This window comes from Streptomyces sp. NPDC030809 (assembly GCF_055572195.1).
In genome coordinates this window covers 92730-149230 of sequence record NZ_JBVIDV010000011.1, presented here as the reverse complement: position 1 = coordinate 149230, position 56501 = coordinate 92730, and the positions used below count along the sequence as shown (strand labels likewise).

Below are 56501 nucleotides of genomic sequence, written 5' to 3'. Positions count from 1 at the left end.
GCCGGTCCGCCGGGTAGAGGGCGGACGCCTGCTCGACGAGGGAGTCGTACTGCTTGTCGCTGTAGCCGGCGAAGTTCATGTACGCGCCGGTCTTGAAGTTGGCGAGCAGGTCGAGCGGGTCGGTGATGGAGTCGTAGTAGGTGAGCGGGAACATGTCGATGCCCTCGCGGGCGCGGGGATCGGTGAACAGCGCGGTGAAGGCGTTGGGCGCGATGGTCTTGAGCCGGATGTCCAGGCCGATCTGCGTGCCCGCGGCCTGTACGGCGGTGGCGAGCAGGGAGACGTCCTGGCCGATGGAGCTGGTGGCCACGGTCAGGGTCTTGCCGGTGGCCCCGGCCTCCTCGATCAGCTGCCTGGCCTTGGCGAGGTCGCGGCCGGTGGGCGGCAGTCCCGCGAAGGCGGCCTTGCGGACGCTGTCGGGGGCGGCGGCCCAGGCGGCGCGGGTGGTGGGCGAGTTGGTGACGCGGCCGGCCCCCGCGAGTCCGGCCCTCACGAACCCGGAGCGGTCCAGGGCCAGGGACAGGGCGCGGCGCACGCGGACGTCGCCGAGGGGGCCGCGCATGTCGGTGATGTTGACGTTGACGGTGCTGAGGCCCTCGCCGAAGTAGAGGGTGCCGACCCCGCCGGCGCGCAGCCGGGCGTAGCTCTCGGTGGGGATGAGGTAGCCGCCGTCCACCTCTCCGCTGAGCATGGCGTTGGTGCGGGCCGAGGGGTCGGTCATGAAGCGGAACACGGCCTTCTTGGCCTTGGCCCGGCCGGCGCCGGGGTCCGGGCCGGGGCCGCGGTAGTCCTCGAAGCGCTCCAGTTCGACGGATTGGCCCTTGTGCCAGGCGCCGAGCTTGAACGGGCCGGTGCAGGCGAGGTCGCCGGTGGTGCCGTAGCGGCTGCCGGCGGCGACGATGCCGGCCTTGGAGGCGACGACCCCCGCGGCGGTGGCCATGTACTGGGGGAACTGGGAGTCGGGCTTCCTGAGCTTGACGGTGACCTGGAGGGGACCGGTCCGGGTGAGGGAGGCGACGTTCTGGAAGACCTGGGCCCAGGCGGCCGCGTTGTCGGGGTCCATCTGGCGGCGGAGGCTGTACACCACGTCCTCGGCGGTCAGCTCCGCGCCGTTGTGGAAGCGGACCCCTGGGCGCAGGTCGTACACCCAGGTGGTGGGGTCGGGGTTGGATGCCTTGCGGGCCAGGCCCGGTTCGAGGGTGAGCTCCGGCGTCCAGCGCATGAGGCTTTCGCAGACGTTGGACAGGATGGTGTTCTGCGGGTAGTCGAAGGCCATCGTGTAGTCGAGGGTGGGCGGTTCGGCGTACAGGGCCCAGGTGAAGGAGTCGATCTCCCCGCGGGCCGGGGGCGTGGAGGCGGAGAGGCGGAAGCCCGTTCCGGCGCCCGCGGCCCCGCCCCCGGGCGGGCCCGAGCAGGCCGTGAGGAGGAGGCAGGCGGCCGTCAGGACCGCCGTGGTTGCGCCCGAGGCGGGGATCCAGCCGGGACGGCGGCGGGGCGGTCTGCCGCCCGGGGGCCGGGTTGTGCTCATGGTGGGGCTCACTTTCCGTGCGGAAGGCGGGTGGGGGCCGGCGGCGGGGCCGGCGGGCCGTGGGGGCCGGCCCCCGCGAGCAGGCGGGAGGCGTACGGGAGGCGGCTCGTGCGAACCGGCGACCCTCACCGGTCGCAGCACCGGGCCGCGGAGGGGGGTTACGCGGTGGGGCGCGCAGCCGGCCGGGCCGCCGGGACCTGCTGGGTGATGCAGTGGACCCCGCCGCCGCCGAACGCGATCCCGACCGCCCGGACGCCGACGACCTTGCGGCCGGGGTGGGCCGTGGCGATCACCGCGAGGGCGGCCTCGTCCTGCGGGACCCCGGCGACCGGGACGACCACCCCGCCGTTGGCGACGTAGTAGTTGAGGTAGGACACCTCGATCTCGCCGTCGGCCGTGTCGACGAACGCGGTCTGGGGGACGTCGACGATGTCCAGCCGGCGGCCGCGGGCGTCCCGGGTGGCCTCCAGCACCGCGCGGTTGGCGCGCATCCGGGCGTAGTCGGGGTGGGCCGGGTCCTCCGGGAGGGAGACGACGACCGTGCCGGGGGCGGCGAAGGCGCAGACCCCGTCCACGTGCCCGTCGGTCTCCGTGTCGAGCAGGCCGCCGTACGGGAGCCAGATGACCTTCTCGATGCCGAGGCGGGACTTCAGCTCGGCCTCGATCTCCTCGCGGGAGAGGCCGGGGTTGCGGTTGGGGTGGAGCAGGCACTGCTCGGTGGTGATCAGGGTGCCCTCGCCGTCGACCGTGATCGCGCCCCCTTCCAGGATCATGTCCGAGGGGATGCGCTCGGTGCCGAGGTGCTCCAGCAGGAGGGCGCTGATCCGGTCGTCCGCGTCGTACGGGTGGTGCTTGCCGCCCCAGGCGTTGAAGCGGAAGTCCACTCCGGCGCGGTTGCCGTCGCCGTCGAGCACGAAGAGCGGGGCGGAGTCGCGGAACCAGGAGTCGTCGAGCGGCAGCTCGACCACGGTGATCCCCTGGCCGCCGCACCGGGTGCGGGCGTCCTCGCCGTGGCCGGGGGGCGCGACCACGGTCACGGGCTCGAACTCGGAGATGGCGCGGGCGACGTTCGCGTACTCCTCCTTGACCTCGTCGAGCACGCTCCCCCACAAGTCCTCGCGGGTGGGCCAGGCCATCAGGCACCCCTCGTGCTCGGACCATTCGGCGGGCATGCGGAAGGCAGTCATCACGGTCTCTCTTCTTCTGGTCTGACTGAATTTTCAGTCAGATGGCAGTGCAGGGGCATGCAGTGCAGCGGCAGGGCTGGTGGATGAGGACGAGCGAGTGTCGGGGCCGGGGGTTACAGGAAGTACAGGCGGCTCAGGGACACCGACTGCGCCGGCTCGGAGCGCATCGGCTCCCCGTCGAGGGTGACCAGGCCGCTGCGCGGATCGACGTCGACCTTGCCGAGGCGGGCGTTGCGCACCATGTCCGCCGGGCCGATCCCGCGGGTGTTGCGTACGGCCACGCGCCGGCGCCGGGTGGCCGGCAGGCCGTGCGGGCCGCCGAAGGGAGCGCCGGCCTCGGCGGCGGCTCCGCTGACGAAGGCCACCGACAGTTCGGCGGGGGCGGCGCCGTGGGCGCCGAACAGGGGGCCGAGGACGAGGGGTTCGCAGGTGTCGGTGGCGGCGTTGGGGTCGCCGGTGACTCCGTAGGCGGGGAAGCCGGACTTCAGGACGAGCTGGGGCTTGGCGCCGAAGAACTGCGGGCGCCACAGCACGATGTCGGCGAGCTTGCCGACCTCCAGGGAGCCGATCTCGTGGGCCAGGCCGTGGGCGATGGCCGGGTTGATCGTCAGCTTGGCCATGTAGCGCAGCACCCGGGCGTTGTCGTCGCCCTCGCCGTCGCCCTCCAGCGGGCCCAGCTCGGCCTTCATCTTGGCCGCCATCGCGAACGTACGGCGTACGGTCTCGCCCGCCCGGCCCATGCCCTGCGCATCGGAGGAGGTGATGCCGATCGCCCCCAGGTCGTGCAGCACGTCCTCGGCGCCCATGGTCCCCGCCCGGATCCGGTCGCGGGCCATCGCGGCATCGCCGGGGAGGTCCGGCTTGAGGTCGTGGACCGAGACGATCATGCCGTAGTGCTCGGCGACCGCGTCACGGCCGAACGGCAGGGTGGGATTGGTCGAGGAGCCGATGACGTTGGGGACACCGGCCATCTTCAGCACGTTCGGCACGTGCCCGCCGCCGCAGCCCTCGATGTGGAACGCGTGGATGGTCCGCCCTTCCAGCACCCGCAGGGTGTCCTCCACCGACAGGCACTCGTTCAACCCGTCACTGTGCAGCGCCACCTGCACGTCGTACTCCTCCGCCACCCGCAGCGCCGTGTCCAGCGCACGGGTGTGCGCACCCATGTCCTCATGGACCTTGAAACCGCACGCCCCGCCTTCGGCGAGGGCCTCCACCAGGGGAGCCGTATCGGAGGAGGAACCCCGGGCCAGGAAACCGACGTTGACCGGCCAGGCGTCGAAGGCACCGAAGCCGTGCCGCAGCGCCCACGGGGAGTTGACCCCGACGCCCCAGCTCGGCCCGATCTCCTGGCCGATGATCGTGGTGACGCCGGCGGCGAGCGAGGCCTCCATGATGCGGGGCGAGAGGAGGTGCACGTGCGTGTCGATCGCACCGGCCGTGGCGATCAGGCCTTCACCGGAAATGATGGTGCTCCCCGTGCCGACGACCACGTCCACGCCGTCGAGGGTGTCGGGGTTGCCGGCCCGGCCGATCGCGTGGATCCGGCCTTCCCGGATGCCGATCGACACCTTCCGGATGCCGAGCACCGCATCGATGACCAGCACGTTGCTGATCACCACGTCGCAGGTCTCGCGGACCGCCGCCGCCTTCAGGTGCAGACCGTCCCGGGCCGTCTTGCCGAACCCGGCCAGGAACTCCTCCCCCGGCTTCTGCGCATCCGACTCCACCCGCACCGTCAGCCCGGAGTCCCCGAGCCGCACCCGGTCCCCCGCCCGCGGCCCGAACACCGCCGCGTACTCCCGCGGGTCGATGTGCCGGCTGCCCGGCGCGCAGTGATCGCTGTGCCTGGTGGGCTTGCTCATCGCTGTCCTTCCTCCACACCGAGGTACCCGCAGGCCGCCGCGCGGCGCAGGGCCTCTTCCTTCGCACCCGGAGCATCCAGCGGGCCGTCCACCAACCCCGCGAAACCGATCGCGACCCGGTCGCCACCGATCCGCACCAGCCCCACCTCGGCCTCGCCCAGCGGGTCGAAGCGCACCGAGGAACCGGCCGGAACGCACAGCCGCATGCCATAGGCGGCAGCCCGGTCGAAATCGAGCCGGGGATTCGCCTCGAAGAAGTGGAAGTGCGAGGTCACGCTCACCGGCACGGTCGCCGTGTTCCGCACCGCCAACCACAGCTCCGGCTCGACCACCGGGCCCTCCGGCCCCGGCAGGACCGCCCCTGGGGCCTCGTCGTTCGCCACCGCCTCCCCGAACGGGGCGCTGATCACGGCGAGCCGCGTGCCGTCCTCGAAGACCGCCTCGACCTGGATCTCGGTGACCACCTCGGCGACGCCGGGCAGCACGTCCTCGGGACCGAGGACGCGCCGGCCGCGTTCCAGGGCGTCGGCCAGGTGCAGCCCGTCCCGCGCGGCCTCGCACACCGTGTCGGCTATCAGCGCGGTGGCCTCCGGCACGTTGAGCCGGAGGCCGCGGGCGCGGCGGGACCGGGCCAGCTGGGCGGCCGTGTAGAGCAGCAGCCTATCGCGTTCGGTGGGGGTCAGGGGCATGCTTCGGCCTTTCGTGCGGACCGGTCGAAGGGCGACCGGTGCCCCGACTGTGACACTGACTGAATTTTCAGTCAACCCTCCTGACAAGGGTGCTTTCCGTGATGGGGGCTCCGCCTCGGCGAGGCTGCAAGGTTCCGCGCCGGGGCAGCGGCGGAGCGGGGTTCGGGGCGGAGCCCCGGGACAACCCGGCTCCGCCGGGCACCGGGCTCTGCCCGGACCCGCTCCTCAAACGCCGGAGGGGCTGGAAGTTTCCCGCCGTGCCCGGTCCGAGCCCGCTGTTCAGCCGTCGGCCACGGCGGGCAGAAACCGGCCCCGCCGGCGAATCAGGCGCGGGTCCGGGCGGAGCCGGGGGTGGGAGACGGCGGGGTCAGGGGGTGAGGCGGGTGAGTTCGGCCTCGATCGCCTCGCGCATCAGGGTCCGCGCATGCCCGATCTGCAACGTCCCGCTGAGCCACCGCATGCTCAGCCCTTCGAGCAGCGCAGTGAGCCGCTCCGCCGCAGACGCCAGCGCCGCCGCCGGCGCCATCGGCCGGATCTGCCCGAGCAGGGCCGCGACCTCCTGCACCCACACCAGAGTGGCCCTCGCCAGGTCCTCCCGCAGCAGCTCGTCGAAGACCGCGCTGGCCCGCAGTTCGCCCCAGGCCGTGCTGTTCTCCCGCACCTCGACCGTGTCCTGGAGTTCGAGCAGCAGCGTCTCCTCCAGCTCCTCACGGGGGCTCAGCGGCTCGGCGTCCGGGTCCCGCTCGGTGGTGTAGCGCTCGGCACGGTCGTTGATGAACTCCAGCGTCTGGCGCAGGATCCCGTTGCGGTCCTTGAAGTGGTAGTAGATCAACGCCGTGGACACGCCCGCCTCCGCGGCCAGTTCCTCCACGCGCAGCCCGCGGACCCCGCGCCGGGCGATCACCCGGGCGGCCGCTTCGAGGATCTGAGTGCTGCGAGACGCCATGCCCCGAACCTTACCGGGGCCCCGCGGCCCGCCCCCGCCCCCGGCCCCGGTCACCGGCTCAGGCCCGCCGGTGGTACTGGTCCACCGCCACGGTGACGGCCCCGCCTTCGGGCTCCGCCGCGAGCAGGCGTACGACCGCGATGTCCTTCCCGTCCGGGCTCCGTACGCAGAACGGCTGCTCGCCGCTCAGGTCCTCGAAGGCCAGCGTGGTGACGGGCCGGGTCTCGATCCCGCGCACGCATTCCGCGGGCCCGAGCTCGTCCCCGGCTGCCGCGAAGGCGTCGCCGTCCTCGGGGACGAGGAAGGCGCCCTTCTCCCACGCCAGGTACCAGGCGGCGGTGTCCGCGGGCACCACCTTCGCGGCCCTGAGGTCGAACTCGTAGCTCGCGTCGGGAGCGGTCAGCTCCACCCCGGTCGCGCCCGGGACGTAGACCACGGGCGAGGGTGCGCCCGTACCCGCCGCATCGGGACCCGTCGTGTCCGCGGCGTCGGCCGCCGGCCCGGGGGTGCGGTCCGCCGCGGCCGCCGGCTCCCCCGCCCGGTCCGGCAGGTACAGGTACGCGGCCCCCGCTCCGGCCAGACCCAGCCCTGCGGCCACCGCCACGGCCAGGACCGGCACGGTCCGCCGGCCGCGCGCACCCCGCCGCGCCCGCCGCGCCGGGGACTGCGTCCCGGCACCGGACCCCGCACCGGCACCGTGCCGGGCCGCCGGGCCGCGGGTGACGGCGCCCGGTCCGGTGCCGCCGTACGGACCCTCCGCGGGATCGGGATCGGGAGCGGGAGCGGGGACGGGGCCGGGGCCGGGGTCCGGGACGGGAGCGGCGAGCGTGGCCTGGGCATGGGCCGCGCCCGGCACCAGCGTCGGCGCAGGAACCGGCACGGGCACCGGTTCCGGGACCGCGCCCGGGGCCGGCACCCGCCGGCCCCCCGCCCCGTCCGCCGCACGCCCCTCGGCCGCCCCCGGCCCCGCCGCCCCCGGCCCGCCCCCGACCTCCCGTCCCCCCACCTCCCGCCCGACCGCCTGCGGCAGCCACCCCTGCGAGGAGTCCCAGCGCGGCCCCAGCAGGGGATGCGCGTGGACGGCCGCGATCAGCTCGGAGGTCGCCGGTCGGGCCTCCGGCCGCTTGGCCAGGCACCAGGCGATCAGGTCCCGCAGCCCGGCGGGGACCCGGCCGAGGTCGGGCTGCTCGTGCACCACCCGGTACAGTGCGGCCGATTCCGGCCCGGCCCCGAAGGGGGGCGCGCCGCCCGACACGTACACCGCGAGGGCCCCGAGCGCGAAGACGTCCGTTGCCGGGGTGACCGGCAGGCCGAGAGCCTGTTCGGGGGCCATGTACGCGGCAGTGCCGATCCGCAGCCCGGTCCCGGTCAGGGCGCTCGCGTCCGCGGCCCGGGCGATCCCGAAGTCGATCACGCGGGGGCCGTCCGCGGCCACGAGCACGTTCGCGGGTTTGAGGTCCCGGTGGACCACCCCGGCCTGGTGGATGGCCTGGAGCGCCTCCGCGACCCCGGCCACGAGCAGCAGCACCGTACGGTCCGGGAGCGGGCCGTGCCGTTGGACCACCTGCTGGAGGGAGGGCCCGGGCACGTAGGCGGTGGCGAGCCACGGGGTCCGGGCGTCCACGCCCGAGTCGACGACCTGGGCGGTGTACAGGCCGTGGATGCGCCGGGCGCTGGCCACTTCCCGGGCGAACCGGCGGCGGAACTCCGGGTCGGCGGCGAACTCCTCCCGGATCGCCTTCAGGGCGATCGGCCGGCCGCCGGGGGTGTGGGCCAGGTAGACCACGCCCATGCCGCCCGATCCCAGCCGGGCGTGCAGACGGTAGCCCCCGATCTCGCGGGGGTCGTCGGCGGACAAGGCCTCGTGGGCCGGGGCCGGCACGGCGCCGGGACCGGTGAGTCGAGCGGACATGCGGTGGCTCTTTCGGCGGTACGGAAAAGGGGTGCGGGGAGGTCTGGGAGGACGGGCGGGTCGGAGGCATGCTGCCCCTAACTGAAGTTTCAGTCAATATGCGACACTGCTGGTACAGACCACCAGGAGGGGACCAGTGTCGACGGACCGCCGTACGGCGATCTTGGAAGGAGCCGCGCGGGTCATGGCCCGGCGCGGGGTGCGGGGGCTGCGCATGGAGGAGCTCGCGGCCGAGGCCGGGGTGTCCACGGCGCTCGTCTACTACCACTTCAAGGACCGGGCCGGAGTCCTGCGCCACACGCTGGAGTTCATCAACGACCGGGCGGACCGCTACACCGCCGGCGAGGACCGCGCGCCGGAGCCCTCCGACCCCCGGCGCGAGCTGGTGCAGACCCTGCTGCTGGAGTTCCAGGACGCGCCCGAGGTGCGGGAGAACAGCACGGCCTGGGGCGAGTTCCGGGCCAGCGCGGTCTTCGACCCGGAACTCCGCGCCGATCTGGCCCGGGCCGGGCTGACCTGGGTGCACGAGGTGGCCGAACTCCTCGCGCAGTCCGCTCCGACGGCCCCCGCCCCCTCCCTCACGGCCTCCGCGGAGCGCCTCACGGCCCTGCTGGAGGGGCTGAGCACCCGCTGGCTGAGCGGCATCCTGCGGCTGACCCATGCCCGCGAGCTGATGCGCGAAGCGGTGGCCGTGGAAATCGAGCACCTCAACCGTCCCACGGTTTGACTGAATTTTCAGTCAGTGCCAGAGTGGCGACACGAAGGACGGATCCGCCCTCGCGGTCCCCGCAGTCGACGACACGGGAACGCACCCTGGTCACGCCGGGTGCGACCGGCTCCCCGCCGGCCGCATCCGCCTCACCGCCCCCGCGTCACGGCACCCGTGCACCCGCACCCGCTCCCGCGGGGGCACCCGCGTTCCCGACCGCACCGCGCCTCACCGCCGGATCCCCCGTCCCGTACGCCGACGAACGGAGCCCCCATGTACGACCTCCGCCCCTCCCGCCGCACAGCCCTGCGCACCCTCGCCGGGGCGGGCGTCCTCGCCTTCGGCGCCTCGGCGTGCGGGCCCGGCGACGCGGGCGGCCGCTCCTCCGGCACGTCCGCCTCCTCCGCCGTACGGGCCGCCCGCTCCGAGGGGGAGCTGCGGCTGCCCGCCGAGTGGGAGAGCCACGCCCGCACCTTCATGTCCTGGCCCGCACTGGAGTCCGTATGGGAGGAGGACCTGCCGTACGTCCGGAAGGACATCGCGCGGGTCGCCCGGGCGATCGCCGAGTACGAGTACGTGGTGATGATGGCCCGCCCCGACCAGGCCGCGGCGGCCCAGCGGGCATGCGGCTCCCAGGTGGAGGTCGTCCCGCTGGCCGTGGACGACCTGTGGGCCCGGGACACGGTGCCGGTCTTCGTCGAGGACCACGGCAAGGTCACCGGCGTGGACTTCAACTTCAACGGCTGGGGCAACAAGCAGGAGCACGGCAACGACGGCAAGGTCGGCCGGACCCTGCTCGCGAAGTACGGCATCCCCCGGATCCAGGCCCCGCTGACCGCGGAGGGCGGCTCCTTCGAGACCGACGGCCAGGGCACCCTGCTGATCACCGAGAGCTCGATCGTCAACGACAACCGCAACCGCGGCAAGAGCCGCGACCGCATCGAGGACGAGCTCATGGACCTGCTCGGCGTGGAGAAGGTGATCTGGCTGGCCGGGGTGCGCGGCGAGGACATCACCGACGCGCACGTCGACAGCCTCGTACGGTTCACGGAGCCAGGGGTCATCCTGCTGGACCGGGCCTTCCCGGGCACTCCGGCCGACTCCTGGTCGCGCTCCTCGGACCAGGCGAAGTCCGTGCTCGGCCGGTCCACGGACGCCCGCGGCCGCCGCTTCGAGGTGATCGACCTGCCGCAGCCCGACCCGGACCGGATCACGGGCCGCGGGGACGACTTCCTGTCCACCTACGCCAACTTCTACGTGGCCAACGACTCGGTGTTCATGCCCAAGTTCGGCGACCGGAAGGCAGACGACCGCGCCCGCGGCATCCTCCAGGAGCACTTCCCCAAGCGGGACATCGTGCCCGTCTCGATCGACACGATCGCCACCGGGGGCGGCGGCATCCACTGCTCCACCCACGACCAGCCCGGCAAGCCGGTCGACTAGTTCGACCGGTGGGAGCGGGCCCCCGCCTCGGGATCTGGCCGGGGCGCGGCTCGCACGCACACGCCCCGTACCGGGACTCTTCCCGGTACGGGGCGCAGCCATGCACGCGGCGACCGGCCGGGCATGGGAGCCCCCATCGGGGGCAGCCGCTCTTCCCCGCGGTCGGCGGCGCACCCGGCCTCGCCGGCCGCGGCGGGCAGTCGAGGCGGCGGAGGAGTGGATCACGATGGCGGCCACCGCGAACAGTCACCGGGCCGGGGCGGCCCGTGGTGCGGACGAGGCCACGGCGGGCCCCTGGCAGGACTTCGGCACGGTCCTGGAGCAGATGCTCGACCTGCTCGACGCCTGCCCCTCCCCCGGGCCCGGAGCCGAGCCCGACCAGGACGAGTCCCGGCCCGCAGGCATGTGAACCCCGCCGGCACCCGGGCACCCGCGCACCCGGTGAGCAGGCGAGGTGCATCGGCGTGCGGATTGCGGGCAGCCGCGCGGCGAGCGCGGGCCACCGCCCGCAGCGGATGGGCCCGGAAGACCCGGAGGGAAGGCGACAGGCCATGAGCGGGACCGAGAACCAGGGGGACGAGGTCTACCAGCCCCAGGAAGAGGCGGAGCCGGGCGAATCGCAGCCGGACATGCAGAACGCCCTCGGGGAGCCGGGGGCGGACGAGACGCTGGACACCGGCTACTCCCCGCCCGACCGCCCCGTGGCGGTGACCCGGCACGGCACGACGGCCGGGGAGCAGCGCGCGGGCGAGACCCTGGACCAGCGCCTCGCCCAGGAGGAGCAGGAGGAGCAGGAGGAGGCGGAAACCGGCGGAGCGGCCGGGCCCGGCGCCTCGCCGGGGACCGCGGCGGAGGCGGGCCTCGGGTCGGAGGCCGTCCCCGGTGAGGACCTCGACGTCGAACCCGGCGGGGGCGGGGCGGGCTACGCGTCCCCCGCCGCGGACGGGCTGGGGACCGGGCCCGGGGGCGGCGGCGAGCCGGGCGAGGACCTCACCGCCGATCCCGGCGGGGACGGGACCACGGCCGGCCGGGAGCGGGCCGGTCGGATGGCGGCCGTCGAGGAGTCCCCGCCGGACCGGCACATCTCCGTGCTCGCCCACGACACGGGGATCGACGGCGGGGCCGCCTCTGCGGAGGAGGCGGCGGTGCACGTGCTCGACCCGGACGGCCCCGGATCCGAGGACCCCGGGCAGCCCGCACCCCCGCCCGCGCCGCCCCGCAGCCCCGGACCCGGCCGCGGCCGCGGCGGCGCCGGGTAGGCGCGGGGGCCGCGAGCAGGGTCCGCGGGGGGCATGAGCAGGCACCGCACGCACTCGTCCGCGCGGCCACCGCCTCCGGCGGCGCAGGCATACGGCCGGACCGTTCGGGCACGCGCCCACCCGTACGAGTGACCCGAGGGCCCGAGGAGGAGTTCCCATGCGCGCACTGACCTGGCAAGGCCGCGAGGACGTACGGGTGGAGACGGTGGCCGATCCGCGGATCGAGGAGCCCACCGACATCGTCGTCAAGGTGACCTCGACCGGCATCTGCGGCTCCGATCTGCACCTCTACTCGCTGCTCGGGGCCTATCTCGATCCCGGGGACATCCTGGGGCACGAGGCGATGGGGACCGTGGCGGAGGCCGGGCCGGAGGTCCGCACCCTGGCCCGCGGCGACCGCGTGGTGGTGCCGTTCAACGTGTCCTGCGGGACCTGCCACATGTGCGCCCGGGGCCTGCACTCCCAGTGCGAGACCACCCAGGTCCGCGCCCACGGCAAGGGCGCGGCCCTCTTCGGCTACACGAAGCTGTACGGACAGGTCCCCGGCGGGCAGGCGGAGTACCTGCGCGTCCCGTTCGGGGACACCCTGCCCGTGAAGGTGCCGGAGGGGCCGCCCGACGAGCGGTACGTCTACCTCTCGGACGTGCTCCCCACCGCCTGGCAGGCCGTGGAGTACGCGGAGGTGCCCCCGGGCGGCTCCCTCACCGTGCTCGGCCTCGGGCCGATCGGGCAGATGGCGGCCCGGATCGCCCTGCACCGGGGCGCAGGGCTGGTCGTCGGCGTCGACCGGGTGGACGCGCGGCTGGAACGGGCCCGCAGCCGCGGGGTGCACACCCTGGACCTGCGCGAGCACGGTTCCGGTCTCGTCGAGGCGGTCCGGGAGCTCACCGACGGGCGGGGCACGGACTCGGTGGTCGATGCCGTCGGCATGGAGGCCGACGGGAACACGGGGGCCTCGCTCGCCCAGAAGATGACGGCCCGGCTGCCGGACGCGCTCGCCCGACCGCTGATGGAGCACGCCGGCATCGACTGCCTCGACGCACTGCACACCGGCATCGAGATCGTCCGCCGCGGCGGCACGATCTCCGTCTCCGGGGTGTACGGCGGCGCCGTGGACCCGATGCCGCTGCTGACGATGTTCGACAAGCAGATCCGGCTGCACATGGGCCAGGCCAACGTGCGCGCCTGGACCGACGCGATCCTCCCGCTGCTGACGGACGAGGACTCGCTGGGGGTGGAGGGCTTCGCGACCCACCGGCTGCCCCTGGAGGAGGCTCCGGAGGCGTACGCGCGGTTCCAGGCGAAGGAAGACGGCATGATCAAGACGCTGCTGGTGCCGTGAGGCGCACCGGCAGGGCCCGTCAGTCGCCCCTCAGCCGAGCGGGCGGGCGCAGGCGCGCATCCCTGCGCGTCAGCCGAGCGGGCGCGCGCGCAGCACCCGGGCGGCCCGCTGCCCGCCGCCGGTGGCCAGGACCCTGACCTCGCCGCGGTCGCTGATCTCCGCCCGTACGATGCCGGTGCTGTCCGCGTAGACGGGGTGCCCGCCCGGTCCGGCGTCTCCGGTGCGCGTCAGCCGGAGCACGTCCTCCGCCGTCCCGTCCGCGGCTTCGAAGACCACCTCGTAGCCCGGCACGTCTGCTGCTTCGTGAGCTGTACCCATGGCAGACCTCCTGATGGGACCAGTGTCCCGCGTGCCCGCCCGGTGCCGCCCGCCGCGTTTCGGAGCCCCGGCCCCGGACAGACGCGGAAGACGAAGCGCGTGCACGCGGCGCACGGTCACGACGACAGGACGCAGGCGGTCATGAACGAGAACGATGTGAAGCTCAAAGCCATCGCCGCCCTCACCGCCACGAGGTCGGGCGCGGAGGACGCATTCGTCTCCGACCTGCTCTGCGATGCCATCCCCGAGCAGTTCCTCGTCCCCGTGGGGGCCACGGCCGCCGAGGCGGGCTGTGCGGTGCTGGAGCAGCTCTCGCAGCCGCTCAGCGCGCTGGTGAACGGCTTCCTGCTCGCCTTCGACACCCTGGCCGACGCGCATGACGGCACCGACCCGCAGCACACCACCGAGGAGATCCTCCAGCACCTGGCCCTCGCCCTGGCCCAGGAGGAGCCCGACGATCCCGAGGAGGCGGACGGCCCCGGTGGCGCGGACGCCGACGAGTGGGAGATCGAGCTCGTCACCACGGACGAGGACCTCGTGAGCACGGACGAGGACGGCGACGGGCCCGACCCGGACGGCCCGGAGCGCGCCGGCTACCCGCAGTGCCCGGACTATCCGGAGGACATGGACCCGGGCTGAGTGGCTCCGTCATGGACGACGCGGATTTCGGCACCCTCCTCGCCGGCCTGCTGGCCGACAGCCACCGCCTCGGGCCGGGCGACCTGCCGGGCATGGCGCGTACGGCCGCCCGGGCCGTCGGGATGAACGATGCGGTGATCTTCCTCTCCGACCTCCAGCAGCTGCGCCTCGTGCCCGTGCCGGACCGCGGCGCACGGCACGTCCCGGTGGCGGCGCAGTCGGGGCGGGAGGGGCAGCCGGGACCGGCTCCCGCGGAGCAGGAAGAGGCGGCTGTCGCGGTGGACGGCTCGCTGGCCGGGTGGGCGTACCGCACGGGCACCGTGCAGCTGGCTTCCGGCAGCGACCTGGTGCTGTGGCTGCCGCTCGTCGACGGGGTGGAGCGGCTGGGCGTGCTGCGGCTGACGGCGTCGGCCCTGGAGTCCACCGCGCTGGAGCAGTGCAAGACGCTGGCCTCGCTCCTGGGGCAGCTGATCGCCGCCAAGAGCCACTCCAGCGATCTCGTCTCGCGCCTGACCCGGTCCCGGCCGATGCTGCTCCAGGCCGAACTGGCCTGGGCCTTCATGCCGCCGCGGACCATCGGCTGTCCGGAGGCGACCTCCAGCGCGATCCTCGAGCCCGCCTACCAGATCGGCGGGGACGCCTTCGACCAGTCCCTCACGTCCACCGTGCTCCATCTGAGCGTCGTGGACGCGATGGGCCACGACCTGGCCTCGGGCCTGTGCGCGGCCGTCGCGATGGCCGGCTGCCGTTCGACCAGGCGGGCCGGCGGGGACCTCCCCGAGATCGCGACGACGATCGACGCGGCGCTCGGCCAGTGGCTTCCCGACCGCCTGCTGACCGGGGTGTTCGCCGACCTGGCCCTGGCCACCGGGGCGCTGGCGTGGGTGAACTGCGGCCATCCCCCGCCGATGATCATCCGGCGCCAGCACGTGCTGCACGGTGCGCTCGAACGTCCTGCCCAGCTGCCCCTGGGCCTGCCCTCGGAGCGCACCGGCCCCGAGGACTTCCACGTCCACCACGCTCAGCTGGAGCCGGGTGACCGCCTTCTGATCCACACGGACGGGGTCACCGATGCCCGCTCGGCCTCGGGCGAGCGCTTCGGGGAGAGCCGGCTGGTCGATTCGGTCATCCGTGCCACCGCGGCCGGTGAGCCGGCGCCGGAGGCCCTGCGGCGCCTGGTCCGCGCGATCCTCGCCCACCACAACGGGCACCTGGCGGACGACGCCACCATCCTCCTCGCCGAGTGGCATCCCGCCCCCGCCGCCTGAACGGGAGGGGCGGGGGCGGGGTTCAGACCAGCTCGGGCTGGGTTTCGCGGCGGGGGTGCGGCAGCTGCGCCGGTGCACCCTCGCGCTCCCAGATCCGCACGATCCGTACGTAGCCGTAGACGACCGAGGCCATGGAGAGCACGAGCAGCGGCCCGAACAGCCAGGGGGTGCCCGCCATCTGCACCGGCAGGTAGCGGTACGAGGCCAGGAGCGCGGCGAAGACCACGGCTCCGTAGCCGGCCAGCCGCAGGCCGCGCCTGTCCCAGCCGCGGTCGAGGGCGCGCAGCCCGATTTCGATCGTGAGGGTGAACACCACGCCGGCGATGATGTCCGCCCCGTAGTGGTAGCCGAAGCCCAGGGTGGCGCCGAGCGTGGCGATCAGCCAGAACGTGCCCGCGTAGCGCAGGGCCCGCGGCCCCTTCCGGGAGTGGATGAAGATCGCGGTGGCCCAGGCCGTGTGCAGGCTGGGCATGCAGTTGCGCGGGGTGACCTCGTCGAAGGGCATCGGGAGGGGGGTGTTCACCGGGGACGGGGTGTGCGGCCAGAGGTTCGCCACCGCCCAGTGGCCGCCGTCGGCCCCGTAGGCGAAGATCGGCCCGACCACCGGGTAGATCATGTAGATGCCCGGCCCCAGCAGGCCGATCACCAGGAACGTGCGCACCAGGTGGTGGCCGGGGAAGCGGCGCTCCTTCGCGACGTTGCGCAGCTGGTAGAGCGCGACGGCGACCGCGGCCACGGCGAGCTGGATGTAGACGAACTCCAGGATCCAGGCGCCGGTGGCCCCGGTGGCCTCGACGATCCGGCCCGCCACCCACGAGGGGTTGCCGAGCGCGTGGTCGGCGGTGGCCACGTACTGGTCCAGGACCGTCGGGCGGGTCTTCGAGGTGATCAGCAGCCAGGTGTAGCCGGTCTTGCGGCCGGTCACCAGCAGCAGGGCCAGGCCGACGCCCTTGAGCAGGAGGGCCCGTTCCGCGCCGGTGCGGCGGGTGAGGGCGAGGACTCCGCAGCCCAGGGTCACCCACAGGGCCCCGGTGCCGTGCATCATCTCGGCGCCCAGGGCCCACCGCACGAGCCAGAAGACGAGGTCGATGCCGATCGCGGCGCCCAGCGCGATGAACCGCTGGCGCCAGGTGAGCACCACCGTCATCAGGGCCATGGCGGCGTAGAGGACCGTCCCCGACTTGGGGGCGAACACGACCTCGCGCGCCTGGTCCACGATCGGGCCGCGCATGCCGTACCCGCGTGCGGCGATCTCCAGTGCGACGAGGAATCCGACGGCCACCACGCCGACCGCGGCCCACAGCAGCACCCGCGGCTGCCGCCACGCGGCGCGGCCGTCCGTTCCGTTTGTCCGCGAAAACACCCGCGATACTTTAGATATCAATTTCTCAGCCGATGTGTGAATCATGGGGAACCTCGTGAGCCCGAACATGCTAGCGGCGCGGGCACTCCGGGAGGCCCGGCCGGGCGCGGCAGCCGGGGAGCGCCCCAACTGGTCCGGAAAACGGCCAAGGGTCCGTTTCAGATGACTCTGAAACGGACCCTGACCTGCGACTTCGAAAAGTCGGGACGACAGGATTTGAACCTGCGACCCCTTGACCCCCAGTCAAGTGCGCTACCAAGCTGCGCCACGTCCCGATACTCGCTGACCTGGGGTTTCCCCCGCGTCGGCGTGCAGGAAGAACATTACCCCACGCCGGGGGGTGCCCGGGCACCGGTGATCGTCCCGGGCGGGTTCGGTGCGGGTCGGTGCGGGTCGGGGCGGAGCGCGAGGCGGGGAGCGACGCGGCGGACAGGGGAGGATGGGGGGATGAGCGGGACGGACGGGCGGGACCGGGACGGTGCGGGCAGGGCGCGCAACGCGCGGCCCCGGGACGGGCTGGGGCGGCCCCTGGCGTACGGGGAGCCCGGCGTGGCGCGGCAGCCGGAGGGCGTGGTGCGCGCGCCGGCCGAGACGGTGCGCGAGGCGCAGCGGCTGCTGGACGCGGGCCTGCCCTTCCACGCGCACGAGGTGTTCGAGGACGCCTGGAAGTCGCGGCCGGAGGCGGAGGCCGCGCTGTGGCGGGGACTGGCGCAGCTGGCGGTGGGACTGACGCACGCGGCGCGCGGCAACGCGGTCGGCGGGGCGCGGCTGTTGCTGCGCGGGGCGCAGGGACTGGAGGGGCGGGAGCCCGCGTTCGGGATCGACGTACCCGGGATCGTGGGCTGGGCCCGGGAGCTGGCCGGGCGGGTGGCGGCCGCCGCGGCTCCCGTGGACGCGGCGGCCGAGGCGCCGCGGCTACTCGGCGGGCTGGATTAGGTCCCAGCGGTTGCCGTAGAGGTCCTCGAAGACGGCGACCGAGCCGTACGGCTCGTGGCGGGGCTCCTCCAGGAAGCGGACGCCGGCGCGGGTCATGCGGGTGTGGTCGGTGGCGAAGTCGGCGGTGTGGAGGAAGAAGCCGACGCGGCCGCCGGTCTGGTCGCCGATCCGGGCGCGCTGGGTCTCGTTCTTGGCGCGGGCGAGCAGCAGGGCCGATTCGGTGGCGCCGGGCGGCCGGACGACGACCCAGCGGGAGCCGTCGGGGCGCGGGGTGTCCTCGACGAGTTCGAAGCCCAGGGCCCGGGTGTAGAAGTCGATGGCCTCGTCGTAGTCGGCGACGACGAGCGCGGTCAGTGCGATGTGCGTGGGCATGGGCTCATTGTGACCGGACGAGGACCACATCGAGGGTGCGGGGGCCGTGGACACCCTCCACCCGGTCGAGTTCGATGTCGCTCGTCGCGGAGGGCCCGGAGATCCAGGTGAGCGGCCGGGCCGGGTCCAGGCGTTCGAGTGCCTGCGGTACGGAGTCGACGACCTGGGCGGGGACGCGGACCACGCACACGTGGTGGTCGGGTACCAGGGTGATGCGGCGGCGCCCCTGTCCGGGCCCGCCGTCGAGCACGAGGGTGCCGGTCTCGGCGACGGCCAGGGCGCAGCCGGTCAGGACGGCGTCCACCCGGTCGAGCTGCGCGGGGGTGTCCCCGGGCCGGTCTTCCAGGAGGGCGGCGCCGGCGGCCGCCGCGGCGGCGGACCAGGCCGGCGGCAGGCCGGACGGCACGAGGACGGTGCGGGCCTGCGCGAGCAGCCGCGCCAGGGTGGCGGGCAGTCCCGCCTCGTCGGTGCGGTGCACCCGGGCGCGGTAGTCGGCGAGGTTCTCCGCGAGCAGGGCGGTGCGCTGCTCGTCCGTGCGGTCGGCGTGCACGCGGAGGTAGTCGCGGGGTACGGGCGGTGCGGGCGGCGCGTCGGCGAGGGCCCGGCGGATCCGGGCGAGGATGAGGTCGCGGCTCGTCATGTGCGCGGCTCCCGTTCGCGGCGCCACCAGTCGCGGAAGGACTCGGCGGGGATGTCGGGCAGTTCCCGGGTGTCGGTCCAGGCCCGGCCGGGGCCGGGGAGCCGCCGGGGGCGCAGCCGGCGGGCGCGGGCCAGCAGCCGTTCCCCGGCCCGCAGGGCGCCGGGGCGGTCGAGGAGGAGGCGGGAGGCGCGGACGGCGGCCCGTTCGGCGGCGTGTCCGCGGGCGGGCCGGATCCGGACCCGTACCCCGGCGCGGGTCACGGGGCCGCCCTGCGCGATGCGTTCGCGCAGGTGGACGAGGACCTCGGGGATGTCGATGCCGACCGGGCAGACCTCGTAGCAGGCTCCGCACAGGGTGGAGGCGAAGGGCAGGGAGGCGTCGATCTCGCTTCCCGTGCCGCGGAGCTGGGGGCTGAGGATGGCGCCGATCGGGCCCGGGTAGACGGAGCCGTACGCGTGCCCGCCCGCCCGCTCGTAGACGGGGCAGACGTTGAGGCAGGCGGAGCAGCGGATGCAGCGCAGCGCCTGGCGGCCGACCTCGTCGGCGAGGGTGTCGGTGCGGCCGTTGTCGAGGAGGACGAGGTGGAAGGCGCGCGGCCCGTCCCCGTCGGCCCCCTGCGCTGGGCCCAGCCCGGTCCACATGGTCGTGTACGGGTTCATCCGCTCGGCGGTCGAGGAGCGCGGCAGGGTCTGGAGGAAGATCTCCAGGTCCCGGAAGGTGGGGACGAGTTTCTCGATGCCGACGACCGAGATGAGGGTCTCGGGGAGGGTCAGGCACATCCGGCCGTTGCCCTCGGATTCGAGGACCACGAGGGTGCCGGTCTCGGCGACCATGAAGTTGGCCCCGGAGATGCCGACTTTGGCGCGCAGGAACTTCTCGCGCAGGTGCAGCCGGGCGGCCTCGGCGAGCTCGCGCGGGTCGTCTCCCAGGTCTTCGGGGGCCGGCCGCCCCCAGTCCGCCATCTCGGCGCGGAAGACGTCGCGGATCTCGGCCCGGTTGCGGTGGATGGCGGGCACCAGGATGTGCGAGGGCCGGTCGTGGCCCAACTGCACGATGAGTTCGGCGAGATCGGTTTCGTACGCCCTGATCCCGGCTTCGGCCAGCGCCTCGTTGAGGCCCGTCTCCTGGGTGGCCATCGACTTGACCTTGACGGCTTCCCGCTCGCCGGTGGCGAGGACCAGTTCCGTGACGATCCGGTTGGCCTCGGCGGCGTCGGCGGCCCAGTGCACGGTGCCGCCCGCCGCGGTCACGGCCGCCTCCAACTGGAGGAGGTAGCGGTCGAGGTGACGGAGCGTGTGGTCCTTGACGGCCCGGCCGGCGGCCCGCAGCCGTGCGAAGTCCGCGAGTTCGGCCACGGCCCGGGCCCGCTTCTCGCGGATGGTGTGCGTGGCGTGCCGCAGGTTGGCGCGCAGCGCCCGGTCCTGCACCGCGGCCCGGGCGGCCTGCGGGAAGGCCGGCATGCCGAGGAAGGTGCCGCTCACCGCCGCCCCTCCTGCCCGGAGCGCGGGCCCGCCCGGTCCGGGAGCGGGCCGCCGCCGGGCCACGGTTGCGCCTCCGTGGCGGCGAGGACCTCCGCGAGGTGCACCGTGCGCAGCGGGGCCCCGCGGCGGCGCAGGAGGCCCCCGAGGTGCGCCAGGCAGGAGTTGTCCGACCCGCACAGCACCTCGGCGCCCGACGCCTGCGCCGCACGCACCTTGTCCGCGCCCATGGCGGCCGACACGTCCGGGTTCTTCAGGGCGAAGGTGCCGCCGAAGCCGCAGCACTCCTCGGCGCCCGGCAGCTCCGCCTCCTCCAGGCCGCGCACCGCCGCCAGCAGGCGGCGCGGCCGGTCCCCCAGCCCCAGTGCCCGCAGCCCGTGGCAGGAGGGGTGGTAGGCGACGCGGTGCGGGAAGTACGCGCCGACGTCGGTCACGCCCAGCACGTCGAGGAGGAACTCGGTGAGCTCGTACACCCGCGGCGCGAGCGAGTCCGCGAGCGCGGCCAGTTCGCCGCCCCGCCCCTCCGCGGCCGCCTTCCGGCCGATCCGCGGGTACTGCTCGCGGACCATCGCCGCACAGGAGCCGGACGGGGTGACCACGTACGCGTAGCCCTCGAACGCGTGCGCGGTACGCCGTACCAGGGGCTCGGTCTCGTGCCGGTAGCCGGAGTTGTAGGCGGGCTGCCCGCAGCAGCTCTGCGCGGCCGGGAAGTCCACCGCCACCCCGAGCCGCTCCAGCAGCCGCACGACGGCGATGCCGGTCCGCGGATACAGCGCGTCGTTGACGCAGGTGACGAACAGGGCGACGCGCATGCCCGGAGGATAGCGGGACCTGGCCTCCCGCCCCCCGGCGGCATGGGGCAGACTCGGCGGGGTGAGAAAGTTCTATGTCATCGGCATCGGCGCGGGCGACCCCGACCACCTGACCCTCCAGGCGGTCGCGGCGATCCGGGCCACGGACGCGTTCCTCATCCTGGAGAAGGGCGAGGAGAAGGCGGACCTCACCGGCCTGCGGCGCGCCATGCTGGCGGCGCACGCCCGGCCCGGCCACCGGCTGGTCGAGGGCCGGGACCCGGACCGCGACCGCACCCCGGCCGACTACGCCCCGACCGTCGACGGCTGGCGCAGCGCCCGCGCGGAGATCTTCGAGCGGTTCATCGCCGAGGACCTCGCCGAGGACGGCACCGGCGCCTTCCTGGTGTGGGGCGACCCCTCGCTGTACGACTCCACGCTCGCGATCCTCGAAGAGGTCACCGAGCGCGGCCGGGTGGCGTTCGAGTACGAGGTGGTCCCCGGCATCAGCAGCATCTCCGCCCTGCTGGCCCGGCACCGCACCAACCTGAACCGGGTCGGCCGCCCCGTCCAGATCACCACCGGCCGCCGGCTGGCCGAGGGCTGGCCGCAGGACGCCGACGACGTGGTGGTCATGCTCGACGCCCGGCACGCCTTCACCCGCCACCTCGACCAGGACCTCACCATCTACTGGGGCGCGTACGTCGGCACCCCCGACGAGATCCTGGTCTCGGGCAAGCTCGCCGAGGTGTCCGCACGGATCGAGGAGCTGCGCACCGAGGCGCGGGCCCGCAAGGGCTGGATCATGGACACCTACCTGCTGCGCCGCGCCTGAACGCGTCCGGGCACCCGGTCGCGGCGGCCCGAGCCGAGGGACGAGGGAACGAATGGGCTTGAGGGAAGGCCAGCGGGTACGGCTGGCACAGGACCTGGGGCTGGCCGAGGCCGTCGCCGGACCCGCGGGGGCCACCGTCGGGTTCCTGTCCCTGGGGGCGGGCACCGAGGGCACCGTCGAACGGGTGGACGGGCAGCGCCCGCCGGGCCACGGGGTCCTGGAGTACGAGCGGCTCCGGTCGCTGCTCGGCGACTACGGCCACACCATGCCCGCGGAGAGCCGCAAGCGGCTCGAAGAGGAGGTCGCCGCCCTGGAGCCCGAGTGGGCGGCCCACCAGGAGGGCGGCAGCCGCGTGACGGCCCGCGTCCGCTTCGACAACGGCTTCGTCCTCGACGGCGCGCACGAGGAGGTCCTCGCCCCCCTCTGACGGGCCCGGCCCGGGGCCGGGCCTACGCCGGCTCCCGGCTCCCGGCGGGCACGGCCGGCGCCGGACTGCGCCGCGGGACCAGATGGCGGGCGAACGCGACTCCGGCGAGCACGGCCACCAGGGCGCACACCGCCGTCCAGCCGAGGGCCGCGTACGCCCGTACGCCCAGCCAGGAGCCCACCGTGCCGCCCGTGTAGGCGCACGTCATGTACGCGGTGTTGAGCCGGGCCCGGGCATCGGGGCGCAGCGCGTACACCCGCGCCTGGTTGGCGACCGCACCGCACTGCATGGCGACGTCGAGCAGCAGCGTGCCCGCGGCCAGCGCGACCAGGCCCACCGCCCCGCCGAGCCCGCCGAACGCGAGGACCGCGGCGGATCCGAGGATCCCGCACAGGGAGACCGTGTTCACCGGCCGCGGCCCGTACCGGTCCACGAGCCGCCCCGCGTACGGGGTGCACAGCATGGTCGCCCCGCCGACCAGGGCGAGCAGCCCGACGGCGTGCGCCCCCAGCCCGTACACCGGCCCGTCGAGCAGCAGCGCCACACAGGTCCAGGCGGCGGAGAAGGCTCCGAACGCGGCGGCCTGGTACAGGCAGGACCGCCGCAGCTCCGGCTCGGCCCGCAGCAGCCGCAAGGGTTCGACCAGGAACGAAGCGTACGGCTGCCGGTCCGCCCGGACTCCGGTGTCGGGCACCACCCGCGCCATCACGGCGGCCAGGACGAGCACCACGGCCGCGGCCACCAGGTAGGGCGCCCGCCAGCCCAGCCACTCCCCCAGCACCCCGCTGAACGTACGGGCCAGCAGCATGCCCCCGGTGGAGCCGCTGAGCAGCGTGCCGAGCACGGCACCCCGCCGGTCGGGGGCCACCAGACCCGCCGCCATGGGCCCGATGATCTGCGCCGCCACCGTGGTCAGCCCGACGAGCGCACTCGCGGCCACCAGCTGCGGCAGGGCCGGCGCCAGCCCCGCGGCCAGCAGGGCCAGCCCGGTCAGCGCGAGCATGACGACCAGCAGGGTCCGGTGGCGGAGCCGGTCGCCGAGCGGCACCACGAAGACCATCCCGGCGGTGTAGCCGATCTGGGTGCCGGTCACCACGAGCGAGGCGGTGTCCGCGGACACCCCCAGCCCGTGGGCGATCAGCGGCCCCACGGCCTGCGGGAAGTACAGGTTGCCGACCGCCACGGCACAGGTGACGGACAGGATCAGCAGCAGCCGCCGGCTCACCGGGTGTCCCCGGCGCGCCCGGCGGAGCAAAGCAGGGACGGGGGCGTGGGCAGGGGCGGGGGCAGGGTCAGGGACGTGGACATGGGTGAAGTCCACGCGACCCCCCACCCGCCTGCCAACTGATGTAGCGTACGGCTTAATGATCAATGTGATCAGCTTCGAGCTGGGCGTGGAGGACCTCGCCCACACCCGCTTCGCCCTCTCGCCCATCGGCGAGACCGTGCTGAGCCTGCGGGTGCTGCGCGATCCGGGCATATCCGCCCTGCACCTCCCCTGGCGCAGGTCCGTCCTCCCCCGGCTCGGCGGCCTGGACACCGCCCTGCTGATGTCCCTGGTGGCGGACCGCCTCACCGTCCCGGACTTCCTCACCCCCCGCCCCCGTTCCTTCGAGCCCTCTTTCGAAGAAGAACTCGCGGCGGTCCGCCGGACCCCGCCCGACGTGGTCCGCCGCGACCTGCTCGCCGCCCACGCCCCCGACCCGCTCCCCGGCCCCCTGCGCGAGACGGCCGCCGACGGCGCGGGGAACCTCGCCGCCCTCCACGACCGCATCTGCACACTCCTCTCCGCCTACTGGGAGCTGGCAGTCAGACCGTTCTGGCCGCAGATCAGGCTCGTGGCCGAAGCCGACATGACCCACCGGGCCCGGCAGCTGGCCCGCGGCGGCGCCCGCCTCCTCTTCGCCGACATGCACCCCAACATCCGCTGGGAGGAGACCGGTTCCCGGGGCTTCCTGCGCATCCACCGCACCATCTGCGGCTACGAGACCCAGGCCGGCGGCCGCGGACTGCTGCTGACCCCCTCGGTGTTCGCCCACAAACCCGCTCCGCCCGTGGGCCCGGAGGAGCCGCCCTCGCTGCTCTACCCCAGCCGAGGAGTGGCGACCCTGTGGACCGGCGAACCGGCCCCCTCCCCCGCCGGCCCCGACCTCGTCCCCCTGCTCGGCGCCCCCCGGGCCCGGCTCCTGGCCCTGCTGGCGGAGCCGCAGCCCGGGGTGGAACTCGCCCGCCGCCTGCGCGTGACCCCCAGCGCGGTCTCCCAGCACCTGCGCGTGCTGCACGCCACCGGGCTGGTGTCCCGCGCCCGCCAGGGCCGCCAGGTCCTCTACCGCCGCACCCCGCTGGCCGACCGGCTCGCGGAGGGAACCCCGTAGGGGCCCGCGAGCCGGTGCCGGACGGGACGGGTACGCGCGACGGCCGTCAGCGGGAGCCCAGCAGGCCCGCCAGGCCCTCCGCCAGCCGCTCGTACTCCTCCGGCCGGTTGTAGATCTGCCCGCAGATCCGCAGCCCCCCGCCGCCCGGCCAACCGAAGGTGTTCACCCGGGCCCGAAGCCGCTCGAACACCTCGATGCGCAGCGCACGCGCCCCGGCCAGGTCCTCGGCGACACCCGCCGGCAGCCGCAGCGTACGCATGGCCACCCCCTCGCTGAACGGCAGCGGCACGAGCCCGGCCACCTCGGCGAGCACCGCACTGCCGTGCGCGGCCAGCGCACTGTTGTGCGCCCGCACCTTGTCGGCGCCGAGCCGCGCCAGCACGTCCAGGCCCTCCGGGGCCGCGAGCCAGCCGGTGTAGTCGGCGGTGGCCCGGTTCTCGACGTTCTTCGGGAACCCGTGGTGGTCCTCCCACGAGGGGACGAGGGCCCGCACGGCCCCCCGGAACCGCGGCGCAACCGCGAGGATCGCGCTCCCGGACGGCCCGTACCCCCACTTGTGCAGGTTCCCGAACCAGAAGTCCGCCCCGCCGGCCAGCGGGTCCGGCAGCATCCCCAGCGCGTGCGCCCCGTCCACCACGGTGGTCACCCCGCGCTCGGCCAGCGCCGCGAGCAGCCGCGGCCCGGCCACGATCCGCGCCGTCGGCGAGGTGATGTGGTCGAGCACCGCCACCTTGGTCCGCGGGGTGACCGCGGCCAGCACGGCCTCGCTGACCGCCTCCTCGTCGGGCAGCCCCGGATCCAGCACCACCGTCCGCAGCGTCCCCCGCCGCGCGGCCGCCTCGCTCACCGTCCCGTACCCGTGATCGGTCACGAGGATCTCGTCCCCGTCCGCGAGCGACAGCGCCGCCAGCGCCACGTTGGCTGCCTCGGTGGCATTGGACACGAACGCAATCCCGGCGGGATCGGCCCCCAGATGCGCCGCCACCCGCCCCCGCGCGGCCTCGATCCGGTCGGGCGCCGCCAGGAAGAAGGCATCGGGATCGGCCTCCAACTCGGCCCGCAGCCCGGCCTGCACCTCCAGCACGGGTATCGGAACGGCCCCGAACGAGCCGTGGTTGAGATGCGCAATCCCGGGATCCAGCCGGAACAGCGCGCTTCCCTGCGGGAATTCGGCCACGGTGTTCATCTCGGTCACGCCAGTCGCCTCCGAAGTCGTACGGCCTCGCCACGCCCCTCCCCCGCGTGGGCCGTGTGCGGCCGCCGGGGCGGAGGGCTGCACCGGGTCGGTGCCGGTGCCGATCATGCCAGTCCGCTGCGCTTGGCGGGCGGGGTCGCGGTGTCGCCCGTGCCGGGCGGGCGGTCGCGTCCCGGCGGGCCGCCGCTGGCCTTCCCGCGCTCCGCGCGGGTGCGCCCGTGGCGGGCGGGGCTTTCGGGTCCGGCTGGCCGCCGGTGGGGCTGTCCCCGCGCTCCGCGGGGGGGATGTTCTCCCACCCGCACCACCCGTACAACGCATCCAGATGCCGAGGCACTGGTGGTGGGCCCGGGCACGCTGGCGGCCCGCTCGCCGTGCAGGTGCGCCTGCCCGTGCCGGGCGGGGCTTTCGTGTCCGGCTGGCCGCCGGTGGGACTGCCCCCGCGCTCCGCGCGGGGGATGTTCTCCCACCCGCACCACCCGTACAAGGCATCCAGATGCCGAGGCACTGGTGGGGGGCTCGGGCACGTTGGCGGCCCGCCCGCCGTGGTTCGATACGGCGATCGGACCGCCGTTCGGGCAGCGGTATGCGGTTCCGCCGAACGCAATTGACGTCAGGCACGAACCTGCCTGCGTCGGGGGGCTGATCCCAGGCCGCAGGCGCCGACCGGCACGGGGCGCGTAGCGGTAGTGGGCGGCTTGTGTCCAACCACAAGCCACCCGGCGGCCGCCGACCGGCATTAGGCGCGTAGCGATCCGGGGCGCCTCGCCCCCGGCCACACGCCGACCGGCAGCCGCCGCCCCGGATCAGGCGTCTAGCGACCGTGGGCGGCCTCTGCCCAGCCCGAGCCGACCGGCGGCCGCCGACCGGCCTCGGGCACGTAGCGATCGTGGGCGGCCTCTGCCCGGCCACGAGCCGACCGGCCGCCGCGGACCGGGATGGGGCACGTAGCGATCGTGGGCGGGTCTTTCGCCCGTGAGGGCGCAGGCTCACCCCTACCCCGGCCCAGCCTTTCCGACCCTGTCGCTTGGTGTCGCCGTCCCCGTGACCGGCTTTCCCTCCGGGGGGTGCTCGCAAGTCTGGGGACTGACGGCACGGCGGCCGGAGTCAAGGGTGGCCCGCAGGGCCATCGCGCAGCGACGCGACCGAAGGGAGCGCCCTTGACACCGGCCGCCGGGACGGCCGGACCATCAGACATGCGGGCACCCCCCGGAGCCCCCCACAACACCGCCCCACCCCAACCCCGCACGGTGAGACCCCGCCCCACTTTGGGGGTGGTGGGCAGACGCTGCCCCACAGCAACAAGGCCAGGGGGGAAAAGAAGCGCACCGAGGGCGGATCGACCGCAACCGACCCCGCCCCACGACCCCAAACCCGCCCCCCACACACCCCGCCCCCTACCCCCTCCCTCCCCCCACCCCGTAATACTGCAGGTCCTGTACCGCGACGACCCGTTCGACGCGGTACTGGGACTCCACCTTCACGCCGGGTCGGCCGCCCCGCTCGACGCTCGCTGCGCTCGTGCCCGGTCGCAGGGGGAGCAGTTCTGCGTGGACGCCCGCGGGGGCCCGGTGGGAGCCGGTCAGGTCGCCCGTTCTCGTGCGGACGGTGGCCGGGGCGGTGAGGAAGCTGAGGATTTCCACCCGGTCGCGGGCGACCGCGGAGCCCCGGCGCAGGGACATGACCAGGGACTGGCGGCCGGTCGGGTCCGCAGAGGCGAACTGGACCCGGGAGGTCAGGTACAGCGTGTCGCGCACGATCTTCGGCCAGCTGCCCGTCTTGAAGCGGGTCAGGTAGTACGAGGTCAGGTCCAGGTACGTGTGGCCGTTGTGCAGCGAGGGTGCGAAGTGGCTGCCTTCGGAGTAGTCGTTCCAGGTGGTGAGCTGGACCCAGTCCGCGCCGTCGTCGATGGCGTGGTTCCAGGTGGAGCGGAGCGTGGCCGTGTTGCCGGCCTCGTCGTAGATGCCCTGGTTGGGTCGGGCGTCCTGGACGGACACCGGCTGCATCCAGATCTTGCCCATGCCGTGGGCGCGGCGTACGTCCCGGGTCGCGCTCTCCTGGCCGACGTAACTGCGGCTGCCCCACTCGGAGAACCCGTGGCTGATGGGCGCGAACTCCCCGGAGTGCGCACCGAAGTCGAGGAACAGCGGGACGAGTGCGGTGCGGATGCCGTGCCGCCGGCGCAGGTCGTCCATGACCTGGCGCCACCAGGACACCGGCTTGGCCTCGGCCTTGAAGGGCGAGACCACCAGCCGGCCGTCGGACAGCCGGTGCGCCGCGGGCGAAGCAGCGAGCTTCGCAAGGGAGTTGGCGAGGCCGGCCGGGTCGGTGTTGAGGGAGGTCATGTCCGGCATCAGCATGATCTTGAACGCGGGGTCCACCGAGCGGGCCGCTTCCAGCAGCATGGTGGACCGCTCCCAGTTCTTGCCGGAGAGCGACAGCATGTCGAGGGTGAACCCGTCGAGCCCGGCCGCGCGGGCGGTGCGTACCTCTTCCTTCAGGTTGGCCAGCTCCCAGTTGCCGGCCTTCGGAGCCACGGGCAGCGGCCGGTCGCGCAGCAGTCCGCCGTACCTCTGGTGCTTGCCGCTCTCCCCGGCCGGGTTGAGGTAGTTGCGCGTGTAGTAGTCGCGGTCGGAGCGGGCGTTGTCGAGGGAGAGCGGGTAGGGGGTGAAGTAGTGCGCGAAGACCAGTTTGCCCCTCTTGCGCAGCTTGGCGGGGGCGGGCAGGTCGAAGGGCAGCGCCCCGGTGGACGGCCGCGCTCCCTTGGGGGCGCCGGTCGGGGGTACGACGGGGCGTTCGGTGCGGCCCGGGCCCGTGGGACCGGCGGAGCCGCCCGGCACCGGGTCGGTGACGTCAGCGCCGCCGGGGCCGCCGCCGCGCCCGTCGGCCGGTCCGCCGGTCCAGGGCTCGCCGATCTGCGGGGTGCTGCGCTCGGCCCGGCCGCCGGCCGGGAAGGGGTCCCAGGCGATGCCGGTGGCCGCGAAGGCGCCGACGAGCAGGAAGCCTGCGATGAGGAAGGCCAGCAGCGGGCGTTTGCCGCCCATGGCCTTGCGCCGGTGTGATGGCGGCCGCCTCCGGCCGCGTCGTTTCACCGGATCCGCACTCATCGTCCCTCCAGGGGCTCGGTTGCACATTCACTCGGCAGCACAGGGGTCCGTTGCACCGGGGCTCCGTTGCACCGGCGCTCGGTTGCACCCGCGCCCCGGCACGGATGCACCCGCCCCGCACAACGGTTTCTGCATATGCCTGCGCCGCAGGCACCTCAGCAGTAGATCGGATTAACGCCCGGCAAACAACCGTTCTCCTCCGGGCCGGCCTCCGGTGCGTACGCCATGGGGACCATCCCGCCTACGCCGGCCGAAGGCCCGTGACCGGCACCGGACCGGCTTCCGTGTCCCCGTCCAGGGCGGCGCGCAGCCAGGTGTGCGCGGCGCCCATGTTGGGCGCGGCCGACCCCTGCGGCGGGGCGTTCACCTGGGCGGCCAGGTCCCAGTAGCGGTCGAGGAAGGGCTCCGCGGTCCGGTCGAGCAGTCCCCTCAACTCCTGTCTGAACCCGGGCGTGTCGGCGCGTCCGCGGGCGTCTGCGTGGGCGCCGACGAACGCGTCGAGCGCGGCCCCGCGGCCGGGGGTCCGCCCGGCCCGCAGATCGGCGGACGCCAGTGCGTACGCCTCGCCGAGCCCCTCGTACAGGACGTCGGGGTGCCGTTTGCCCTCGGTCTCGCGGACGGCGGGGCGGCAGGATCCGAGGAACGGGAGGACTTCGCCGACGAGGGCGTGCACCTGGGCAAAGGCCAGTACCTGGGCGGGAGTCGGGTCGGCGGGCGGCTGGGGCACGGCCTCGTCCACGATGGCGGACCGCAGCCGTACGGACAGCCGCGGCGGGAGCAGCCCGCGCCAGAACCGCGCCATCGGGGCGGTGCTGGGCGGCGCGGACACGCCGCCCACGAGGCGCAGGCGCTCGGCGCGTTCGCCGGGCGGGCAGTCGTGGACCAGCCGGAGGGCGGCCTCGCGCCAGCGGAGGGCGGCGAGTTGGGAGCCGACGTCGCGCAGCCGGTCCGCGAGGGCGTCTTCGAGCACGCCGTCGCGCAGGTCGTCCTGCTCCAGCACCCGGCCCACGTCGGAGACGGGCAGGTCGAGGCTGCGCAACGAGCGGATGAGCAGCAGCCGTTCGAGGGCCTCGGGGCCGTACCGGCGGTGGCCGCCGCCGCTGCGGCCGGCTTCGGGGAGCAGGCCGCCGTCGGAGTAGAAACGTACGGTCTTCACCGTCACGCCGGCCCGTTCGGCAAGCTCCCCGATACTCCAGGTCCCCGCACCCGCACCACTCACGCCCCGAACCTCCCCGAACTCCCCCGGCGGGACCTTCCACCCTATCCGCGCGCCCCTCGGCCACCCTCGGAACGCCCGCAGAATGCTCGCAGAATGCTCGCGCGAACGGCGTTCCCAGCCCGTGCACCGTTGCACACCGTTGCACACCCATGCCCGCCCCGTGCACTCAGTCGTGCAGCGCGTGTGCCGCCTCCGTGTGCCCCTCCGGCTCCAGTTGGAGGGTGGAGTGGGCGATGTCGAAGTGGTCGCCCAGGCAGGACTGGAGGCGGGCCAGGAGGTGTCCGTGGTCCTCGCTGCGCAGGGTGGCGCCGGCGACGACCACGTGCGCGGTCAGCACCGGCATGCCGGAGGTGACGGTCCAGGCGTGCAGGTCGTGGACGGCGACCACCCCCGGCTCCTCCAGCAGGTGGCGGCGGACCTCGGCGATGTCCGTGTCCTGCGGGGTGGCCTCCAGCAGGACGTGGGTGGCCTCGCGCAGCAGTCCGTACGCGCGGGGCACGATCAGTACGCCGATGACGATCGAGGCGATGGGGTCGGCCGCCTGCCAGCCGGTGAGCAGGATGACGAGGCCGCCGACGATGACGGCGACGGAACCGAGCGCGTCGCCGAGCACCTCCAGGTAGGCGCCGCGCAGGTTGAGGCTCTGGTCCTTGGCCTCGCGCAGGAGCCAGAGGCCGACGAGGTTGGCGGCGAGGCCGAGGACGGCGATGGCGAACATCAGCCCGCCCTTGACCTCTACGGGTTCGCTGAACCGGCGGATCGCCGACCAGAGCACCCAGACGAAGATGCCGAGCAGCAGGAGGGCGTTCAGTACGGCGGAGAAGATCTCGACCCGGTAGAACCCGAAGGTCCGGCGGGGGGTGGGGGCGCGCTGGGCGAGGGTGACGGCGCCGAGGGCGAGGGAGACCCCGACGGCGTCGGTGAGGCTGTGGGCGGCGTCGGCGAGCAGCGCGAGGCTGCCGGAGATCACGGAGCCGATCACCTGGAGGAGGGTGATGGCCGTGCTGATGCCGATCGTCCACACCAGCCGCTTGCGGTGGGCGCCGGTGAGCGTGCCGCCGGCGGCGGCGGGAGCGCCGTGGTCGTGACCCATGATCACCATCCGACCACGGGCCGCAGGTTTCCGCCCCCCGTACGTCCCCCGGGCGTACGACTCAGCACCCCCGGCCGTACGACCCGCGCATCCCCCGGCCGTGCGGTCTGCCCCGCTCGGCGGCGTACGACCAAGCCCGCCGCCCCTCCCCCCTCAGCGCCTCAGTGCCGAGGCCAGCTGGGCGCGGGAGCGGACGTCGAGCTTCTGGTAGATGCGGGTCAGCCGGGCCTCGACCGTCTTGACGCTGACGAAGAGCTTGTCGGCGGCCTCCTGGTTGCTGGCCCCCTGGCTGACCAGCAGGGCGAGCCGGGTCTCGGCGTCGGTGAGGGCCGCCGCGCCCGGGTGGTCGGGCCCGGCCGGGGCCTCCCGGGCGAGGTCGGCCCAGGGCTTGGCGCCCGCGCGGGTGAACACCTCGGCCGCGGTGAGCAGCGCGGCGCGGGCCGGGGCCCGGCGGCGCCGGCGGCGTTCGACGCGGGCGAGGGCCAGCAGCGTGCGGCCGCGCTCCAGGGGCAGGTCCAGGCTCTCGAACCGGTCCGCGGTGCACTCCAGGAGGGCGACGGCGGCCGCCGGTTCCCCGCAGGCGGACAGCCACAGCCCGCGGGCCCGGTCCAGGGCGGCGAGCACCCCGGTGCGGCCGAGGTCGGCGGCGACGGCGCCCACCGAGTCGAGCAGGGCGGCGGCCTCGTCGGGTTCGTCGGCGGCGACGAGGGCCTCGGCGAGTTCGCCGTGCCAGCGCAGGACCGAGGGGTCCACGACCTGCTGGGCGGCCTCCAGTTCGGCGACCCGGCGCAGGGTGGCGACGGCCTTGGCGGTCTCGCCCATGGCCAGTTCGACCAGGCCCAGGGCGTACAGGCTGCGCGAGAGGAAGACCAGGTCGCGTTCCTCCTCGGAGGCCTGGATCCCGCGGCGGGCGTAGGCGGCGGCGCGGGTGAAGCTGCCGCCGGTGGCCTCGGCCATGGCGGCGATGTACCAGGCGGGTCCCGGGGACAGGCCGGCCGCGATGGTCAGTTCCAGGGCGCGCCGGGCGTGCCCGGCTCCGGCGGCGCACCGGCCGCGCCGCAGCTCCACCTCGGTGAAGCTGCGCAGCACCTCGAACACGTCCTCGGCGGATCCGGAGCGTTCGACGGCGGGGAGCAGGACGAGCAGCTGGGCGCGGGCGTCGGCGAGCCGGTCGTCGAAGAGGGCGTGCCGTACGGCGAGGAACTGCGGCGCGTTGCGCATGACGAGCGGTACTTCGGGGGCGGGCAGTGCGAGGGCCTCGGCGAGGATGTCCTCGGCCGCCGGGTCTCCGAGGATGCGGCCCATGCGGGCGCGTACGGTCAGGGCCATGGCCTCGGCGCCGGGGTCCCCGCCGGCGGCGGCGAGCTCTCCGGCGTGGGCGGCGACGGCGCAGGAGCGTACGGGGTCCCCGTCGCTGAGGTTGAGCTTCCAGGCCAGGCGGAGCTGGACGGCGGCGAGCAGGGCCGGGTCGTCGGCGGCGTCGGCCATGGCGTGGGCGAAGGTCTCGTCGAGGTCGGCGAGGGCCTGTCCGGCGGCGTCGATGACGGCGAGGCGGGCGCGGACCCGGTCGGTGGGCGAGGAGTCGCGGGCGAGGACCGCGCGGGCGGCGCGGCGGGCGAGGTCGGCCCGGCCCGCGCAGCCGGCGTCCTCGGCGGCGCCGACGAGCCGGGCGAGGGCGGCGGCGGGCCGGTCCACGGGGGTGCGTTCGGCGGCGAGCATGCCGAGTTCGGCGGCCAGGGCCCGGTTGCCGCGGCGCCGGCAGGCGGCCGCGGCCTGGGCGACCTCCTCGGCGAGGGCCTCGTCGGCGGTGTCGGCGGCGAGGGCGCGGTGGCGTACCGCTTCGACGGGGTCGTCGACGGCGGCGGCGAGGGCGGCGTGCCCGGCGGCCCGGTCGGGCCAGCCGGCGTCGGCGGCGAGGGCGGAGGGCAGGGCGCCGGCGGTGAAGGCGACGGCCCCGTCCTCGCCGACGGTGACCAGCCCGGCCCGTTCGGCCTCCGTGAGTTCGGCCTCGGCGTCGGGGCGGCCGGCGCGGCGCAGCAGGGTGGTGGTGGGGCGGGCGGCGAGGGCGGCGAGCAGCAGGGTGGGGTGGGTGCGGGCGGGGGCCTCGGCGAGGAGCCGGCGGGCGACCTCGCGGGCCTGGCCGGAGATGGGCAGGGGGTCGGCGTGGTGGACGCCTTCGCGGGCTTCGGCGAGGGAGCGGCCGAGGGCGAGGGCGAGCCGGGGGTTGCCGCCGCTGGCCTGGTGGATGCGGCCGGCGAGGCGGGCGGGCAGGCCGTGCCGTACGAGGAGTTCGGCGAGGTCGTCGGCGCCGAGCGGGGGGACCCGCAGGCCGGGGGTGCCGGGTCCGCAGAGGGATTCGGCGAGGGAGGCGCCGCCCTGGACGCATTCGGCGACGAGGACCCGGACCCGGGGCGGGGTGAGCCGCAGGGCGAAGCGCAGCAGGTCGGTGGTTTCGATGTCGAGCCACTGGGCGTTGTCGACGACGAGGAGCACGGGGTCGGTGGCGGCGAGGGTGCGCAGGACGGCCACGACGGCGAGGCGCAGGGCGACGTGGTCGCGGCCGGCCCGGGGGGCGTCGGTTTCGCGGCGCAGCCAGGCGATGGCGGTGCGCTGGGGGCCGGCGAGCCGGTCGAGGGCGGCGGTGGGCACGGAGGCCAGCAGGGCGGCGGCGGAGGCCTCGGGTATCCAGCGGTCGGCGGCCTCGGGGGCCAGCCGCAGGACGGATTCGCCGCGGGCGGCGGCGGCCCCGGCGAGGGCTTCGACCACGGTGCTCTTGCCCACTCCGGCCGGGCCGGTGAGGATCGCTCGTCCGTGCGTGGTCAGCGCACGGCCGACGGTCTCGATGAGCTCACCGCGTCCGACGCTCGTGTCAGCGTTCCCCGTCGCCGCCACGCACAGCCACCCGCCTCTCGCTGTCCTGGGCCTGTCCTGTGAGCGCTGAGGATACGAGGTCGGCCGCGCGGCGGGTCCGGATTGTGACGCAGCAATCAGTCCGGGCAGCCGGAAACCCCGCAGGACCTGCCGGTTTGTGGGGTACCGGCAGGTCCGCGGGTCTGTTGGTCCGTACTAATTCCGGATCAGGGCCGGATCAGAACCGGATTGGTCGGGTCCGGGTCGTTCCGGGTGGATCCGGGGCGGCCGCAAGGCCGGGCCGGTGGCCCGGCCCGGTGGCCGGAGCGGCTCAGAAGCCGAGGCTCCAGGAGTCGATGTAGCCGGTGTCGGCGGCGGCCACGTCCTGGACGCGGAGCTGCCAGGTGCCGTTGGCGGGCAGGGCCGAGCCGTCCACGGTGTAGGTGGTGATCACGTTGGCGGCGCTGTCGCTCGACGAGCTCTTGAGGCGCTTGACGATGCCGTTCGGGGCGACCAGGTCGATGACCAGGTCACCGCGGTAGGTGTGCTTGATGTCGACGTTCACCTTGAGGGTGGCCGGGGCGTTGCCGGTCAGGCCGGAGACGGCGATCGAGGAGGAGACGGCGCCGCCGTTGTCCGGGATCGCCACGTCGGCGGTGTTCTCGAAGGTGGGGGTGGTCGGCGTGGAGGTCACCGCGGCCACGGCGGCGGCGGCGTCGGCGAGACCGGTGCCGCAGCCGCCGGTGCAGGTGCCGGCCAGCGGACGGGTGGTGCTCTTGATCGTCGACTCGACCTGGGCCGGGGTCAGCGAGGGCTTGGCGGCGACGAGCAGCGCGGCGAGGCCGGCGACGTGCGGGGCGGCCATGCTGGTGCCCTGGTACGGCTTGTAGATCTCCGCCGACGGCGTGGTGGTGCCGTTGTTCAGCGTGGAGAGGATGCCGTTCTCCGGGGTGGTGACGGTGCCGGGCGTGTCGGTGGCGCGGCGGGTCTCACCGCCCGGGGCGGCCACGTCGATGATGGTGCCGTAGTTCGAGTAGAACGAGCGGTCGCCGGTGCGGTTGCTGGCGGCCACGTTGATCACGTTGTTGCAGCTGGCGGGCGAGAAGCCGCTGGCGTCGGCGTTGCTGTTGCCCGCCGCGACGACCACGGTGGTGCCGCGGGCCACGGCCGCGTTGATCGCGTTCTGGTAGCTGGTGCCGCAGGTGCCCGAGCCGCCGAGGCTCATGTTGATGACCTTGGCGGGGGTGGCGTTGGCCGGGACGCCGGGGACGGAGCCGCCGGAGGCCCAGGTGATGGCGTCGACGATGTCCGAGGTGGCACCGCCGCACTTGCCGAGCACGCGGACCGGCTGGATCTTGGCGTTGTACGCGATGCCGGCGACGCCCTTGGCGTTGTTGGTGGCCGCGGCGATGGTGCCCGCCACGTGGGTGCCGTGCCAGGAGGAGTCGCTGGCCTTGGAGCCGGTGCCGCACTCGCCGGCGGCGCTCCAGTCGCCCTGGTCGGCGGGGTTGCTGTCGCGGCCGTTGCCGTCGCGGGCGGCGGTGGAGCTGGTGATGAAGTCGTAGCCCGCGACCACGTTGGGGGCGACGTCCGAGTGGGCGACGTAGCCGGTGTCGATCACGGCCACGGTCACGCCGGAGCCGGTGGTCTTGTCCCAGGCGGCCGGCACGTTCATGCCCGCGGTGGGCTCGAAGAGGTCCCACTGCTTGGCGTACTCGGTGTCGTTCGGGGTGGCCATGGCGTAGGCGCGGGAGTCGGGCTCGACGTACGCCACGTCCGGGTCGGCGCGGAAGGCGCTCATGACGTCGTTCGCCTCGGCCGGGGTCAGCTTGCCGCCCAGGTCGACGAGGGCGGCACCGGTGCCCAGGCGGCGCTCGAAGGCCACCTTCTCGCCGGCCTTGGCGCCCTTGGCCTTGGCGTCGTCGGCGGCGGCCGTGTTGGAACGGGCCTCGGAGGCGCCGGACTTGTAGCCGACGATCAGGTTCTCGACGGGTGCGACCGGCAGCGGGGTCACCGCGGCGGGGGCGGCACCGGGGGCAGCGGCGGGAACGGAAAGCGCCAGGGCGCCCGTGGCGGTACCGCCGAGCAGGGTGACGGATATCGCCACCACGGATATCAGCCTACGTCGTGATGCGTGCACGTTGTTCCCTTTCGCGGCCGTTGCCGAACGGGCCCGGAGCGGCCGGTTGGTGCGGTGTGGGAGGTGTACGGCGCGCTGCGGTGCCCGGAGCAGGCTCGCTCCAGCCGGCACGGACACCGCTGCGCGCCGCGCTGCCCCGGCCGCTTCTGCGAGGCGGGGGCAACGGCAGTACCGGGATCAGCCGGTTTGGGCGGCTTCCTGCCATGTGGGGTTGGCGGGTGGGCCGTTCGGCCGGAAAAGATCGCCGGTGGGCAGACAGTAGGCAAACCCCGCATGAACCCGATACAGGGAAAACCCTTGTCCGGCCCCTGTTACGTGCCTGTTTCCCTCGGGGTCCCCGCCCGACGTGAACCTCAACTTGGCTCCTGACCTGCGCGGTTGACCGGCATCGGGGGCGCCGGGGGCCGGCCGGGGGTGCGAGGGTTTCCGGGCCGGCTTCCGAAGACGCCGGACGGCGGGGCCGCGCCGTGCGCGACCCCGCCGTCCACCCGATGTCCTGATCTGTACGGAAGTACGGTCTGCCGGGCTCAGGCTCCGGCGGCCACCTCCAGCAGCAGCCCGGCGACCCGGTCCGGACACCGCAGCATCGGCAGGTGGTCGGATCCGGGCAGGCGGACCAGCCGGCAGCCGGGGATCCGGGCGGCCATCTCCTCGTTGCCGCGCACCACCTCGGGCTGGTCCTGCTCGCCGAGGACCAGCAGGGCAGGTACGGCGAGCTCCCCCAGGCGGTCGAAGGCGGGCGGGTCCGGGACCTGGTGGAACCGGTTGGAGAACCAGGCCGGGACCGATCCGCGGATGGCCGCCGCGGCCTCCTCGTCCGTGCCGCTGCCCGCGGCGCCCCACGTCCGCAGCCCGAGGCCCACGATCCCCTCGGTGTCCCCCGCCTTGGCCAGGGTCTCCAGCTCGGCGAGGAAGGCGGGCGAGGTGAATCCGTCGTACCCGGTGACCCCGGGGGCCAGCAGGGCCAGGGCCGCGACCCGGGAGGGGGCTTCGAGCGCGAAGCTGATCGAGGTGGCCCCGCCCATGCTGCCGCCCGCCAGGACGGCCCGCGCCACCCCGAAGTGGTCGAGGACCGCGGTCAGGTCGGCGGCGAGGGAGTAGGGCCCGGCCGGTGCGGGGGACCTGCCGTAGCCGCGGACGTCGTAGCGGATCACCCGGTGGCGGGCGGCGAGCGCCGGGAGGATCCGGTCCCAGACCCGGGAATCCGCGATGCCGGGGTGGAGGAGGACGACCGGCGGCCGCCCGTCCTCCTCCGCACCGACGGACTCCGCCCACAACTCACCGTTTTCCACTGGCACCATGAGTTCCATGGCGCCAGTCTGGTGCGGGCGCGGGAGTGATCACCAGGGCGGCGCGGGCGTGGCCGACCGGTCGGCCGAAACCCGCCGCCCGGGCGGGCGCGCGGGGCCACGGACGGGCCCGTGCCGGGCCCGTGCCGGATCCGGGGCCGGTCAGGCGCCCGGTCAGGCGCCCGGGCGGGCGGCTCCCTGGATGTGGAAGTTGAAGTCCGCGTGCCCCAGGGCGCCCATCAGGCGCAGCCAGACGGGGAGCATCATCTCGGTGCCCCGGGCGGTCTCGATCCCGCCCAGGTCGAGCACCGCGGACTCCGGCCAGCCGAAGGAGTGCAGCAGCTCCCGCGCGGTCTTCTTGGCGTCCGCGTCCTCACCGGACAGGAACACGTGGTGCTCTCCCGGCACCCGGGCCGGATCCACCATGACCAGGCAGTTCATGGTGTTGAGGGTCTTGACCACGCGCAGCTGCGGGAACGCCCGCTGGATCTGCTCGGCCAGGCTGTCGGAGTTGACCGGGTCCAGGACCGGCGGGAAGCCGTGGGAGAAGTCCAGCGGGTTCGCCACGTCCAGGAGCACCTTGTCGCCGAGGCCCGCCCCGCCCGCCGCCTCCAGCGCGGAGATGCTGACCCCGCCGCCGGTGGCGTTGACCAGCACCTCGCCCAGGTCGCCGGCCTCGGCGAAGGGGACCAGCCGGACGCCGGGGTGGCCGGCCAGCCAGGCGGCGAAGGACTCGCCGTCCTCCGGACCGGTGCGGGCGAGGGTGGCCTCGGGGTCCCGGGTGCCGATGACCACCTCGTGGCCGAGGCCGGCGAGGCGTGCGGCGAGGGTGCGGCCGACCGTTCCGGTACCGAGTACTGCGTAGCGCATGGGGTGCCTTTCGGGGAGCTGGCGGGATTCCGTGCGTCGATCGTCTGGGCACAACTCCCCTGTGGGCACGGGTGTTCCCGGCTCCGGCAGCGGAACCGTACGGTCGGACGCGAACGGCCGTACGAGCCGTACGCCGTCACCCCTGCGGGCCTGCGAGCCGTTCGCTCAGCCAGGGGAAGACCGCGGGGTACATGCGCTGCCAGGTGTCGAAGTTGTGTCCGCCGGTCGGCAGCACCAGCGTCCTGACCTGCACCCGGGTGCCGGCCGCGGCCCGCGCGAATTCCTCCAGGTAGCGGGGCGGGCTGAGCCGGTCCTGCCGGGAGGTGGCGAGGAACAGGGCCGCGTCGGGCGCCGGGCGGGCGTGCCGCACCAGCCACAGCGGGCTGTTGCGCTCCCGCAGCCGCGGGTCGGCGAGCACGTCCGGGTCCCCGTTCAGCGGGTCGGGGTCGAGGGCGACGCCCGCCCCGAAGACCTTCGGGTACTGGAGGGGCAGCTTCGCCGCGCAGAACCCGCCGGTGGAGAAGCCCATCAGCCCCCATGCCCGGGCCCCGGGCCGGGTGCGGAAGTGGTGGGCGACGAGGTCGGGCACGTCCCGGGCCAGCCAGGTGGCCACCTTGCGCTGCGGGGTGTCGCTGCAGTCGGTGTCCACACCGCCGGGGTCGATGACCGGCATGACCAGGATGAACGGATGCGACAGGCCCTGTGCCACGTACCGGGCGAAGGCCTCGGGCATGCCCCCGGCGTCGAGCCAGCCCTGCGGGGCGCCGGGCACCCCGTGGAGCAGCATCAGGACCGGGAACCGGGTCTTGGCGGCGCCGGCGGCCCGGTACTCGGGCGGTGTCCACACCAGCACCTGGCCGGCGAGCTTGGAGTGGGTGCCGCGGAAGGCGGTGGTGAGCACCCCGCCGCCGTTGTCGGCGAACTTCGCGCGGCCCACCGGCGGGCCGGTCATCGCCCCCGCCGAGCCGTCCCCCTCGGTGCCGAGGAGGTCGCTCCAGGAGGCGTAGAGCCCGTAGCTGTTGTTCATCCAGGTGGCGACGGTGGCGATGGCCGTCAGCTGGCACAGCAGGATCATCAGGAGGCGCACCGGCCAGCGGACCCAGGCCGGGCCGGGGATGCGGCCCCAGAGCACGAGGACGGCGGCCACGGCGAGCACCGTGAGGGCGATGAGCAGGGCGAAGAACGCCGTACTGGTGAGCTCCATCCCGCAGACCCCGTCCTTCTCCGCGCCCGGCCGGTGCCTCCCGGGCCGTGCCGGGCCCGGGTCCGCGCCGGCCAGGGCTCGCCCGTCGCCTGGGGGCACCCTCGCACCGGCGGGCCGCCTTGTCGCGGCGGCGCACCAGCGGCGCGCCCGGAAGGGGGCCGGTCCGGGACGCCGCGCACGCCCGGACCGGCCCCCCGGTCCTCCCGTCCCGCCTCCCGTCAGGACGTGCTCCGCGCGTACCGGTTGGCCGGGCGGGGCAGGCCGTAGTGCTCGCGCAGCGTGCGGCCGGAGTACTCGGTGCGGAACAGGCCGCGGCGCTGGAGCTCGGGCACGACCTGGTCCACGAAGTGGGTCAGCCCGGTGGGCAGGACCGGCGGCATGATGTTGAAGCCGTCGGCCGCCCCCTGGGTGAACCACTCCTGGAGCTGGTCGGCGATCTGCTCGGGGGTGCCGGCCACCACCCGGTGCCCGCGGCCGCCGCCGAGCCGTGCGATCAGCTCGCGGAGGGTGAGCCCGTCCCGGCGGGCGAGCTCCGCCACTAGGGTGAAGCGGCTCTTGTTGCCGTTGATGTCCCGCTCCTCGGGCAGGTCGGGCAGCGGGCCGTCGAGCGGCAGGCCGGTCAGGTCGGTGCCGAGCATCCCGGACAGCTGGGCCAGGCCGTACTCGGGGATCTGGAGCTCCGTCAGCTGTGCTTCCAGGGCCTTGGCTTCGGCCTCGGTGGAGCCGATGACGGGGCAGATGCCGGGCAGGATCAGCAGGTCCTCCTCGGTGCGCCCGTGGCGGGCCAGGCGGGACCTGAGGTCCTTGGCGAAGGTCTGGGCGTCGGCGAGGGTCTGCTGGGCGGTGAAGACGGCCTCGGCGTGCTTGGCTGCGAACTCCTTGCCGTCCTCGGAGGATCCGGCCTGGACGAGCAGCGGGCGGCCCTGCGGGGAGCGGGGGACGTTGAGCACGCCCTGTACGCCGAAGTGGGTGCCGCGGTGGGCGGCCGGGTGCAGCTTCGCCGGGTCGGCGTAGACGCCCCGCTCCTTGTCGAGGACGATCGCGTCGTCCTCCCAGCTGTCCCAGAGCTTGGTGGCGACGTCCAGGAACTCGTCGGCGCGCTCGTAGCGGAGGCGGTGTTCGAGGTGGTCCTCGCGGCCGAAGTTGCGGGCCTCGTCCACGGTGCCGGAGGTGACGATGTTCCAGCCGGCCCGGCCGCCGCTGAGGTGGTCGAGCGAGGCGAACTTGCGGGCCAGGTGGAAGGGTTCGTTGAAGGTGGTGGAGACGGTGGCGATCAGGCCCACGTGCTCGGTGACGGCGGCCAGGGCGGACAGCAGGGTCAGCGGTTCGAAGCCGCCGAGGGCGTTGTAGCGGGCCTGGCCCCACAGGGCGAGCCCGTCGGCGAAGAAGATCGAGTCGAGTTTGCCGCGCTCGGCGGTGCGGGCCAGCTCCTGGAAGTAGCCCAGGTCGGTGACCCGTTCGGGCCGGCTGTCCGGGTGGCGCCAGGCGGCGTCGTGGTGCCCGGCGTTCATCAGGAAGGCGTTCAGGTGGAGTTGGCGGCGCGGGCGGCCGTCGCGGGCGGCCGTCGCGTGGGCGGAGGAGGCGTACGAGGACATGGCGGGTCCTTGGAGGAGGAGAGGGGGTACGGGCTGGGGCCGCGCGGGATGCGGCGGGGCGGAGGATCCGGCCGCGGGGTGCGGCGTACGGGTCGTGGCGGGCGGGTCGTGGCGGGCGGGTCGTGGCGGGCGGTTCAGGCGGAGGGCGGTACGCGCCAGCTGCTGAGCCTGCGCTCCACGCCGACCAGGACCTGGTTGAAGGCCACTCCGATCGCGGAGATCGTGATGATGCCCGCGTACATCTGCGGGATCGCGAAGTTGAACTGCGAGGCGTTGATCAGGTAGCCCAGTCCGGCCTTGGCGCCGATCATCTCGGCGGCCACGAGCACCAGGATGGAGACCGCCCCGGCCAGCCGGATTCCGGTGAACACCGCCGGAACGGAGGCCGGGAGGATCACCTTCTGGAAGAGCCGGGGTGTGGACAGGTCCATGGACCGGGCCAGCTTCAGCAGGGTCGGGTCGGCGTTGCGCACCGCGCTGATGGTGTTGAGGAGGACCGGCCACACGCAGGCGTACACGATCAGGGAGACCTTCGAGGTCTCCCCGATGCCCAGGAGCAGGGTGAAGACGGGCAGCAGGGCGAGGGCCGCGGTGTTGCGGAACACCTCCAGCAGCGGCCCGAGCAGGTCCGCCACCGGCCGGTACCAGCCGATCAGGAGGCCGAGCGGGACCGCGACGGCCACGGCGATGCCGAAGCCCCCGAAGGAGCGGACCAGACTGGCCCGGGTGTGCTCCAGCAGGCTTCCGTCGCCCAGCAACTCCCACCAGGCCCGAGCCACTTCACTGAACGGCGGCAGGAAGGTGGCGTCGACCAGCCCGAGCCGCGGGGCGGCCTCCCAGAGCAGCAGCAGCGCGAGCACGGCGGCCGAGCGGAGCAGCCCGGTCCCGAGGGCGCGCACGAGCCGGCGCGGCCGGGCGGCGGACCGGGGGGCGGGTCGGGGGACGGGGGCGGGGGCCGGGGCGGGGGCCTCGGTGCGCACCGCTTCCGGGGCGGGGGCCGGGGTGCGCGCCGCCTCCGGGGCGGGCTCGGCCGCCGGGGGCAGGGTGGCCGCCGCCGTGGCCGGTGCCGTGGCGGGTGCCGCAGCCGGCGCCTCGGCCGGTGCGGTCTCGGTGCTGCTCATACCGTTGCCTCCTCCTTCTCCAACTGCTGGGCCCGGGCCACCTCTTCGTGCAGCAGTCCCCATATCTCGCGTCGGTGGCGGGCGAATTCGGGGCTGGAACGCAGGTCCTCGGTGTCGGCGGAGCCGCTCCGGGAACCGAAGGACACCGGGACCACCTCCTTGATCCGGCCCGGCCGCGAGGTCATCACGGCCACCCGCTGCCCCAGGTAGACGGCCTCTTCGATGCCGTGCGTGATGAACACGACGGTCTTTCCGGTCCGCTCCCAGATCCGCCGCAGTTCGTCCTGGAGTGATTCGCGGGTCTGGGCGTCGAGCGCGGCGAAGGGCTCGTCCATGAGCAGGACGTCGGGGTCGTAGGCCAGGGAGCGGGCGATGGCGACCCGCTGGCGCATCCCGCCGGACAGCTCGTGCGGATGCCGGTCCTCGAACCCGGCCAGGCCGACCAGCTCAAGGAACTCCCTTGCCCGGGCGGCGCGTTGGCGGCGAGGTACGCCCGTGGCCTCCAGCCCGAACGCCACGTTGCCGAGGGCGGTCCGCCAGGGCAGGAGCGCGTACTGCTGGAAGACGATGCCCCGGTCCAGGCCCGGGCCGGTGACGGGCCGGCCGTCCAGCAGGATCCGCCCGGAGGTGGCCGGGGTGAGGCCGCCCAGGAGGTCCAGCAGGGTGGACTTGCCGCAGCCGCTGGGGCCGACGACCACCAGGAACTCCCCCGCTTCGATCTCCAGGTCGATCCCGTCCAGGGCGGTGAAGGCGGCGCCCTGCCGTCCGCCCGCACCCTTGACCGGGAAGGTCTTGCGCACCTGCTCGAACACGATCTTCGACATTCCGGTCAGCCCCCGGTCTTCTCGCCGTAGCGGTTGAACTCGTTGGTGTAGAGGTCCGAGGCCTTCACCCGGCCCGCCGGGATGTCACCGCGGCCGGCGAGCCAGTCGATCCACAGCTGGAACTCCCGGTCGCCGATCCGGCCCGCCTTCTCGGCGACCCCGTAGGAGTGCCAGTACTTCAGGACGGAGGCGTCCTCGTTCCGGCCGCGCTTGCGGATGATCTCCGTCATCCGGGCGATCACCTGCTCGCGCGGGGTGGTGCGCGACCATTCGATGGCCCTGGCCACCGCGGTGACGAAGGTCCGGGCGGTGTCCGGGTTCTGCTTCAGGAACCGGTCGGTCATCACGTACGTCCCGGCGCTGAAGGCTCCGAGCAGCTGGTAGTCGCTGAACAGCGGCCGGATCCCGCCGCCCGCCAGGGCCTTGTCGCGGAGCACCCCGCCGAGCACGCCGACCTCGATCTGCCGCTGCCGCAGGGACTGTTCGATGTTCACCGGGGGCACCACCAGCGGCTCGACCTTGTCGGCGCGGTCCGCCGGCAGGCCGGCGCGCTGGAGGTAGATGTCGAGCATGGCCTCGGAGTGGGCGCCGAGGGTGTTCATGCCGACCTTCTTGCCGACGAGGTCCCCGGCCGAGCGCACGGGGCTGTCGGCGCGCACGTAGTAGCCGCTGTACGTGTCCTTGTCGACGCCGTAGTAGCTGATGACGGCCTTGATCGGGGCCTTGCTCGCAGCGAGTTTGACCACGGCCCCGTTGAAGGCGCCGCCGAAGTCGATCTGGCCGGTGGCAGCGGACTGGATGTCCTGCGGGCCGCTGATCGTGTTGCCGACCCACTCCAGCTTCACGTCCCCCAAGTACCCGAGGTCTGCCGCGAGTTCGGGCAGGATGACCTGCCCCGCCCAGCCCTGGTAGCGGAGCTTCTTCGTCTGCTGCCCGCCGCCGGCACCGCCCGTGGCGGTGGCCCGGCCGCAGCTCACCGCGGCCGCCGCGAGGCCGGCCAGGGCGAGGAAGGCGCGCCGGGAGGCCGGCGAGGGAGCGGAAACGGTCGTGCGCATGGCGGTTCCTTGTCGGATCGGGCGGGGTGGCGCCGGTGGGAGGGCGGGGAAGGGGCCGGACGGACGGGCGGCTGTCAGCCGGAGACGATGCTCAGTGCCTGCCGGGCGGGGGTTTCTGCGGGTGCCCCCGCGTGCAGGGCGGCGGCGAACTCCGCTATCGCCTCGTCGAGTTCGCGGTCGGCGGCGGGTTCGAGGACCGCCCCGGCCGGGCCCCGGGCGATCGCCGAGTCGAGGACGAAGCGGCCTGCGACCACGTGGCGGGCCCCGAGGGCGGAGAGCACGGGCCGGAGGGCGTAGTCGATGGACAGCACGTGCGCGAGGCTGCCGCCGGTGACCAGCGGGAGCACGGTCTTGCCGGCCAGCCCGGACTGCGGGAGCAGGTCCAGGAAGGCCTTGAGCAGTCCCGTGTACGAGGCCTTGTAGACGGGGGTGGCGATCACGATCCCCTGGGCCTCGGCGACCGCCCCCAGGGCGTGGCGCAGTTCGGGCTGTCCGGTGCGGGCGGCGAGCAGGTCGGCGGCCGGGAGCTCCCGGACCGCGAGGTGACCGGTGGCGAAGCCGGCACCGGACAGCCGGTCGAGCACGTGGTCCACGAGGAGCGCGGTACGGGAGACCGCGGACGGGCTGCCGGAGACGGCGAAGAGGCGGGACATCGGACTCCTTGGGCGGTGGCGCTCTGCGCGGACGGCACGGAGGGCGGGGACGGTGGCGGTCACGCGGACGGGAAGGGAGGGGGAGGAAGAGGGAGGCCGGGGCCGGTTCCCGGCCGGGCCGGGCTAGGCGGTCTCGGCGGGCCCGTCGGCCGGCGCGGAGGGGCCGGCGGGGACGCGGTCGGCAGCGGGGTCGGCGGCGGTCGAGGCCCCCGACGGGATGCCGAACGCGGGCGCCGGGACGGTCTCGGGCTTCAGGAGGACGGAGGTCCGGCCGTCCGGGCCGACCGGCACGTCCCCGTCGACCGTGACCCGGCGCAGGGTGCGCTCGTGGTCGTCGGAGTCGTCCACGCCGTAGTGCTGGGTGGCCCGGTTGTCCCAGATGGCCACGTCACCGGTCTGCCACTGCCAGCGCACGGTGTTCTCGGGCCGCTCGATGTGGGACTGGAACAGCTCCAGGAGCACCCGGGAGTCGGCTCCGGTGAGACCGGCGAGGCGCTGCACGAAGTTGCCGAGCAGCAGCGCGCGTTCCCCGGTCTCGGGGTGTACGCGGACCACGGGGTGCTCGGTTTCGAAGGCGGTGGCGGCGAACACCTCGCGGAACTGGGCCAGCGCCTCGGGGAGCGCGTCGGGCCGCAGGGCCGCGTAGTCGTACGCGTTGGAGTGCACGGCCCGCAGGCTGACGGCCAGGGCCTGCAGGGGCTCGGGGAGGTGCCGGTAGGCGGTGGCGGTGTTGGCCCACAGGGTGTCCCCGCCGTAGGGCGGGACGGTCACGGCGCGCAGGATGGAGAAGGCCGGGTAGGCGGGGACGAAGGTGACGTCGGTGTGCCACTGGTTGGCCCGGCCGCCGTGCGCGGAGTCGATCCCCAGTGCGTAGCGCCCGTCCACGGAGGGCACGGTCGGGTGGGCCACGGGCTCGCCCAGGAGCCGGGCGAAGCCCTCGTGCGCGGCCTCGTCCAGGTGGTGCTGGCCGCGGAAGAAGACCACCTTGTGGCGCAGCAGGGCGGCGCGGATCGCGGCGACGGTCTCGGGGGCCAGGTCGGGGCCGAGTTCGACGCCTTCGATCAGCGCGCCGATCCGGCCGCCGATCTGCGTGACGGTGAGGGTCGTGGACTGGGTGAACGTGGTCATGGCGAAGCGAAGCCCTTCGGTGGGATGACGTGGGATGAGGTGAGATGAGGTGGGAGGGCGCGGGGTGGATGCGGTGCGCCGAGGTGGGCGGGGTGAGGTCCGCCGCGTCGGGTGCGGCGGCGTGCATGGCGTAGGGCGCGGGGGCGAGGGGCGCAGATGCACCCGACGAGGTACCGCCCGGGGTGCGGCGGGGCGCGCAGAGGACGGGGAAGAGGTGGCAGGCGGGCCGCCCCGGGCGGGGGGCGGCAGCTGCCGCGCTCGCCGTCCCGCCGGATCTCACGCACCGCCGCGTTCGCGTATCGAACGGGGCAAACCGGTACGGGGCCCTGCGGGCCGGTACGGCGAGTCCCACCGGGCCGGTCAGCGCGGCGGGAGGTGCCGGCCGGTGCGGTACGGGCGGGAAGGAGGGCGGGGGCGGAGGGCTCGGGAGCCGGCGGCCCGGGCGCTCAGGTACAGAGCAGGGCCGGACAGCGGCCCGGACACGCGGCCGGCGGGCGGAGCCGGCCGGGGGTGCGGAGCCGCGGGACGGGGAACTTCGTCGCGGACATGGCTCGGAGCGTGTCAGCGGGACGGTTTCCGGTCAACAGCGGAGCCGGCCGCGCCCGGCCGCCGGAACCGCTCCGGCGGCTCCGCCCGCGGGGTCTGCGCCGCCCGGCTCCGCCCTGCGTCCTCCGCTCTGACCTGCGCTTTGCAGCGCGGCGGGTCGCCTGGGCGGCCGGCCGCGCCCGGCCGCCGGGCCGCCCTGCACCCCGGGGCGAATTCACGGCCCCGCAATGCGGCGGCCATGCCGGAGTCGAAATCCGGCACACGGGAGGAAAGGAGCGGGGCCGCTCACGGGCGCTGCGCGGGAGGGCCCGCGCGGGTCCCGGCTTCCGGGTGACATCGCCCACGTTGCCGCCCCGCGCCGTGCCCGCCGGACGCGCCTCGGCTGTCCGACTCGCCCCGTTGTTACCGGCGAGTCACGTGGTGGGCGGCGGCCCTCGGCACCTCCCGCCGGGCCGGATGCGCAGCGGGTTCCCCCGCTTACGGACAGAGAGGTCAAGGTCACACCGGCCGGATCTGCTGAGGCTCGAGGACGCTGCCCTACAGTCTGAGCCATGACGGTCCTGCCTGACGACGGGCTTTCGCTGGCCGCCGAGTTCCCTGATGCGACGCATGAGCAGTGGCAACGCCTGGTTGAAGGCGTCCTGCGAAAGTCGGGTAAGGAAGCTTCCGGCGAGGCCGCCGAGGAGGCTTTGTCCACATCGCTCGAGGACGGGCTCAGCACCCGCCCCCTGTACACCGCGCGCAACTCTGCGCCCGATGCCGGATATCCCGGTTTCGCCCCGTTCGTTCGGGGTGGCCGCGCGGAGGGAGGTGCCGCCGCCGGCTGGGACGTGCGCCAGCGGCTCACGGGCACCGACCCCGCCCGGCTCAACGAAGCCGCGCTGGCCGACCTGGAGAACGGGGTCACCTCGCTGTGGCTGACCGCGGGTCCGGGCGGCATCCCGGTCGAGGGCCTCGAACGGGCCCTGGACGGGGTCTACCTCGACCTCGCCCCGGTCGTCCTCGACGCCGGCTCCGACACCCCGGCCGCGGCGCGGGAGCTGCTGCGGCTCTACGGCGCGCGCGGCGTGGCTCCCGCGGCGGCACGCGCCGTCCTCGGCGCCGACCCGCTGGGCCACCAGGCCCGTACGGGTGAGACCGCGGACCTCGCGGACGCGGTGGAACTGGCGCGGGAGTGCGCCGGTGACTGGCCGGGCATCCGGGCCCTGGCGGTCGACGCGCTCCCGTACCACGAGGCGGGCGGCAGCGCCGCGCAGGAGCTCGGCCTGTCCCTGGCCACCGGAGTGGCGTACCTGCGTGCGCTCACCGGGGCCGGACTGGGCCTGGAAGAGGCCTGCGGGCAGCTGGAGTTCCGGTACGCGGCCACCGCGGACCAGTTCCTCACGATCGCCAAGCTGCGCGCGGCCCGCCGGCTGTGGTCGCGCGTGGCAGAGGCCTGCGGGGCACCGGAGGCCGGCGCGCAGCGCCAGCACGCCGTGACCTCGCCGGTGATGATGACCCGGCGCGACCCGTGGGTGAACATGCTGCGGACCACCGTGGCCACCCTGGCGGCCGGGGTCGGCGGCGCCGACTCGGTCACCGTGCTCCCCTTCGACCACGAGATCGGGCTGTCCGACCCGTTCTCCCGCCGGATCGCCCGCAACACGTCCACCATCCTGCTGGAGGAATCGCACCTGGGCCGGGTCATCGACCCGGCGGGCGGCTCCTGGTACGTGGAGCGGCTGACCGACGAACTGGCGCACGCCGCCTGGGCCTTCTTCCAGAGCATCGAGCAGGCCGGCGGCATCGCCGCCGCCCTGGACACCGGCCTGGTGCGCGAGCGGCTGGCCGAGACCTGGGCGGAGCGCTCGAAGAAGCTCGCCAAGCGGCGCGAACCCATCACGGGCGTCAGCGAGTTCCCGAACCTCGCGGAGAAGCCGGTGGAGCGCGAGCCCGCGCCCGCCGCTCCCGCCGGCGGACTGCCGCGGGTGCGGCGCGACGAGGCGTTCGAGGCGCTGCGCGCCCGCTCCGACGCCCACCTGGCCGCGACCGGCGCCCGGCCGCGGATCTTCCTGGCGGCCCTCGGGTCCCCGGCCGCGCACACCGCGCGGGCCACGTTCGCCTCGAACCTCTTCCAGGCCGGAGGCATCGAGCCCGTGCACGAGCCGGTGTCGGTGGACGCCGGTTCCGCGGCGGAGGCCTTCGCCGCCAGCGGTGCGGCCCTGGCCTGCCTGGTCTCCAGTGACGCGCTGTACGAGGAGCAGGCCGAGGGGGTCGCGGCCGCGCTGCGCGCGGCGGGCGCCTCGACGGTCTTCCTCGCCGGGAAGCCGGGCACGGCCGCCGACGCGGTCGACGCCTACGTCTTCGCCGGCTGTGACGCCGTGGCCGTGCTGACCTCCGTACTCGACAGCATGGGAGTGGCGTGATGCGGATCCCCGACTTCTCCGGTATCGACCTGGGCTCCCCGGCCGCCGCGGGCTCCGAGGAGCTGTGGCGCGCCGCGGTGAAGGAGTCCACCGGGACGGCCGCCGAGGACCTGCTGTGGGAGACCCCCGAGGGCATCGGCGTGAAGCCGCTGTACACCGGGCGGGACCTCGAAGGCCTCGACTTCCTGGCGACGTACCCGGGTGCGGCCCCGTACCTGCGCGGCCCGTACCCGACCATGTACGTCAACCAGCCCTGGACCATCCGCCAGTACGCGGGCTTCTCCACGGCCGAGGAGTCCAACGCCTTCTACCGCCGCAACCTCGCGGCGGGCCAGAAGGGCCTGTCGGTCGCCTTCGACCTGCCCACGCACCGCGGCTACGACAGCGACCACCCGCGGGTGACCGGTGACGTCGGCATGGCGGGCGTGGCCATCGACTCGATCTACGACATGCGTCAGCTGTTCGACGGCATCCCGCTGGACAAGATGACGGTGTCGATGACGATGAACGGCGCGGTGCTCCCCGTGCTGGCGCTGTACATCGTGGCGGCCGAGGAACAGGGTGTCGCTCCCGAGCAGTTGGCGGGGACCATCCAGAACGACATCCTCAAGGAGTTCATGGTCCGCAACACCTACATCTATCCGCCGAAGCCCTCGATGCGGATCATCTCCGACATCTTCGCGTACACCTCGCAGAAGATGCCGCGCTACAACTCCATCTCCATCTCCGGGTACCACATCCAGGAGGCGGGGGCCACGGCCGACCTGGAGCTCGCGTACACCCTCGCGGACGGTGTGGAGTACCTCCGGGCGGGCCGTGGAGCGGGCCTGGACGTGGACGCGTTCGCGCCGCGGCTGTCGTTCTTCTGGGCCATCGGCATGAACTTCTTCATGGAGGTCGCCAAGCTCCGCGCGGCGCGCCTGCTGTGGGCGAAGCTGGTCAAGCAGTTCGACCCGAAGAACGCCAAGTCCCTTTCGCTGCGCACCCATTCGCAGACCTCGGGCTGGTCGCTCACCGCGCAGGACGTGTTCAACAACGTGACGCGCACCTGTGTCGAGGCGATGGCCGCCACCCAGGGCCACACCCAGTCGCTGCACACCAACGCCCTCGACGAGGCGCTGGCCCTGCCGACGGACTTCTCGGCGCGCATCGCCCGCAACACCCAGCTGCTGATCCAGCAGGAGTCGGGCACCTGCCGGGTCATCGACCCGTGGGGCGGCAGCGCGTACGTCGAGAAGCTGACGTACGACCTGGCGCGCAAGGCCTGGCAGCACATCGAGGAGGTCGAGGCGGCCGGCGGCATGGCGCAGGCCATCGACGCGGGCATCCCGAAGCTGCGCGTGGAGGAGGCCGCGGCCCGTACCCAGGCGCGGATCGACTCCGGCCGTCAGCCGGTGATCGGTGTCAACAAGTACCGGGTGGACAGCGACGAGCAGATCGAGGTCCTGAAGGTCGACAACTCCTCGGTGCGCGCCCAGCAGATCGCGAAGCTGAAGCGGCTGCGCGAGGAGCGCGACGAGGCACGCTGCCAGGACGCGCTGCGGAAGCTGACGCACGCCGCCGAGCAGGGCCCGGGTCCGGGCCTGGAGGGCAACCTGCTGGCGCTCGCGGTGGACGCGGCCCGTGCGATGGCGACCGTGGGCGAGATCTCGGACGCCCTGGAGAAGGTGTACGGCCGGCACGCGAGCCAGATCCGTACGATCTCCGGTGTGTACCGCAACGAGGCAGGAGAGTCCCCGTCCGTGGAGCGCACCCGCGCGCTGGTCGACCGGTTCGAGGAGGCGGAGGGCCGGCGGCCGCGCATCCTGGTGGCGAAGATGGGCCAGGACGGCCACGACCGCGGCCAGAAGGTGATCTCGACGGCCTTCGCCGACCTGGGCTTCGACGTGGACGTCGGCCCGCTGTTCCAGACCCCGGCGGAGGTGGCCCGCCAGGCCGTCGAGGCGGACGTCCACGTGGTGGGCGTGTCGTCGCTGGCGGCCGGCCACCTGACCCTCGTCCCGGCGCTGCGCGAGCAGCTGGCGGAGGAGGGCCGCGAGGACATCATGATCGTCGTGGGCGGGGTGATCCCGCCGCAGGACGTGCCGACGCTGCTGGAGATGGGCGCGACGGCGGTGTTCCCGCCCGGCACGGTGATCCCGGACGCGGCCTACGACCTGGTGACGCGGCTGTCCGCGGAACTGGGCCACGAGCTGTAGGCGGGGCGGGGCGCCGATGCCACCGAGGTTCGATCTCGACACCTATGTGAAGGGGGTGCTCGACGGGAAGCGGGCGCACATCGCGCGCGCCATCACCCTCGTCGAGTCCACCCGCCCCGATCACCGGGTGCTGGCCCAGCAGTTGCTGACGGAACTGCTGCCGCACTCGGGCAAGGCGCGCCGGATCGGCATAAGCGGGGTGCCGGGCGTGGGCAAGTCCACGTTCATCGACGCGTTCGGCACGCTGCTGACCGGGCTCGGACACCGCGTGGCGGTGCTGGCCGTGGACCCGTCGTCCACCCGTACGGGCGGCTCCATCCTGGGTGACAAGACCCGGATGGAGCGCCTGTCGGTGGACCCGGCGGCGTTCGTGCGGCCCTCGCCGTCCGCGGGCACGCTCGGCGGGGTGGCCAAGGCCACGCGCGAGTCGATGGTGGTCATGGAGGCCGCCGGGTACGACGTCGTCCTCGTCGAGACGGTCGGGGTCGGCCAGTCCGAGACCACCGTTGCGGGCATGGTCGACTCCTTCCTGCTGCTGTCGCTGGCGCGTACCGGCGACCAGCTCCAGGGCATCAAGAAGGGCGTGCTGGAGCTGGCGGACGTGCTCGCCGTGAACAAGGCGGACGGTCCGCACGAGCGGGAGGCCCGTACGGCCGCGCGGGAACTGTCGGGAGCGCTGCGGCTGATGCACCCGGCGGACTCCTCGTGGACCCCGCCGGTGCTGACGTGCAGCGCCCGCGAGTCCACCGGCCTGGACGTGGTCTGGGAGCGGCTGGAGCAGCACCGCGCGGTGCTGGACTCGACGGGGCGGCTCGCCGCCAAGCGGCGCGAGCAGCAGATCGAGTGGACCTGGTCGATGGTCCGCGAGGAGCTGCTGGAGCGGCTGCGCTCCGATCCGGCGGTGCGCGCGGTCGCGCCGGGTCTCGAACAGCAGGTCAGGGACGGGGAACTGACGGCCACTCTGGCCGCGGACCGGATCCTGGCCGCGTTCCGCGACAGCGGCTGAACGCGGCCGCGACCGAACGCGATCGTGTCCGAGCGCGATCGTGGCCGAGCGCGGCCCGGCCGAGCGCGATCGTGTCCGACGGCGGCGGGGACCAGGGCCGGGGGCGGTGGGACCGCCCCCGGCTCCGTCGTGTCCGGCCGGTCAGCAGGCCGTCGCCCACTCCTCCTCCGCGTCGCGCAGCAGGGCGATCAGGGCGGTGCGGGCGCGGGCCACGCGGGACCGGACGGTGCCGACGGGACAGCCGCTGACCTGCGCCGCCTCCGCGTACGGCAGCCCCATCACCTGCGTGAGGACGAAGGCCTCGCGGCGCTCGTCGGGGAGCTGGGCGAGGAGTTCGGCGAGGGCCACGCCGTCCTCGAACCCGGGCAGGCCGCGGGTCTGGGCCCGTTCGGCGGCCGACTGCCAGTCGTCGGTGTCCGAGAGCCGGGGCCGGGCGGCGACGTGGCGGATGCTGTCGATCACGGTGCGGCGGGCGATGGAGAGCAGCCAGGTCCGGGCGGAGGAGCGGCCCTCGAAGCGGTGCAGGCTGCCCAGGGCCCGCAGGAAGGTCTCCTGGGTGAGGTCCTCGGCGGCCTGGGGGTCCGAGCTGAGGTAGGCCACGTAGCGCCGCACGTCGCGCTGGAGGGCGCGTACGAACTCCTCCACGGCCCGGGGGTCGCCGGTGCGGGCGGCCAGGGCCCAGCGGGTGGCCTCCTCGTCGCAGCGCGTGCCGACCGCCGGGGCGAGAACTTCCGTGCGTGCGGGGGTGGTTGGGCTGCCGATGGCGGCTGCTGCCGACCGGGTCGCGCGGGCCGGGCGTACGGCGGTGGCGGCGGTGGCGGTGGCGGCAGTGGCGGTGCTGCGGTGGGTGACGGGGGCCGCCTGGGCGGCCGTGCTGCCGTGGCGGCCGGTGGTCGCGGACGGCCGGGAGGTGAGCAGGGCAGGAGTCATCGCCTGAGGTCCTTCACGGAGTTCCGGATCCGGACGGGGGCACGCCTGAGGGCGGCGCGGACGTCCGGTGAGGTCGTACGGCGGCACCGGGCGTACGCCACCGCGCCGGAGCGGGGCGGTTACGGGTGCGGCCGGTTGCCCGGCACCGCGTACGGGCACCGGGGAGCCTGCTGTCAGCCGACAGCGGGCTCCACGGGCGGACCACGGAAGGTGAGGGGGCCGGTGAGCAGGAGCCGGCGCGGCGTGCGGGCCGGGCCGGTGCGGCGGCGCCGGACCCGGGGGCGGTGCGGCCCCAGGGGTGCGGGAGCGCGCAGCGGGACCCGGAAGGGCGCCGCGAGCCGGGCGGCGAAGGCGCGCAGGATCCGGAAGGCGGCGCTTTCGCCGCAGGCCAGCCACCAGGCGCACAGCAGGGCGGCGAGCAGGTGGAGGGCCAGCATGCCGGGGCCGCCGCCGGTGAGGTGGTCCATGGCCCCGCCGTCGGCGAGCACGGTCCGGGTGGCCGGGTACGGGACGGCCGGGTGGGCGCCCGCCGCATGGTGCACGGCGAGGTGGCTCGCGGCCAGGTGGTGCACGGCCGCATGGCCCGCGGCCGCGTGGTGGACGGCCAGGTGTTCCACGGCCGCCGGGGCCATGCCCGCCGGTCCCGGACCGGACGTGCCGGGCATGCCCGCCATGCCCTGCGCGCCAACCGCCCCCAGCGGCCCGGTGCCGCCGGGCGGCCGCGGGACGAGGGAGAGGGCGGTGTGCAGGAGGGCCTGGGCGGCCAGGGCGAACCCGAGGACGTGTGAGCGGCGCCGCTCCCGGCCCGCGAGGAGCCAGGCGGGGCCGCCGAGGGCCGCGGCCGCGGCGACCGGCAGCCACCAGGGCGCGTGGAGGCCGGACATGGTCACGTGGCCGAGCGTGGTGAGCAGCACGCAGACCGCGGTGAACACCGCGGCACGTGCTGTGCGTAACTCCCACCCTGCGCTCATGGCGGCCCATCTTTGCACCCTGGTGGGCCGGTTCGGTGTACTGCGGGACAAAGCGCCGTACGACAGTACGACTTTGCCAGTTGTGATGGGGGTCACACGCCCGGGCCGGGAACCGGCTGCCCCTGCGGTACGACCTGTCTGCCCGGGCCCGCCTCCGCCGGCTCCGGAACCCGAGAGGACGTGATCCCCCTGGCTGCCCAGCCCGGCGCTCCCGCACCGCGCGCGCTGACCGCCCTGCTGACCTGTGCCATGGCCTTCTCGATGATGCAGCTGTTCCTGCTGGGCGCCCTGGGCCCCCGGCTGGTCGGCGAACTCGGCCTCTCTCCGGCGCTGCTGGGCGTGACGACCACGGTCGGGTTCGGTGCGGCCGCCGTGCTGTCCCCGGTGGGCGGCCGGGTCGTGGACCGGGTCGGGCCGCGCCGCTGCCTCATCGCACTGTTCCTGATCTCTGCGGCCGCGCTGGCCCTGATCGGGGCGGCGCCCGGACCGGGCCTGCTGCTCGCTGCGGTGGCCCTCGGCGGGCTGCCGCAGGCGCTGGCCAATCCGGCGACCAACCGGGCGGTCCTGGCCTCGGTTCCCCCCGAGCGCCGGGGGTCGGTGACCGGGCTCAAGCAGTCGGGCGTCCAGCTGGGCGCCTTCGCCGCCGGGCTGCCGCTGGCGGCCCTGGCGGGTCCGGCGGGCTGGCGGACCGCGGTCTGGGTGGCGGCGGCCGCCGCGCTGGCCTCGGCGGCCTGCGCGGCACTGGTCCTGCCGGCGGACCCGGCCCCGGGGAAAGCGGGCGGCGCGGGTGCGGTACGGCCGCAGCCCGCGATCGCCTGGCTCACCGGCTTCTCCCTGCTGCTGGGCTGCGGCATCGCCTCGGTGAACACGTACGCGGCCCTGTACGGCACCCAGCGGCTGGGGTTCGGCCCGACGGCCGCGGCGGCGCTGGTGGCCGTGCTCGGCGTGGCCGGGATCGGGGGCCGGGTGGGCTGGTCCCGGGCCGCGGGCCGCCCGGAACGGGCGGTACGGCTGCCCGCCCTGCTCGCGGCGGGTGCGGTCGGGGCCGCCCTGCTGCTCCTGGCGGCCGACCGGGTGCCCGCACTGGCCTGGGCGGGGGCCCTCGGCATGGGCGTGTTCGCGGTCGCCGGCAACGCGGTTTCCATGGTGCTGGTCCTCCAGCGGGCGGCGCCCGGCCGGGCGGGCCAGGATTCGGCCCTGGTCTCGGCGGGCTTCTTCGCGGGCTTCGCGGTGGGCCCCCCGCTGTTCGGCCTCCTGGCGGACACCGGCCGCTACGGGGCGGGCTGGCTCCTCGTGGCGGCGGAGTTCGCGGCCGCAGCGACGGTGGCGGCCCTGTGGTCGGCCCGGGAACGCCGGTCCACCACCCGCACCGGCGCCGGGGTGACCGCGTGAGCGGCCTCCGCCGGGCGCGGGACGGGCTCGATGGGGCGCCGGCATCCGCGGCCCGTGCCGCCACCCACATCACCCACCGTCGCCCGCTGATCGCGCTCCCGGCCGGGGCGGCGAACCACAGCGGAATCGAGGTGGCCGCGTGAGGGGCCGCGACTGGGCGCGGTCTGCGCTCGATGCGGTGCTGGCGCGGGTGGCCGCTACGGAGGAGCAGGTCGGGGACCGTTTTCCGTTGTTCGCGGATCCCGCGGACGGGGTGTGGAAGACGACGGCCCGCGGTTCGTGGGCGGGTGGCTGCTGGGCGGGCCTGCTGTGGCTGCGGGCCCGGCACACCGGCGCCGCAGCCGACCGGGAGGCCGCGGCTGCGGCCACTGCGCGGCTGGCCGGGTGGGTGACCGCCGACACCGCCACCCGCGGGCTGATCCTCTGGTACGGCACGGCCCTCGCGCCGGACCCGGCCGCCCGGCGACTGCGCGAGCGGGCGGCGCACGCCTGCCTGGAGGCTTTCGATCCGGGGTTGGGGCTGGTGCCGTGGGGCGGGGCCTTCGGGGGGCCCCGGCTGGTGGCCCGCGCGGACGCCGTTCCCGGGACCGTCCCGCTGCTGGCCCTGGCCGACCCCCGGGCTGCGGCCGCCCACTTGCGCACCCATATGCGGCTGTGCCGGGCCGCGGGCGCCCGGTCGTACGAGGAGGGCGGCGGCTGGACGGAACTCGCCGAGCCGGGTGCCGGGTGGACCCGCGGGCACGCCTGGCTCCGCCTCGGGGCCGCGGATGCGGCCCGCCTGCCGGGCTCCGCCGAACTCCTGTCCCTGGCAGGCGGGTTGCCGGAGCCGCCGGAGGGGGTCCCGCCGGCGGACCTCGCGCACCCGGAGGGTCCCCGGGACACCTCGGCGGCGGCCGTAACCGCCGTGGCCCTGCTGAAGTCCGGCCGCGGCGACCGGGCCGAGGCCCTTCTCGCGGAGCTGGCGGGCCGCCATCTGACCGCGGACGGTCGGCTGCTCGACGGCTGCTACGACCTGGCGGGCGGGGTGGGGGTCCGGCACGAACTGATCTGGGGCACGTTCTTCTTCGCCTTCGCCCTGGCCACCCTCACGGGCCTCACCACCCCGACCGACCTCTGACCCCGCCCCCGGGACCCTGCCTGGCAGCATCCAGCCCCGCAAACCCCCTCAAGGCGCCGACCAGACCCGGCAGTACCAGCCCCGCCGGCGATTGAGGCGCGGGTCCGGGCAGAGCCCGACGACCCGGCACAACCCAGCCCCTCCGGCGCTTGAGGAGCGGGTCCGGGCAGAGCCCGGTGCCCGGCGCCAGCCGGGGTGCCGGGGGGGGGGGGGGGGGGGGGGGAGGGGAAACCACACACAAAAAACGCGTGGGGAGCGGTAGCCAGCCCGCACA

Annotated in this window: 47 protein-coding genes and 1 tRNA gene (1 of these 48 only partly in view); 17 read left to right on the top strand and 31 right to left on the bottom strand. The window is 74.5% G+C overall.

The window, feature by feature from the left end:
* The 6 genes from ACZ407_RS16990 to ACZ407_RS16965 all read right to left on the bottom strand — a co-directional run.
* A protein-coding gene (locus tag ACZ407_RS16990; protein ID WP_468128865.1) for an ABC transporter substrate-binding protein crosses the window boundary here: on the bottom strand, nt 1–1528 show its 5' portion. 170 nt of this gene lie to the left of the window's left edge; 1528 of the gene's 1698 nt are visible here — the first part of the coding sequence; its start codon is at nt 1526–1528; its stop codon lies off the left edge, out of view.
* Nucleotides 1529–1686: 158 nt separating this feature from the next.
* Entirely contained in the window at nt 1687–2715 is a 1029-nt protein-coding gene (locus ACZ407_RS16985; RefSeq protein WP_468128864.1) for an agmatine deiminase family protein, read from the bottom strand.
* Between the two features lie 113 nt (nt 2716–2828).
* Nucleotides 2829–4580 carry an urease subunit alpha gene (locus ACZ407_RS16980; RefSeq protein ID WP_468128863.1) on the bottom strand — a complete coding sequence of 584 codons (1752 nt, stop codon included), beginning with the start codon at nt 4578–4580 and terminating at the stop codon, nt 2829–2831.
* Entirely contained in the window at nt 4577–5269 is a 693-nt protein-coding gene (gene ureA / locus ACZ407_RS16975; protein ID WP_468128862.1) for an urease subunit gamma, read from the bottom strand. Before ureA ends, ACZ407_RS16980 begins: the two co-directional genes overlap by 4 nt.
* 367 nt (nt 5270–5636) lie before the next feature.
* A complete protein-coding gene (locus tag ACZ407_RS16970; RefSeq protein WP_468128861.1) occupies nt 5637–6215 on the bottom strand; it encodes a TetR/AcrR family transcriptional regulator in 579 nt (192 codons plus the stop codon).
* Between the two features lie 58 nt (nt 6216–6273).
* A complete protein-coding gene (locus ACZ407_RS16965; RefSeq protein WP_468128860.1) occupies nt 6274–8127 on the bottom strand; it encodes a serine/threonine-protein kinase in 1854 nt (617 codons plus the stop codon).
* A 136-nt stretch (nt 8128–8263) separates the two neighbouring features.
* Between ACZ407_RS16965 and ACZ407_RS16960 the strand changes: the two genes are divergently transcribed.
* The 5 genes from ACZ407_RS16960 (at nt 8264) to ACZ407_RS16940 (ending at nt 12880) form a co-directional block, all read left to right on the top strand.
* Nucleotides 8264–8854, top strand: a complete 591-nt coding sequence (locus tag ACZ407_RS16960) for a TetR/AcrR family transcriptional regulator (protein WP_468128859.1) — start codon at nt 8264–8266, stop codon at nt 8852–8854.
* A 255-nt stretch (nt 8855–9109) separates the two neighbouring features.
* Nucleotides 9110–10279, top strand: coding sequence for an agmatine deiminase family protein (locus tag ACZ407_RS16955; RefSeq protein ID WP_468128858.1), 1170 nt, complete (start codon nt 9110–9112; stop codon nt 10277–10279).
* A gap of 226 nt (nt 10280–10505) precedes the next feature.
* Entirely contained in the window at nt 10506–10688 is a 183-nt protein-coding gene (locus ACZ407_RS16950) for a hypothetical protein (RefSeq protein WP_468128857.1), read from the top strand.
* 142 nt (nt 10689–10830) lie between these two features.
* Nucleotides 10831–11538: a DUF5709 domain-containing protein gene (locus tag ACZ407_RS16945; RefSeq protein WP_468128856.1), complete on the top strand. Its 708-nt coding sequence runs from the start codon at nt 10831–10833 to the stop codon at nt 11536–11538.
* A gap of 157 nt (nt 11539–11695) precedes the next feature.
* Entirely contained in the window at nt 11696–12880 is a 1185-nt protein-coding gene (locus tag ACZ407_RS16940) for an alcohol dehydrogenase catalytic domain-containing protein (RefSeq protein ID WP_468128855.1), read from the top strand.
* A 69-nt stretch (nt 12881–12949) separates the two neighbouring features.
* Here ACZ407_RS16940 and ACZ407_RS16935 read toward each other — a convergent pair whose 3' ends face one another.
* On the bottom strand, nt 12950–13198 hold the full coding sequence (locus ACZ407_RS16935) for a DUF6296 family protein (protein WP_468128854.1): 249 nt from the start codon (nt 13196–13198) through the stop codon (nt 12950–12952).
* Between the two features lie 141 nt (nt 13199–13339).
* Here ACZ407_RS16935 and ACZ407_RS16930 point away from each other — a divergent pair, with 141 nt between their 5' ends.
* Both ACZ407_RS16930 and ACZ407_RS16925 read left to right on the top strand, forming a co-directional pair.
* The gene (locus ACZ407_RS16930) at nt 13340–13837 is read left to right on the top strand and encodes a hypothetical protein (RefSeq protein WP_468128853.1); all 498 of its coding nucleotides are present in this window, start codon (nt 13340–13342) and stop codon (nt 13835–13837) included.
* Nucleotides 13838–13848: 11 nt separating this feature from the next.
* A complete protein-coding gene (locus ACZ407_RS16925) occupies nt 13849–15105 on the top strand; it encodes a PP2C family protein-serine/threonine phosphatase (protein ID WP_468128852.1) in 1257 nt (418 codons plus the stop codon).
* Nucleotides 15106–15127: 22 nt separating this feature from the next.
* Here ACZ407_RS16925 and ACZ407_RS16920 read toward each other — a convergent pair whose 3' ends face one another.
* Both ACZ407_RS16920 and ACZ407_RS16915 read right to left on the bottom strand, forming a co-directional pair.
* Nucleotides 15128–16411: a phosphatase PAP2 family protein gene (locus tag ACZ407_RS16920; RefSeq protein ID WP_468128943.1), complete on the bottom strand. Its 1284-nt coding sequence runs from the start codon at nt 16409–16411 to the stop codon at nt 15128–15130.
* Between the two features lie 258 nt (nt 16412–16669).
* Nucleotides 16670–16743 (bottom strand) — tRNA-Pro (locus ACZ407_RS16915).
* 172 nt (nt 16744–16915) lie between these two features.
* Here ACZ407_RS16915 and ACZ407_RS16910 point away from each other — a divergent pair.
* Entirely contained in the window at nt 16916–17404 is a 489-nt protein-coding gene (locus ACZ407_RS16910) for a DUF309 domain-containing protein (protein ID WP_468128851.1), read from the top strand.
* On the opposite strand, the gene ACZ407_RS16905 is transcribed toward ACZ407_RS16910, so the two are convergent.
* Genes ACZ407_RS16905 through ACZ407_RS16890 form a run of 4 tightly spaced genes read right to left on the bottom strand, consistent with a single transcriptional unit; the run spans nt 17384 to nt 20706 of the window.
* Complete coding sequence (locus ACZ407_RS16905; RefSeq protein ID WP_468128850.1) at nt 17384–17776, bottom strand: VOC family protein; 393 nt, start codon at nt 17774–17776, stop codon at nt 17384–17386. The genes ACZ407_RS16910 and ACZ407_RS16905 overlap by 21 nt on opposite strands.
* A gap of 4 nt (nt 17777–17780) precedes the next feature.
* Nucleotides 17781–18416, bottom strand: coding sequence for a LutC/YkgG family protein (locus ACZ407_RS16900; RefSeq protein ID WP_468128849.1), 636 nt, complete (start codon nt 18414–18416; stop codon nt 17781–17783).
* On the bottom strand, nt 18413–19897 hold the full coding sequence (locus tag ACZ407_RS16895; RefSeq protein ID WP_468128848.1) for a lactate utilization protein B: 1485 nt from the start codon (nt 19895–19897) through the stop codon (nt 18413–18415). The genes ACZ407_RS16900 and ACZ407_RS16895 overlap by 4 nt, the downstream gene beginning before the upstream one ends.
* A complete protein-coding gene (locus ACZ407_RS16890) occupies nt 19894–20706 on the bottom strand; it encodes a (Fe-S)-binding protein (RefSeq protein WP_468128847.1) in 813 nt (270 codons plus the stop codon). Before ACZ407_RS16890 ends, ACZ407_RS16895 begins: the two co-directional genes overlap by 4 nt.
* Nucleotides 20707–20767: 61 nt before the next feature.
* Here ACZ407_RS16890 and cobF point away from each other — a divergent pair, with 61 nt between their 5' ends.
* Both cobF and ACZ407_RS16880 read left to right on the top strand, forming a co-directional pair.
* Entirely contained in the window at nt 20768–21520 is a 753-nt protein-coding gene (gene cobF, locus ACZ407_RS16885) for a precorrin-6A synthase (deacetylating) (protein WP_468128846.1), read from the top strand.
* A 52-nt stretch (nt 21521–21572) separates the two neighbouring features.
* Complete coding sequence (locus ACZ407_RS16880; RefSeq protein ID WP_468128845.1) at nt 21573–21947, top strand: hypothetical protein; 375 nt, start codon at nt 21573–21575, stop codon at nt 21945–21947.
* Nucleotides 21948–21969: 22 nt separating this feature from the next.
* On the opposite strand, the gene ACZ407_RS16875 is transcribed toward ACZ407_RS16880, so the two are convergent.
* Nucleotides 21970–23172, bottom strand: coding sequence for an MFS transporter (locus ACZ407_RS16875; protein WP_468128844.1), 1203 nt, complete (start codon nt 23170–23172; stop codon nt 21970–21972).
* A gap of 148 nt (nt 23173–23320) precedes the next feature.
* Between ACZ407_RS16875 and ACZ407_RS16870 the strand changes: the two genes are divergently transcribed.
* Nucleotides 23321–24322, top strand: a complete 1002-nt coding sequence (locus ACZ407_RS16870) for an ArsR/SmtB family transcription factor (RefSeq protein WP_468128942.1) — start codon at nt 23321–23323, stop codon at nt 24320–24322.
* 46 nt (nt 24323–24368) lie between these two features.
* Here the strand turns inward: ACZ407_RS16870 and ACZ407_RS16865 are convergent, their stop codons facing one another.
* The 15 genes from ACZ407_RS16865 to ACZ407_RS16795 all read right to left on the bottom strand — a co-directional run bounded on the left by ACZ407_RS16865 (nt 24369) and on the right by ACZ407_RS16795 (nt 45662).
* Entirely contained in the window at nt 24369–25508 is a 1140-nt protein-coding gene (locus ACZ407_RS16865; protein WP_468128941.1) for an aminotransferase class V-fold PLP-dependent enzyme, read from the bottom strand.
* Nucleotides 25509–26911: 1403 nt separating this feature from the next.
* Nucleotides 26912–28558: a glycoside hydrolase family 71 protein gene (locus ACZ407_RS16860; protein WP_468128843.1), complete on the bottom strand. Its 1647-nt coding sequence runs from the start codon at nt 28556–28558 to the stop codon at nt 26912–26914.
* A gap of 304 nt (nt 28559–28862) precedes the next feature.
* Nucleotides 28863–29840, bottom strand: coding sequence for a MerR family transcriptional regulator (locus ACZ407_RS16855; protein WP_468128842.1), 978 nt, complete (start codon nt 29838–29840; stop codon nt 28863–28865).
* 166 nt (nt 29841–30006) lie between these two features.
* Complete coding sequence (locus tag ACZ407_RS16850) at nt 30007–30942, bottom strand: cation diffusion facilitator family transporter (RefSeq protein ID WP_468128841.1); 936 nt, start codon at nt 30940–30942, stop codon at nt 30007–30009.
* 144 nt (nt 30943–31086) lie between these two features.
* Nucleotides 31087–33825: a helix-turn-helix transcriptional regulator gene (locus ACZ407_RS16845; protein WP_468128840.1), complete on the bottom strand. Its 2739-nt coding sequence runs from the start codon at nt 33823–33825 to the stop codon at nt 31087–31089.
* A 289-nt stretch (nt 33826–34114) separates the two neighbouring features.
* Nucleotides 34115–35890, bottom strand: coding sequence for a S8 family serine peptidase (locus tag ACZ407_RS16840; protein WP_468128940.1), 1776 nt, complete (start codon nt 35888–35890; stop codon nt 34115–34117).
* A 560-nt stretch (nt 35891–36450) separates the two neighbouring features.
* On the bottom strand, nt 36451–37233 hold the full coding sequence (locus tag ACZ407_RS16835; protein ID WP_468128839.1) for an alpha/beta fold hydrolase: 783 nt from the start codon (nt 37231–37233) through the stop codon (nt 36451–36453).
* Between the two features lie 153 nt (nt 37234–37386).
* The gene (locus tag ACZ407_RS16830; RefSeq protein ID WP_468128838.1) at nt 37387–38082 is read right to left on the bottom strand and encodes an NADPH-dependent F420 reductase; all 696 of its coding nucleotides are present in this window, start codon (nt 38080–38082) and stop codon (nt 37387–37389) included.
* Nucleotides 38083–38218: 136 nt separating this feature from the next.
* The gene (locus tag ACZ407_RS16825) at nt 38219–39286 is read right to left on the bottom strand and encodes an alpha/beta hydrolase (RefSeq protein ID WP_468128837.1); all 1068 of its coding nucleotides are present in this window, start codon (nt 39284–39286) and stop codon (nt 38219–38221) included.
* A 218-nt stretch (nt 39287–39504) separates the two neighbouring features.
* The gene (locus ACZ407_RS16820; RefSeq protein WP_468128836.1) at nt 39505–40881 is read right to left on the bottom strand and encodes an LLM class flavin-dependent oxidoreductase; all 1377 of its coding nucleotides are present in this window, start codon (nt 40879–40881) and stop codon (nt 39505–39507) included.
* Nucleotides 40882–41015: 134 nt separating this feature from the next.
* Nucleotides 41016–42002 (bottom strand): ABC transporter permease, encoded by a 987-nt coding sequence (locus ACZ407_RS16815; protein WP_468128835.1) that lies wholly within the window; start codon nt 42000–42002, stop codon nt 41016–41018.
* Complete coding sequence (locus ACZ407_RS16810) at nt 41999–42826, bottom strand: ABC transporter ATP-binding protein (RefSeq protein ID WP_468128834.1); 828 nt, start codon at nt 42824–42826, stop codon at nt 41999–42001. Before ACZ407_RS16810 ends, ACZ407_RS16815 begins: the two co-directional genes overlap by 4 nt.
* A 5-nt stretch (nt 42827–42831) precedes the next feature.
* Nucleotides 42832–43881 (bottom strand): ABC transporter substrate-binding protein, encoded by a 1050-nt coding sequence (locus ACZ407_RS16805; RefSeq protein WP_468128833.1) that lies wholly within the window; start codon nt 43879–43881, stop codon nt 42832–42834.
* Between the two features lie 74 nt (nt 43882–43955).
* On the bottom strand, nt 43956–44534 hold the full coding sequence (gene ssuE, locus ACZ407_RS16800; RefSeq protein ID WP_468128832.1) for an NADPH-dependent FMN reductase: 579 nt from the start codon (nt 44532–44534) through the stop codon (nt 43956–43958).
* Between the two features lie 123 nt (nt 44535–44657).
* The gene (locus ACZ407_RS16795; RefSeq protein ID WP_468128831.1) at nt 44658–45662 is read right to left on the bottom strand and encodes a TauD/TfdA dioxygenase family protein; all 1005 of its coding nucleotides are present in this window, start codon (nt 45660–45662) and stop codon (nt 44658–44660) included.
* A gap of 1097 nt (nt 45663–46759) precedes the next feature.
* Here ACZ407_RS16795 and mutA point away from each other — a divergent pair.
* Genes mutA through meaB form a run of 3 tightly spaced genes read left to right on the top strand, consistent with a single transcriptional unit; the run spans nt 46760 to nt 51817 of the window.
* Complete coding sequence (gene mutA / locus ACZ407_RS16790) at nt 46760–48613, top strand: methylmalonyl-CoA mutase small subunit (RefSeq protein ID WP_468128830.1); 1854 nt, start codon at nt 46760–46762, stop codon at nt 48611–48613.
* Complete coding sequence (gene scpA, locus ACZ407_RS16785) at nt 48613–50811, top strand: methylmalonyl-CoA mutase (RefSeq protein ID WP_468128829.1); 2199 nt, start codon at nt 48613–48615, stop codon at nt 50809–50811. The genes mutA and scpA overlap by 1 nt, the downstream gene beginning before the upstream one ends.
* A 16-nt stretch (nt 50812–50827) precedes the next feature.
* Nucleotides 50828–51817, top strand: coding sequence for a methylmalonyl Co-A mutase-associated GTPase MeaB (gene meaB, locus ACZ407_RS16780; protein ID WP_468128828.1), 990 nt, complete (start codon nt 50828–50830; stop codon nt 51815–51817).
* 141 nt (nt 51818–51958) lie between these two features.
* Here the strand turns inward: meaB and ACZ407_RS16775 are convergent, their stop codons facing one another.
* Together ACZ407_RS16775 and ACZ407_RS16770 are read right to left on the bottom strand one after the other, a co-directional pair.
* The gene (locus ACZ407_RS16775) at nt 51959–52579 is read right to left on the bottom strand and encodes a sigma-70 family RNA polymerase sigma factor (RefSeq protein ID WP_468128939.1); all 621 of its coding nucleotides are present in this window, start codon (nt 52577–52579) and stop codon (nt 51959–51961) included.
* Between the two features lie 341 nt (nt 52580–52920).
* Nucleotides 52921–53718 carry a hypothetical protein gene (locus tag ACZ407_RS16770; protein ID WP_468128827.1) on the bottom strand — a complete coding sequence of 266 codons (798 nt, stop codon included), beginning with the start codon at nt 53716–53718 and terminating at the stop codon, nt 52921–52923.
* A gap of 249 nt (nt 53719–53967) precedes the next feature.
* Between ACZ407_RS16770 and ACZ407_RS16765 the strand changes: the two genes are divergently transcribed.
* From ACZ407_RS16765 to ACZ407_RS16755, 3 genes are read left to right on the top strand one after another with little or no spacing between them, the layout of a single operon-like run.
* Entirely contained in the window at nt 53968–55110 is a 1143-nt protein-coding gene (locus tag ACZ407_RS16765; RefSeq protein WP_468128938.1) for an MFS transporter, read from the top strand.
* Entirely contained in the window at nt 55107–55253 is a 147-nt protein-coding gene (locus ACZ407_RS16760) for a hypothetical protein (protein ID WP_468128826.1), read from the top strand. Before ACZ407_RS16765 ends, ACZ407_RS16760 begins: the two co-directional genes overlap by 4 nt.
* Complete coding sequence (locus ACZ407_RS16755) at nt 55250–56227, top strand: sugar ABC transporter permease (RefSeq protein WP_468128825.1); 978 nt, start codon at nt 55250–55252, stop codon at nt 56225–56227. Before ACZ407_RS16760 ends, ACZ407_RS16755 begins: the two co-directional genes overlap by 4 nt.
* Nucleotides 56228–56501 lie beyond the last annotated feature (274 nt).

What these genes read in the sequence shown, in the direction of transcription:
- ACZ407_RS16985 (WP_468128864.1), bottom strand. Translation starts at nt 2,715, where the DNA reads ATGACTGCCTTCCGCATGCCCGCCGAATGGTCCGAGCACGAGGGGTGC.
- ACZ407_RS16980 (WP_468128863.1), bottom strand. Translation starts at nt 4,580, where the DNA reads ATGAGCAAGCCCACCAGGCACAGCGATCACTGCGCGCCGGGCAGCCGG.
- ureA (WP_468128862.1), bottom strand. Translation starts at nt 5,269, where the DNA reads ATGCCCCTGACCCCCACCGAACGCGATAGGCTGCTGCTCTACACGGCC.
- ACZ407_RS16970 (WP_468128861.1), bottom strand. Translation starts at nt 6,215, where the DNA reads ATGGCGTCTCGCAGCACTCAGATCCTCGAAGCGGCCGCCCGGGTGATC.
- ACZ407_RS16965 (WP_468128860.1), bottom strand. Translation starts at nt 8,127, where the DNA reads ATGTCCGCTCGACTCACCGGTCCCGGCGCCGTGCCGGCCCCGGCCCAC.
- ACZ407_RS16955 (WP_468128858.1), top strand. Translation starts at nt 9,110, where the DNA reads ATGTACGACCTCCGCCCCTCCCGCCGCACAGCCCTGCGCACCCTCGCC.
- ACZ407_RS16950 (WP_468128857.1), top strand. Translation starts at nt 10,506, where the DNA reads ATGGCGGCCACCGCGAACAGTCACCGGGCCGGGGCGGCCCGTGGTGCG.
- ACZ407_RS16945 (WP_468128856.1), top strand. Translation starts at nt 10,831, where the DNA reads ATGAGCGGGACCGAGAACCAGGGGGACGAGGTCTACCAGCCCCAGGAA.
- ACZ407_RS16940 (WP_468128855.1), top strand. Translation starts at nt 11,696, where the DNA reads ATGCGCGCACTGACCTGGCAAGGCCGCGAGGACGTACGGGTGGAGACG.
- ACZ407_RS16935 (WP_468128854.1), bottom strand. Translation starts at nt 13,198, where the DNA reads ATGGGTACAGCTCACGAAGCAGCAGACGTGCCGGGCTACGAGGTGGTC.
- ACZ407_RS16930 (WP_468128853.1), top strand. Translation starts at nt 13,340, where the DNA reads ATGAACGAGAACGATGTGAAGCTCAAAGCCATCGCCGCCCTCACCGCC.
- ACZ407_RS16925 (WP_468128852.1), top strand. Translation starts at nt 13,849, where the DNA reads ATGGACGACGCGGATTTCGGCACCCTCCTCGCCGGCCTGCTGGCCGAC.
- ACZ407_RS16910 (WP_468128851.1), top strand. Translation starts at nt 16,916, where the DNA reads ATGAGCGGGACGGACGGGCGGGACCGGGACGGTGCGGGCAGGGCGCGC.
- ACZ407_RS16905 (WP_468128850.1), bottom strand. Translation starts at nt 17,776, where the DNA reads ATGCCCACGCACATCGCACTGACCGCGCTCGTCGTCGCCGACTACGAC.
- ACZ407_RS16900 (WP_468128849.1), bottom strand. Translation starts at nt 18,416, where the DNA reads ATGACGAGCCGCGACCTCATCCTCGCCCGGATCCGCCGGGCCCTCGCC.
- ACZ407_RS16890 (WP_468128847.1), bottom strand. Translation starts at nt 20,706, where the DNA reads ATGCGCGTCGCCCTGTTCGTCACCTGCGTCAACGACGCGCTGTATCCG.
- ACZ407_RS16880 (WP_468128845.1), top strand. Translation starts at nt 21,573, where the DNA reads ATGGGCTTGAGGGAAGGCCAGCGGGTACGGCTGGCACAGGACCTGGGG.
- ACZ407_RS16865 (WP_468128941.1), bottom strand. Translation starts at nt 25,508, where the DNA reads ATGAACACCGTGGCCGAATTCCCGCAGGGAAGCGCGCTGTTCCGGCTG.
- ACZ407_RS16860 (WP_468128843.1), bottom strand. Translation starts at nt 28,558, where the DNA reads ATGGGCGGCAAACGCCCGCTGCTGGCCTTCCTCATCGCAGGCTTCCTG.
- ACZ407_RS16850 (WP_468128841.1), bottom strand. Translation starts at nt 30,942, where the DNA reads ATGGTGATCATGGGTCACGACCACGGCGCTCCCGCCGCCGCCGGCGGC.
- ACZ407_RS16835 (WP_468128839.1), bottom strand. Translation starts at nt 37,233, where the DNA reads ATGGAACTCATGGTGCCAGTGGAAAACGGTGAGTTGTGGGCGGAGTCC.
- ACZ407_RS16830 (WP_468128838.1), bottom strand. Translation starts at nt 38,082, where the DNA reads ATGCGCTACGCAGTACTCGGTACCGGAACGGTCGGCCGCACCCTCGCC.
- ACZ407_RS16825 (WP_468128837.1), bottom strand. Translation starts at nt 39,286, where the DNA reads ATGGAGCTCACCAGTACGGCGTTCTTCGCCCTGCTCATCGCCCTCACG.
- ACZ407_RS16820 (WP_468128836.1), bottom strand. Translation starts at nt 40,881, where the DNA reads ATGTCCTCGTACGCCTCCTCCGCCCACGCGACGGCCGCCCGCGACGGC.
- ACZ407_RS16815 (WP_468128835.1), bottom strand. Translation starts at nt 42,002, where the DNA reads ATGAGCAGCACCGAGACCGCACCGGCCGAGGCGCCGGCTGCGGCACCC.
- ACZ407_RS16810 (WP_468128834.1), bottom strand. Translation starts at nt 42,826, where the DNA reads ATGTCGAAGATCGTGTTCGAGCAGGTGCGCAAGACCTTCCCGGTCAAG.
- ACZ407_RS16805 (WP_468128833.1), bottom strand. Translation starts at nt 43,881, where the DNA reads ATGCGCACGACCGTTTCCGCTCCCTCGCCGGCCTCCCGGCGCGCCTTC.
- ssuE (WP_468128832.1), bottom strand. Translation starts at nt 44,534, where the DNA reads ATGTCCCGCCTCTTCGCCGTCTCCGGCAGCCCGTCCGCGGTCTCCCGT.
- ACZ407_RS16795 (WP_468128831.1), bottom strand. Translation starts at nt 45,662, where the DNA reads ATGACCACGTTCACCCAGTCCACGACCCTCACCGTCACGCAGATCGGC.
- mutA (WP_468128830.1), top strand. Translation starts at nt 46,760, where the DNA reads ATGACGGTCCTGCCTGACGACGGGCTTTCGCTGGCCGCCGAGTTCCCT.
- scpA (WP_468128829.1), top strand. Translation starts at nt 48,613, where the DNA reads ATGCGGATCCCCGACTTCTCCGGTATCGACCTGGGCTCCCCGGCCGCC.
- meaB (WP_468128828.1), top strand. Translation starts at nt 50,828, where the DNA reads ATGCCACCGAGGTTCGATCTCGACACCTATGTGAAGGGGGTGCTCGAC.
- ACZ407_RS16770 (WP_468128827.1), bottom strand. Translation starts at nt 53,718, where the DNA reads ATGAGCGCAGGGTGGGAGTTACGCACAGCACGTGCCGCGGTGTTCACC.
- ACZ407_RS16765 (WP_468128938.1), top strand. Translation starts at nt 53,968, where the DNA reads ATGGCCTTCTCGATGATGCAGCTGTTCCTGCTGGGCGCCCTGGGCCCC.